Below are 57,671 nucleotides of genomic sequence, written 5' to 3' on the forward strand. Positions count from 1 at the left end.
CATCAATTAAAGTTATTTGTTCTTGATTTTCTTCTTCATGACTTTCATCAATTAAAGTTATTTGTTCTTGATTTTCTTCTTCATGATTTTCATCAATTAAAGTTATTTGTTCTTGATTTTCTTCTTCATGATTTTCCCTTTGTGCTGGGCTATGGATTAATAAATCATTTAAAGAATCAATACCAAATCTATGCACCCACTTAAGAACAATATTTTCTTTAAGCAAAATATTATTTTCTGAGGAGGCTTTTTTAAAAACTTCTATTAGATGATTTTTTAAGAGCATAAATTTATTAATTTAACTTTCTATTTAACAGAGGCCTTATGATAATCAAGGAAAAAACTGTTAAAGAAAATAAAATTGATATACAACTCTTACAAGTTAAATCACCATATGGGGCATGTAAAGCCACTAATTCTAAATTCATAGTTTGTGTATAAGCAGTCCTAATAGGTTCAATCGCAAAAGTTAATGGATTTAATGAAGCTAACCATCCAAGCCAATTTGGCATGAAAGAGATTGGAGCTAAGGCGGTGCTTGCAAAAAGAAGAGGTAAATTTATCACAAATATAAGAGCGATTAATTCAATATGTCCGGGCAAAACAAACGCTAAACATAAACTTATTGATGTCACAAAAAGAACTAATAGAATTAGTGTTGTAAACACAATTCCTAAACCATATAAGTTGGGCCATCCATATCCCAAAGTGTATGAAACAACCATTATGACAATACTCTGAACAAAGCTCAGGATTGTTATGTAAAAAAAAGAAGATAAAACTATAGATAATCTACTGGTTAAAGGAGCCACAAGTAATCTATTAAGGAATCCAAACTCTCTATCAAACATTAAAGGAAGACCAGAATTTAGGGCTCCGCTAAAAGCAGTAAAAACAATAAGCCCTGCTCCTAAAAAATTCCCATAAGAATCAACTCCTGGTAAAAAACCTTCAGGAGCTTTAGAGAATAATGCCCCAAATAAAAAAAGCCAAATTATAGGTTGTAAGATTCCAGCTAAAAGAGTTGATGGTCTTCTTTTTAATTGAATAAATAATCTCTTTGTTAAGGCAAATGTTTCTTGATATAAAAAAAATAAATTATATTTTTGTAATTCCATAATTAGCAGTAATTAATTCTCATTATAGTTAGTTAACCAAAATTTTTTTTATCGCATTGATTGCTTTGATTCTTTTTTAAGGTCTCTTTTCCCTGCCATAGAAATTTCGGCATCCAATAATGTTTTCCCCGTTGCCTGAAGATATACATCATCTAAGCTGGGCTGACTTTGGGTAAGAGAAAAAATTTCAAACTTTGAAAAGGCCAATTCCACTTTGAGCTTCGTAAGTAAATCTTTTTCCTTATCTGCTACAAAATTTATCGAGAAACCTTGAGCTTCATTTATGATAATCTGACTAATTCCATCTATTGAAGATAAAATTTGGCATATATTTTTTGCTTCTTCCTGATTACTAAATTCTCTTACTTTCAAAGTTACTCTATCTCCTCCTAATTTATTTTTCAGTTCCGTAGGAGCCCCTTGTGCTATAACTCTTCCATCATCAATTATCACTAATTTATCTGCCAATTTATCTATTTCATCAAGATAGTGACTGCTCAAAATAATAGTCATTCCATTATTTCTCAAATCTTTCAAAAGTTGCCATATGATATTTCTACTTTCAATATCTAAACCAACTGTAGGTTCATCCAATATTAATACTTGGGGTAAATGTAATAATCCAGCTGCAAGATCTATTCTTCTTTTCATTCCCCCTGAATAATTTCCGCACTTACGATCAATCCAATCATTCATTTCTAATTGATCTATTAATTTATTTATTCTTTCAAATTTTTTGTTTTTGTTGATGTGATATAGATCTGCTTGAAAATCCAAAAGCTCTCTTCCAGTTAATATTTTATCAAGTGCAATGTCCTGGGCAACATAACCAATTAATTCTCTAATTTTCCTTGAATTTTTTATCAGATTAATATTATTTATTAAAACTTCTCCACTATCAGGCTCTATTAAAGTAGCGAGTATTTTTATAAGTGTTGATTTGCCAGCACCATTTGGACCTAGTATTCCGAATAATGTTCCAGCTTCAATTTCCATTGATAAATTTTTTAAAGCCTTGATTTCTGAATAAGATTTTGAGAGCCCTTTAACTTTTATATAATTCATCAAACTTACTATTTCTTATAAAACATTTTACATCTAATTTAATTACTAAGCAGGGATACTATAGATAAAAATATTTGCATAGATTGCTGCTCAAATTCTACGGATAGTTGGGTTCTGGAAATTAATAACAAAAGACAAATACCAAACATATAGAGAATAGACCACCTAAAAAGAGACTTTGCTCTTGAAAGATCATCAGGAGATTTCTTTAATTCATTTATTAATTGCAAAAGTCTTCCATTAAATGGCAATAACATAATTCCGTATAAGAGACCCCCTTCAGGTAAAGCGAAGATTCCCATAATACTCATCAAAACTGTTGCCCATCCGTAACGAGAAATCGCTTTAGCAGTAAAAACAGATCCCTTAACAGAAGGAAGCATAGGAATACCAACAGATGCGTAATCGTCCTTCAATAAAATTGCAAGTGCCCAAAAATGAGCTGGAGTCCATAACATTACTAAACCAAACAACCACCAACCACTTAGGCCTACATGCCCTGTGGCAGCAGATGCACCAACTAAAGGTGGTATCGCGCCAGCAACTCCTCCGAAAACAATATTTTTGGTTGTACGAGGTTTCAAAATAACTGTATATAAAATTACATAGCTAAATAGACCTAGAAGAGTTAATCCAGCAGCCAAATAATTTACACCACTTACTAAAAGCATCGAAGCTGCCAAAGTACATGATACGGCGGCTAAAAATACAGTCTCAGATGACAATTTTCCTGCTGGCAAGGCTCTTTTGCTAGTTCTTGTCATCCTTTTATCTAATTCCATTTCCCACAAGCAATTAAGAGCTCCTGCTGCTGCTGCTGCCAAAGCGCCGCCTCCTAAAGTGCAGATAAGCTTCGGTGAAGACAAAGGCCATTCCTCTGTTAAAGCCATTCCTCCTAAAGTTGTTGCCAGTAAAAGTGGGATTAATCTAGGTTTTGCTACTTCAAGCCAAGGTGGCAAAGTTAATCTTTTTCTTGAAGGTACAACTTCATCCCTAATTGAAGATTTATATTTCAAGTTTTCTAAGTTACTACTGTTCATGAATTGACACCAACCATTTGAGAATTTAGGGAGTGGTTTAGACCTTTTTTGGTAAAAGGATTTCTAAAAATTAATGTTGTTAATATCGCAATAAATAAAGAGGCATTAAGTTGATGACCGATAATAAAAATAGGTTCATTTAAGTTTGTTTTAAGACTTAAAACACCCAAAGCAATTTGGAAAAACAAGAGAAAAATAAGTGCTGAGAGATATTTCCAATTTTCATTAAGTAAATTTCTCTTATAAATTGCAGTAGCAATAATTAATAGAATTGAAAAAGCAATTGGAAAAGCAAATAATTTATGAGTATTTAGAATTAGACATTGTTTATTAAAAGATAAGCAAATATGTGCTGACCAAGTAGATGAAAGCCTTACACCAATAAAAGATTGAATCAGGGTAAGTAAAAGAGGAACAAACAATAATAATCTCCACCAAATTAATGGCTCTTCTATGTCGTCATTTTCTAAATTTTGATTTATTGAAATTGTTGTGATGAGAAGTAGAAAAGCTATTAAAAGATGGCCAGTGACAGTATATGAATCAAGCAGGTTTATTACTGTTAAAGCTCCAAAAGATCCTTGGACAATAACGAGAAAAAGTAATAATGAATAAGTTTTAGGTAACCAATTTGGAATTTCATTTTTCCATATTATTGAAAGGGTAAATTTAAAAAGAATTAATATACCAACCAGAAAAGCATCTAGACGATGAAACCACTCTAGAAATACTCTTAAGTTCATATGATTAAAAGGCAAAAAAGATCCATAACACAATGGCCAGTCTGGGCAGGCAAGTCCCGCCTCCATTACTCTGGTAGCACCTCCAATTACGATTAGTGCGATGAGTGCGAGTACACTATGACTTCCCAACCTTTTAAAAATTGTCAGATATTTTGATTTATATAATTGGTTATTAATCAAATGGATAAAACCTATTATTTTGCATAATAAATTAGATTCAAAAACCAAACATTAATTAAAAATTAATATCTTTAATTTAAAAAATAATTGACTAATTTAATCTTTTTTCCCTGACAATTAACTCTAAAAAGTTATTAATAATACGCCTTTTATTTCATAAATCTTAAGAAGTTGTGAATTTAAATGTTTTTCTTTTAACAAAGGATGCAGGATTAAAAAAATTGAATATCTTGAGGATATAAATACAAATTTTAAGGAATCAATTGTTAAATAAAAACATTTATTTAATACTAATTATTTCTCTCGTTTTTGCTATATCTTTTTGGATTGGTTTTAATGTAAATTTGCTCCCAGCGGAAGCAAGTATTAATGCACCAATTTACGATGAACTTTTTAAAATTCTTTTCATTATTGGATTAATTATTTTTATAGGAATGACAATAGCAGTTATTTATAGCTTATTTAAATTTAGGAAAAGAAATGATCAGATAGGCGATGGTATAGCTTTAGAGGGAAATTTAAGCTTAGAAATTGTGTGGACAATTATCCCTTCAATAATTGTTTTATTAATAGGTCTATATAGCTACAACATCTACGATCGAATGGGAGGGATGAAAGAACTAAATCATAACCATGAAATGATGAGTTCTAATACTGAAAAAATATGGGCTGGAATAAGTCAAACTTCTGATAATGAAATAGCTATAAATAATTTATCAATTGAAGTTTCGGCTATGCAATTTGCATTTCTATTCAATTATCCCAAGGGCAATTTCATATCAGGAGAACTACACGTTCCTGTTGATCAAAAAGTATCAATGAAAATGGAATCCAAAGATGTAATTCATGCTTTTTGGGTACCAGAGTTCAGAATTAAGCAGGATATTATTCCTGGACAACCAACTATCCTAAATTTCACTCCTACAAAAGTAGGAAAATATCCGATAATTTGTGCAGAATTATGTGGCCCATATCATGGAGGAATGAGAGCCTCGATAGTTGTTGAAGAAGAATCTGATTACAACGAATGGTTTAACAAAAATAAAAAACCCGAGGTAAATTTATGACAATATCAATTGATCCACAAAAAACTAATAATGAAAGTCTTCAACCCAAAGGCTGGCTTAGATACTTTAGTTTTAGCCTTGATCATAAAGTAATTGGGATTCAATACTTGGTTTGCGGTTTTCTCTTCTATTTAATAGGAGGAACTTTAGCGAGCGCTATAAGAATTGAACTGGCCAGCCCAATGTCTGATTTTATGCCAAGGGATGTTTATAACCAAGTTTTAACTTTACACGGAACAATAATGATATTCCTTTGGATAGTTCCTGTAGTTAACGGTGCTTTTGGAAATTATTTAATTCCATTTTATGTAGGTGCGAGAGATATGGCATTCCCAAGATTAAATGCAGTAGCTTTTTGGTTAATTCCTCCTTCAGGTTTGATGCTGGTAGCTAGCTATTTTGTTGATGGTGCTGCTCAAGCTGGATGGACTGCTTATCCACCTTTGAGCATAACTACTCCTCAATCGGGACAAATTATTTGGATTCTGAGTGTTCTATTACTTGGAGGCAGTTCTATATTTGGTGGAATCAACTTTATAGCGACCATTATCAAATTAAGAAGGCCAGGATTAAAACTTATGCAATTGCCAATGTATTGTTGGGCAATGCTTGGAACAAGTCTATTAGTTGTTTTGTCAACTCCTGTATTAGCTGGCACTTTAATTCTACTTAGCTTCGACATTATTGCTAATACAGGGTTTTTCAATCCTGTCTTGGGTGGCAATGTCGTAGTTTATCAGCATTTATTTTGGTTTTATTCTCATCCAGCTGTATACATTATGGTCCTTCCTGCCTTTGGTTTAGTTAGTGAAATACTTCCTGTACATGCTAGAAAACCACTTTTTGGATATACAACAATGGTTTTTTCAATAATGGGGATAGTAGTTTTAGGTTTAGTTGTTTGGGCTCATCACATGTTTACGAGTGGAACGCCCCCTTGGATGAGATTGTTCTTTACTATTGCCACGGCATTCATTGCTGTTCCAACTGGTATAAAATTTTTCAATTGGGTTGCAACATTATGGGGAGGTAAAATTTCCATCAATAGTGCAATGTTATTCTCTTGCGGATTTATTATAAATTTTGTTTTTGGAGGTATCACAGGAGTTGCTTTGGCACAGGTACCTTTCGATATTCACGTACATGATACCTATTTCGTTGTAGCCCATTTTCATTACATAGTTTATGGAGGGACTGTTTTTATTATTTTCTCTTCAATTTATCATTGGTTCCCAAAAGTAACTGGGAAAATGCTCAATGAAAAATTAGGGATTTTACATTTTATCATTACCTTTATTGGATTTAACTTGTGCTTTGCTCCTCAACATTGGCTTGGTTTAAATGGAATGCCAAGAAGAGTTGCAGAATATGATCCTCAATTCCAGTTCGTTAATCAAATTAGTAGCCTTGGGGCTCTTTTAATGGCTATAAGCACAATTCCTTTTTTAATTAATGTTTTCCTTAGTTTTAGAAATGGAAAAGATGCTGGAGATAACCCTTGGAATGCTCTTACACCTGAATGGTTAACATCTTCTCCACCTCCAGTTGAAAATTGGGAAGGAGAAGCACCATTAGTTGAAGAACCTTATGGTTATGGTAAAGAAATTTCTGAACAAAAATAAAAACATATGACAACTCTAGATAGCTCAAAAGAAATTCAAAAAAATAATTCTGAAGTCAATGAAACACATGCAGACTTCAGAATGTTTGGTCTTATAACATTCCTAATTGCGGACGGAATGACTTTTGCAGGATTCTTTGCTGCTTATCTAACTTATAAAGCAGTAAATCCATTACCTGATGGTGCTATTTATGAATTAGAACTTCCAATACCTACACTCAATACAATTTTATTACTTGTTAGTAGTGCAACTTTCCATAAAGCAGGTAAAGCACTTTTAAAAGATAAAAACTCTGATTCCCAAAAATGGTTGTTTTTTACTGCTTTTCTTGGAATTATATTTTTAATATGTCAATTATTTGAATATTTTCATTTACCCTTTGGATTAACCGATAATTTATTTGCAAGTACTTTTTATGCTCTTACTGGTTTTCATGGATTACATGTCACTTTGGGCACTTTAATGATTTTAATTATTGCTTGGCAATCGAGAATCAATGGTGGAAGATTAACTAGTCAAAATATGTTCCCATTGGAAGCTGTTGAGTTGTACTGGCATTTTGTAGATGGAATATGGGTTATTTTATTTATTATTTTGTATCTTTTATAAAAACTTAATTTAAAAAAAATAAATATATCTTTTATTAATTTATATTGCCACAGTTCTCCTTTTTAGTAAGAATATATAGTTAGAAATTTATCAGATAATGCTTGAAGGAAAAGAACTTCTTGAAAAAGCAAAATTATTAAGTAAAAAATCAGAAGATGAGATAGCAAAAGGTTGTGGGTACGTAGGTCCTAGCGGAAGAATCTTAAGAAAAAGTTTTTATAAAGCGCTTATCGAAGCTAAGGGTTACAAAATAGGAAATGGTCGTCAGGGGAAAAACGCTAATAGAGCTTCAAGAGGCAGACAGACAGAATTCAAAACTAAAGTTCATGGCAATGGGAACCTATTAATTGGTCATGCCTACACCAAAAAATTAGGTCTAGAACCTGGTCAGGAATTTAAAATTGATCTTAAAAAAGATTCAAAAACAATTTATTTAATTCCATTAAATTAAAAATATATTTTACCAACCGTTTTCTTTAAGCCATTCCGAAGAAATATTATTTGAAGACAAATCTTGATTACTATTTTTATTAAATAAAAGTAATTTCTCTACATATTTAATTAGTGCATCTGCTTCAAGGTTTACGCTGTCGCCGAGATTCAATTTATTCAGATTTGTGTTATGCCAAGTATGAGGAATTATCGCAATAGTAAATATTTCCCCTTCCTGTTCATATTTTGCAATTGTAAGACTTATACCATTTACACAAATACTACCTTTGTTAACTACATATTTCGAAAAAATGCTATTTTCCCACTTTATAGATAAAAGCCAGGATTTCTCTAATTTTTCTATATTCTCAACTGTTCCAAGGCCATCAACATGTCCACTGACTATATGCCCTCCTAGACGGTCAGAGACTCTAAGAGCAGGCTCCAAATTAACAATCTGATTTAGGTTCGACTTTACTCCTAAAGTTGTTTTTTTTAATGTCTCCTCACTAACATCAACAGTAAATTTATTTTGAAAAATCTCTTTAACTGTCAAGCAAATTCCATCAACAGCAATGCTGTCACCAATTGCCATATCAAATAAATTATCTAGAATTTCAATTTCTAAAATATTTTTTTCTTGTCTTAGTTTTCCAACTGATTGAATTATTCCTGTAAACATAGTTTAAAAAAAATATTTTTGCAAAATTTTGTATTTACTTTAATTTACTTTAAATCATTTTCAACTATAAATAAATTAAAGAGTAAATAAAAAGAAATTGATCATATTTAGATGATTATTAATTCACAAAAAAGATCATTTGGTAGAGGGGCGAAAGTGAGCTTATTCACTTTGGGGACAATGCGAGCAACTGAAAGTCTCGAAAAAATGTATAGCATAATAAAAAGTGCATATTATGTAGGAATTAACCACATAGAAACAGCTCCCTCTTATGGTGATGCTGAATCACTTATTGGAAATTCAATAAAAAAATTAGCAATAGAAGAGAATATAAAAGAAAATAATTGGGTGATTACTTCCAAAGTTTTACCAAAGGGTGATTTTGACTTTTTAAAAAATAATTTCAAAAAATCTCTTAAAAATTTAAATCGCGAGAGAATTAATAATCTTGCAATTCACGGACTCAACTTAAAACAACATCTAGATTGGGTTCTTTCTGGAGAGGGTAAGAAATTCATTTCTTGGATACTTGAGAAGGAACTAGTTGATCAAGTCGGTTTTAGTTCTCACGGAAGTTATTCACTAATTAAAGATGCAATTAACTGTGAAGTTTTTACTTTTTGTAGTCTTCATTTACATTATTTAGATCAATCTAAGATTGCTTTAGCAGAGGAAGCTATAAAAAAAGGTATGGGCGTTTTAGCAATATCACCTGCAGATAAAGGCGGTAGATTGTATTCTCCAAGCGATATTTTGATAGAGGCCTCTAAGCCTTTTCATCCATTAGAATTAGCTTATCGATTTCTGCTGGCTAAAGGCATTACAACTTTGTCGTTGGGTGCGACAAACAAAAAAGATTTTGAATTTGCGCATAAACTTAGAAACTCCTTAGAGAAGCTTACAAAACTTGAAAAAAGCGCCCTTAATAAAATTGAGGAAGTTTCTAATAAAAGATTAAACTCAACCAAATGTGAACAATGTAGATCTTGTCTTCCATGTCCAAATGAAGTGCCTATTCCAGAAATACTTCGTTTAAGAAATATATCTCTTGGTTATGGGCAATTAGAATTTGCAAAAGAAAGATACAATTTAATAGGAAAAGCTGGCCACTGGTGGGAAGAAAAAAATTCCTCATATTGTAAAGAATGCAATGAATGTGTTCCTAGATGTCCTAGTAAATTAGATATACCAAATTTATTAAAGGAAACTCATAACTTATTAATTGAAAATCCTACAAAAAGATTATGGGGATAAGGACTCATTCCAGATATTTTTAAGATTAATTTTTTGTTTATTTGTTAAGACAGGGAAAGACCAACTATTTTCCCAACATTTCTCAGAAGGTCCTGAGGTGGGAAGCATTTCAGTTTTATATTTACTTTGCAAATAATCACTATTGAATGGAAGATACCAACCCTGGCTTACTAATTTATCTACTATTGATTTATTTTCTAAAGATTTAATCCATTTCATTAATATTGCATTATTTAGATTTGATCGACTAAGAAGAAAATGCCACATCAAAGGTACGCCTTGGCTCGGGAAAACTAAAGAAAGCCTTGGATCTATTTTTAAATATTTTGAACAGAGACTATAAGGAACTATTGCTACACAAGCATCAGAATTAATCAACCAATTGAGTATATTTTTATCATCAAATAACATTGCTTGGCTTTTGAGTTTTTTTAAAGAATTCGATGAATTAATTTTTTTAGCAATTGACAATAATATTCTAGGACTTTGTGGAAAAATAACTTTTCCCGTTAATTTTTTAGAAAGGAGGAAATCCCAAGAAGTTCTAGCTAAATTTACTAATTCTTTATTATTTTTAATAATAATTGTGTAAGGTACAACTCCAATAGGAAATAATTTACTCCTTTGATTTTCATTAAAACTTTCTAAAAAATCTATCGATCTCTTATCTAAATTTTCGGTCAAAGGGAATTGATTGATTTTTTCGAATTCAGCAAAATTTATATTACTAATCCAGCCATCATTTATTAATGTAAAATCAGAATTTAAAATTGTGTTCCTATTTTTTTGTGGCTGGATACTTTCAAAATTAATTTTTTCCTGCTTCCAATCTTTTGGAATCGATTCTTTAAAAGATTGTGGATAAAAAGAACTTTGTAGTGCTATCTTTACTTTTTTTTGAAGATTACTGCAAGAGCTCAAGAGAAATAGTAGCGAAAGTTTTCCGCAATTTAAAAATTCTCGTCTCGTCGCAAATTTTGAAACCATTCAGTAATCCTTCTATAAAGAAATTTGACCTAGTCCCTTCATCATTTCCAGATTTTGTTGACACAATGAAACTATTGCGTCATTTTTGAATCCATTTAAGAAAGCAAGTAATGATATTCCACCAGCACCTACTCCTTCTTTAACATGACCCACTTCATAATCCTTTAATTCTTTGAAGATTGACGATTTAAAATTTAAAGGGCTTGCTAAACCTAATAAATTGACATCATATTTCGCATTTATTAAATTCAATAAATCATTTAGAGAGTTATCTTTCATAAGCCAGCCAGTTGTTGCAACAAAAACATCCTCAATAAAATCATCTTTATTCTTTGGATCTAAGAATTCTAATACAAGCAAAATGATAGCTATCATTTGACTTCCACCAGACAATATAACAGTTTGGTTCGCCAACCTAGCCCCAGTTAATAAACCCATTGAGAAAGCTTGGAAAGGATCACCAACTGCAGCGACAACATCAAAAGAGTCAAAATCAGCATTAAGATTTGCATTTAAAAGTCCTTTTTGAACTACTTTTCTTCTGAGATCTCTTGGAGCTTTAAATAAACTACTCCCTACTAAATTAGACACCCGCAACCCAAAAGCTTCCATTACAGCCTGAGCAGTTGTGGTTCCTCCAGGAACAGATTCAGAAATTAAGATAGGTTGTTCTGAGGATTTCCCTATCGCAAGACCTCTTTGATAAAGATTTATAACCCTCTCTTTTGACATCGATTTACCAGTAGTAAGACAATTTGATGGCCCCAAATCACTATCTTCTACTTCTAAATGATTAAAGTAAGGTTTTACCCCTATTCCTAAAGGAACAATTATTGGATAAACATTTATAAGCTTTGAACAAACATGACTTATTAGGGCTGGAGTTACTCCTGCATTAAGTAGAGGCAATTTATACTTATGATCTTTTGAAGCACCCTTAAGCAAAAATTCGGCATCAGCTAGTGCAGTTAATCTCCTTGACTTTGGATTAATACCTGCTGCAGAAATTCCTGGAATTTGGGATGTATTAGTGCCCGCAATTACTAGAAATATTTTTAAATTATTTATATTCTTTTTGAGTATATTTATCGCATTAATTCTCTTTTTTTTATTGGATTTACTTCCAAAAAAATTTATCTGTAATTCTGTAATACTCATCCTTATTTTTTTTCAATTATTAAAATCTACTAAGACATTTATTAATCTTGGAGGATCTGGGATAGTTAATTTAAATCTTGGGAAAAGAGAATAGGCAACTACATGTACCGTTAAAACATAAACTATTTCTTGAAAAATTATTAATAAAATTGCACCAAATTGAATACTTAAAATTGATGGAGAAAAAGGTAAATTTAATAATCCAATGAACTTTTCAATTAGACCATAACTTGCTCTAGTAATTAAGACCCAAAGATTATCCCCAACTAGAATTGATAATGCTATTACTCGTAGAAAGAAGCCGAGGGTTCCAATAATGACTCCAATGGTAAAACTTAGTTTCCAACTCTTTTCTTTAAACCAACACCAGCCCAGCCAGAAAGCCAAAATCCCATAAGGAAATAAAAATAAAGTTCCTCTAACAGGACCCATAATTATGAATAAAAGTAGAAATTGTATTAGGATTCCTTCCAATGCAGTTTTAGTTCCTCTTCTCATCTGCAATAGGATAATTGGAAGGGGTAAAATCAACCTCAATAAAGCCCCTCCAACTGGCAGATAATATAGTGCTACCCATAATAAAGACGAAAGAGATGCTAAATATGATGTCTCGACAATATTTAATGCTTCATTTTTAGTTGTTATTTTCATTTTTTTATTTAATATTTTTAATTAATTTTTATTCATACTTTTATTTTCTGAATTTAAAATTCGTTCAATCTTTTCTATTTCAAAATTTACCTCAGAATTGCTTAATATGGTACTTAACTCTTTAGTTGGATCTTTAGGATCTACATCTTTCAAGATAAATATTATTTTGTAAGATTGAAGCTCAATTTTCTTTTTTTTTGAAGAATTCTTAATTTTTTTATTTCTTTGCATTTTTATTTTTTCAGAATTTATATCTTTTTTATTTTCTAAAACATTTTTTTTGTTTTCTACTTTTTTTATTCTTTTATTTTTTATAACATTAATTTCTTTGCTTTCTTTTTCTAAATTTATATCTTTTTTATTTTCTAGAACATTTTTTTTGTTTTCTACTTTTTTTATTCTTTTATTTTTTATAACATTAATTTCTTTGCTTTCTTTTTCTAAATTTATATCTTTTTTATTTTCTAGATTATTTTCTAAATTTTCATCTTGGCTTGTTTTTTCTAAATCATAAAAACTACTTTCGAGAAAATTACCAATCCTACCCCCAGAGCATGATTGCAATAAAATTAAAAAAATTAATAAAAAAAATTCTTTTTTTTTTAAAATCATATTTTTCCTAACTTTTCTTTTTACTTTTAGTTTTTTTAACACTTATTTTTGTTTTTTTTGAAATAGATCCTTTTTTATCTTTTAGTTTTTCTTCTAGAAGAGATACAGCATCATCAATGGTGAATTTCTCTAAGTCAGTATCTTTGGCAATGGAAACATTAGTTTTACCACATTTTAAATAGACCCCATATCTTCCATTTAATACTTGAATTTTCTCTTTAAATTCTTTCGGTTTTCCAAAATCTTTAAGGACCTCTTGACCACCTCTACCCATTTTTGGCATCGCAAGAATTTCTAATGCTCGTTTTATATCAACTTTAAAAACGTCATCCTCTTTCTTCAAAGATCTGTTTTCAGATTCATTTTCATTTTTAATCCATTTAATGTAAGGGCCAAATCTTCCTCTATCCGCCTCAACAAGACCCCCTTCAGGATGAACTCCTAACAATCTAGGCAGACTTAAAAGTGTTAGAGCTTCATCTAGAGTTAGATCATCAGTTTTCAACTCTTTAGGTAATGAAGCTCTTCTTGGTTTGGCTTTATCTTGATCATTATTTCCCAATTGTACATAAGGGCCGTAAGGACCAAATCTTAAAAAGACTTGCTCTCCAGTTTTTGGATCAGTTCCAAGCTCTGATGGTCCACTTAAAATTTGATCAACTTTCTTTATGTCTAAGTCTCCAGGAGTTATATCCATTGGAAGATTACCTTTCGCCTGAATTTCATTGCCAGATTCATCAATTTTTGTGCCCTCTAGCCAAGGTCCGTTAGAGCCTATTCTGACTACGCAAGGAAGGTCTTCGAAATCAACTTGTCTATAAGCTTTACCATCAATATCACCCTCTGTTTTCTGAACCTTAACCTCCAGACCATTTTTACCTTTGTAGAAAGTCTCGAGATATGGAAGCCACTCAAGATTACCTGAAGATATTTCATCCAATGAAGATTCCATTTTTGCAGTAAAAGTAGTATCAACTAGATCAGGAAAATGTTCTTCTAATAGAGAGGTAACAGCAAACGCTGTAAACGTTGGAGCCAAAGTATTGGACGATATATTCGCATAACCTCTATCAACAATTGTCCCAATAATGCTCGCATAGGTAGAAGGTCTTCCAATCCCTTCTTTTTCAAGAACTTTAACTAATGCAGCCTCTGTATATCTTGCAGGTGGCTTGGTCTCATGAAAAGTAGATTCCTTATTAAGGACTTCAAGACATATTCCAGTTGTTAAGTTTGGGAGAATAATTTCTTGTTGTTCAAGAGATGAACTTGGCTCATCACTTCCCTCGACATAGGCCCTAAAAAATCCAGGGAAATCAATACTTTTCCCACTAGATTTAAATAATCCATCTCCCACACTGATTTCAGCATTAATCATCGTTAACCTAGCTTCCGCCATTTGACTTGCTACAGTTCTTTTCCAAATTAAATCGTAAAGAGATAAGTCTCTACCAGTTAGGTTAGTTTCCTTTGGAGTTTTAAATACCTCGCCTGCTGGTCTAATAGCTTCGTGTGCTTCTTGAGCATTCCTTGCAGTTGAATCAAATTGTCTTGGTGAGTTGGATAAATATTCTTTTCCATACATAGAACTGACGCATTCTCTAGCAGCTCTTGTGGCTTGTTCCGAAAGATGAACTGAATCAGTTCTCATATATGTTATGAAGCCCCTCTCATAAAGACCTTGCGCACATCTCATAGTTTCTCTTGCAGACAAACGAAGCTTTCTGTTTGCTTCTTGCTGCAATGTACTAGTTGTAAATGGAGGAACTGGCTTACGAGTAGATGGTTTTTTTTCGATTTTTGAGACTAACCAATCTTCAGAAGAAAAAGTATTCAATAAATCATTTACTTTTTCTTCTCCAATTATTAAAGATTTATTTCCTTGTTTTAGTTTGCCGGTCTGTTCATCAAAATCTGAACCATTAGAAATTCTTTGACCATTCAAGCTAAATAATTTAGTTTCGAAAGTCATATTATCCTTAACTAGGGAAGCTTTAATCCCCCAGTAACTAGCTTTTTTAAACGATCTTCTTTCCCTCTCTCTTCTAACAAGAAGCCTCACAGAAACTGATTGAACACGACCAGCAGATAATCGGGGGGCTACCTTCTTCCAAAGTAATGGAGATAATTCATATCCAAAAAGCCTGTCTAAGATTCTTCTTGTTTCTTGAGCTTGAACAAGTTCCATATCAATTTCTCTTGTTTGATCTAAAGCTTTGTTGATTGCTTTTTTTGTAATTTCATGAAAAACCATTCTCTTAGTTGGTATTTTAGGCTTAAGTAATTGCAGAAGATGCCAGCTAATACTCTCCCCCTCTCTATCTTCATCAGTTGCTAGTAATAGTTGGGTCGCATTTTTTAATGCATCTTTCAGCTCTTTAACAACCTTTTTTTTATCTTTCGGAACTATGTAGAGTGGTTCAAAATCTTCCGTCGTATTAACCCCTATCCTTGACCATTTTTCCTTTTTAACTGCAGCAGGAATTTCGGCAGCTCCTTTTGGAAGATCTCTTACGTGACCCATAGAAGCAAGAACTTCATAATTAGAAGGCAAATACTTTCTTATAGTTTTTGCTTTTGTGGGACTTTCAACAATAACGAGTGTGTGATCCAAGGTTTATTTCAAAAATTGGTGTTTTTATTCAGTGAGGGCATATTATGATTAATTGAAGCTTTTTCAAGTATTTCTTCTGAAAATTTCAAAAATCATACCCACAAATTATAATCAAGTTAAGATTAACTCTTAGACCCTTACAATCAAACATCTAATTTAATCCAATTTAATAAAGTGCCCAACGAAATCTTTACAATTAACTTAAATGCTCAAGCCATTATTCCAGAGGCTTTTATTTTACTAGGTATTGTTGGGACACTTCTTGTAGATTTAGCAGGAGAAAAAACTGCCTCAAAATGGGCACCAATAATTTGCTATTTGTCAATTGGGAGCTCTCTTTTAAGTTTGGCCTTGCAATGGAGTAATCCAGTAGAAAGTGCATTTCTTGGATCCTTTGATTCAGACAATTTAGCAATCGCATTTAGAGCAATAATATCTTTATCAACTTTAATTTCTTTACTTATAAGTTGGCGTTATACGGAAAAAAGTGGTAGCCCTATTGGAGAATTCGCGGCGATAGTTCTCTCGGCCACGCTTGGAGCAATGCTTTTGTGTGGATCTACTGACCTTATTAGTGTATTCATATCTCTTGAAACTTTATCAGTGGCGAGCTATTTACTCTCTGGTTACCTAAAGAGAGATCCGCGAAGTTCAGAAGCAGCCTTAAAATATTTGCTTGTTGGGTCAGCCGCTGCAGCGGTGTATTTGTATGGCTCCTCTTTTCTTTATGGATTAAGTGGTTCAACAAACTTATCAATAATTGGTGCAGAGATTATCAATAAACCCTCATTCATTACTTCGCTTGCTCTAGTATTTGTCTTATCAACTGTTGCTTTTAAAATTGCAGCAGTTCCGTTCCATCAATGGACTCCTGATGTGTATGAGGGATCCCCTACACCTGTAGTGGCATTTTTATCTGTTGGATCAAAAACAGCAGGATTTGCGTTCGCAATAAGAATATTAAGCACTACTTTCTCTTCTTTTGATGAAGAGTGGAAACTCTTATTTACCATATTGGCCATATTGAGCATGGCCCTTGGAAATATTGTAGCCCTTGCTCAAACCTCAATGAAAAGGATGTTAGCTTACAGCTCTATTGGACAAGCTGGATTTGTAATGATTGGAATAGTCTCTGGGACTCAAGATGGATTATCGGCGGCTGTTTTATATTTAGCTGCATATTTGTTTATGAATTTAGGTGCTTTTTCGTGTGTAATACTTTTTTCTCTAAGAACAGGTTCTGACAGAATTCTTGATTATTCTGGACTTTACCAAAAAGATCCTCTCATTACACTAGGATTAAGCCTTTGTCTTCTTTCTCTTGGAGGTTTACCTCCAATGTTGGGATTTTTCGGAAAAATATACTTATTCTTTGCTGGTTGGGCTAATCACCAATATCTTTTAGTAATTGTTGGACTAGTAACTTCAGTTATCTCTATTTATTACTACATTTCAGTTATAAAAATGATGGTAGTTAAAGAACCACGGGAAGCTTCTGAAATAGTCAAATCATATCCTGAAATTAATTGGGGCGTTGTGGGTTTGCCCCCCTTGAGAATTGCACTTTATACTTGCGTGGCAGTTACAGCCCTAGGAGGAATCCTCTCTAACCCTCTTTTTAAATTAGCGAACACAGCAGTTTCAGAAACTCCATTTTTACAAGATATTATTGCAATAACAAACAATATTTCTTAAAAGAATTTTTCATTAGATGTCTAAGAAAGTCGCAAGTCTAGAGAAAATATCCAAAACATACGGGAAAGATGATCTAACTGTTAAAGCCTTAGACAGCATTAACTTAGAAATTTATAAAGGTGACTATTTAGCTGTAATGGGAGCGAGTGGCTCAGGTAAAAGCACAGCAATGAATATTATTGGATGTCTTGATAGACCATCGGAAGGCGTTTACAAATTAAATGGTATCCCTGTTGAGAAGTTGTCTGATGATGAGCTAGCGGAAATACGTAACCAAAAATTAGGCTTCGTTTTTCAACAATTTCATCTTCTTTCAGATGCAACAGCACTTGAGAATGTAATTTTACCAATGATTTATGCTGGTATTGAGAAAGAGCAAAGATTAGAGAGAGGTAAGAATGCCTTAAAAAAAGTTGGCCTTTCTGAAAGAATGAATAATCGACCTAATCAATTATCAGGAGGTCAACAACAACGCGTAGCTATTGCAAGGGCTATCATCAACAATCCTGCAATATTATTGGCAGACGAACCAACTGGAGCACTAGATTCGAAAACAACTGAAGATGTACTAGATCTTTTTGACAAACTGCATGAATCTGGCATAACGATAGTTTTAGTTACTCACGAAGATGAAGTTGCAAATCGCGCAAAAAAAATAGCCAAATTTAAGGATGGAAAAATAGTTGAATTAAAAGTTAATTAAATTCAGAACCTTCTAATAACCTTCAGTTTAGTTTCATTTTCAATTCTTAAACTACCATTTGAATCGATATCTTTAATTTTCCATATATCAGGACAAAAACCACTAGGTAAAAATCTTTTAGTAAGGAACCTATTTGCCGATTTGATTACATATTCTTTATTGTTATTACATTCAACTGAATCATGAAAAGCTTTAAGAACTTTTGCTGTCCAATAATGTTGATTAATATTCTTAGTTTGAAGTACTTTTGATAATGAAATACCTTCTAAGGGAGTATAGTTTAAAAGATTCATGCCAAGTCCTATTCTTACATAAGTAATTTCCTTGCCTCTTGTTATCACCCTTGGTAAAAATCCAATCAATTTTTTTGAACCAAAGAAAATATCATTTGGCCATTTCAAACAAACATTTATATTTTCTTTTCTAAGCATTTCACATATCTTAATTCCTAAAGACAAATTAAATATTTGGCTAGTAAATTCTTTTGAAAATATTGGGTAAGCTGCACTTAACCAAATCCCTCCTTTGGGGGAAATCCAAGTTTTTGAGTTTTGGCCAAAACTTGAGAACTGTTCTCTTGCTATTATTGCTACTGGCTGATTTCTCTTTATTTCAGAATATCTAAGCCAATTGGTTAGCTCATTTTCAGTACTTTTGCATTTTAATTTGTACTCAAGTCTCCAGATTGGATGTCGATTCTGAATTTTTTTCAAATAAAAAACTGTTTTAGCTGCAGATCCATTAACTTTCACAAATTCTTTATTTAAACAACGAGCATCTTTGAGAAGATTAGATTAACTTTAGTCTTAATGAGTAAATTTTACAAATTGGACAAAAAGTATTTGCCAATAATGAAAAGAAGAGATCCACATACATTAAAAACTTGTCTTGATAATTTCAAAAAATCATGTGGGGAGTTAGATAAACTTTCTAAAATCAACGAAAACTGGAAGGACTTAATAGGTTTAGAACTATTTCAAGAATGCAAACCATTAAATATTGAAAAAAAAATACTTACTATTGCAGTAAATCATCCTCAGTGGCGTCAAGCTTTAATCTACAACAAGCATAAATTAAAAGAGAGAATCGAGAAATTTGGAATAACCTTGAATGAAATAAAAATAATACAAAATTATGAACTTAAAAATAAAAATATTAGTATTACTAATGCAAAGATAGTTTGGGCTAAGCATCCAAGCAGAATTGATGCAGATAATATTAGCTTTTGTACTATCTGTAATTCCCCAACTCCTGAGGGGGAAATCAAAAGATGGGGAAAGTGTTCTTTTTGTTGGAGAAAAATAAATCACTAAATTTTTTATTTAGCTAAAATTAATACTCCCATTTGCTCCCAGAAAAAAGTTCTGTATTCGGCTTTTTTAAATCCAACATCCTTAGCAATTTTTATAAGTTCATTTTTCTTTGGGAAATTTCTAATACTTTTTTCAATATATGCATACTCAGGACTTAAATTAAAAATCCGCGAAATGTTTACTACAATAATTCTCAAATATAATTTCTGAAAAATATTAGATAAAGAATTTTTTGTTGAATGATTAAAATCCAGAAAACCTGCCCTTCCTTCATCCTTCAAAAGATAGAAAACTTTTTTAATTCCTTCTTCAACATTATTCAAGTTTCTTAGTCCATAGGACATGCAAATCCCATCAAAAAATTTTGAATAATCATTAATTTCTAAAACATCTTTAATTTCCCACTTAATAAATTTATTTTCTTTTTGCTCTGCTTTTTTCTTTGCAATATTAAGGATATCCTTGGCACTGTCAATCCCAGTAATTGAGCCCCCTGGACTTACTCTTTCAGAAATTAAGAATGCTAAATCTCCAGTTCCACAGCATAAATCAGCCCAATCTTCACCATTTAAAGGTTCCAATAAATCAACTAATTTCCTTTTCCAAAATGCATGCAACCCAAAACTTAATAGATTATTTAAGAAGTCATATTTATAAGAAATTTTATTAAATATATTTTTGACTTCAATAGTTTTTGTTAATTTCATTCTTAGATTTTAGAAAACTATATTTTAGAATAAATTTATTTTCATTCATAAGGTCTAATTAAAAGTTTCTTTTCTTGGAGGAAAGTTTTTATTTCTTGTAGAGTTAGTTTTTTATCATGAAGTAACGATGCTAATAATGCTGCAGATGCCTTTCCTTCTGTAAAAACATCATAGATGTCTCTAAGACAGCCTGCTCCTCCAGATGCAATTACTGGGATATTAACAATATTGGTAACAGATTTAGTCAGATTTAAATCATATCCCATCTGCGTGCCATCGCCATCCATCGAAGTTAGCAATATTTCACCTGCGCCTAATTCCTGAACTTTCTTTGCCCAACTTAAAACATCTATTCCAGTATTTTCTCGCCCCCCTTTTACATATACTTCCCATTCATTAACCTTATCAACTTTTCTTCTAGCATCAATTGCTATCACAATACATTGAGTACCAAATTCTTTAGAACTTACAGAAATTAAATCAGGATTTCTAACCGCAGAAGAATTCAAACTAACTTTATCTGCTCCTGCTCTTAAAAGATCATTAATAGATGAGACTGAATCTATACCTCCACCTACTGTAAAAGGGATTTTTACAGCCTTTGCTGTCCTAGAGACAAGGTCAACTAATGTATTTCTATTCTCTATACTTGCTCTAATATCTAAAAATACTAATTCATCTGCTCCTTCATCAGAATACCTACAAGCCAATTCCACAGGATCGCCTGAGTCTCTCAAGTTAACAAAATTTACACCTTTGACGACTCTGCCATTGGCGACATCTAAACAAGGAATTAAACGAAGCGCTACCATTTTAGTAAAAATTGTCCAAATGCTGTTAATCTTGCATAATAGATTCCATTTTACCTCTTATGGCTGAAACAAAATTATTACCCAAAATCGGCAGTAAAATCAAAATTAACATTAACAAAGTAAAAGATAGATTACCAGTGAAATTATTTGATCAAATATCCTCTAATCCTAAAGCAGTAATAACAGGCTATAAAATGACAGACGGAAGAAGTATTGGCATCACCGCAAAATTTCAGAATGGTGCGCAAAACTGGTTTTTCCCAGAAGAAATTGAGAAAGGTTAAAGAGTAAAGTGAATGATCCAAAACAACTTTTAGGAATAAAGGGTGCCTCTGAAACATCAAGTATATGGAAACTCCGTATACAATTAATGAAACCCATTACATGGATCCCGTTGATATGGGGAGTTATTTGTGGAGCGGCTGCCAGTGGGAATTTTGAATGGACATTTAGTAATTTTTTCGCTTCATTAGCATGCATGTTAATGAGTGGACCACTTCTAGCTGGTTATACCCAAACCATAAATGATTTCTTTGATAAAGAAATTGATGCAATCAATGAGCCAAATAGACCGATTCCTTCTGGAAAGATTTCAATTAAAGATGTAAAAATACAAATCTGGGTATTACTTATTGCAGGCTTAATAGTTGCTTTTCTATTAGATTTATATGCTAAGCATAACTTCCCTTCAGTCTTTCTTTTGGCATTAGGAGGATCTTTTGTTAGTTATATATATTCTGCTCCACCTTTAAAATTAAAACAAAATGGTTGGCTTGGTAATTATGCATTGGGAGCATCTTATATAGCTTTACCTTGGTGGGCAGGACAAGCTTTATTTGGGAAACTAACCATTTTGACTGCATTATTAACACTTGCTTATAGTCTCTCTGGACTTGGTATTGCTGTCATTAACGATTTCAAAAGCGTTGAAGGAGACTCAAAACTAGGCTTGAATTCATTACCAGTAATATTTGGAATTAAAAATGCTAGTAGAATAAGTGCTGGGTTAATTGATATTTTTCAATTAGCAATGGTTGTAGTATTAATAATTATTGGTCAACATTTAGCTTCTGTAATTCTAGTTTTATTGATAATTCCACAAATCACTTTTCAAGATATGTGGTTATTAAGAGATCCTCTGAAGTTTGATGTCAAATATCAAGCAAGTGCCCAACCTTTTCTTATCACTGGTATGTTAGTTACTGCTTTAGCAATAGGACACAGTTTTCTAGTCGTTTAAAGTGCAAAGGATAAAAAGCAAATATTTTTTTTTAATAATTCCAATATTAATTTTCTCTGGAATATCTTTTTATTTTATTAATTTAATAATTACTACGCTAAAATTCGATCCAACAAAAAATGAAGCTTTATCCACCAGGAAATATTCTTATGTAATTTTATCTTCTAAAAATAAAGTAATTAGTAAATTAAGTCGCAAATTTGAAATAGATGATAGTGAACAAAAAGTTCCAATATCTTTTAAACATTCTTTTATATCTTCAGAAGATAAAAGATTTTATAAACATAATGGAATAGATTTTAAAAGTATTTCAAGAGCCTTTTTGCGAAATATCAAAAGTGGTTATGTTAAGGAAGGTGGAAGCACAATAACTCAACAAGTTGCCAGATTACTTTTTTTAAATAATGATTTAAGTTTCCAAAGAAAAATCAAAGAATTATTTATATCTCTCTTAATTGAATTTAAATATGACAAAAATCAAATTCTTAAATTATATTTAAATAATATTTACCTAGGATCAGGAGCATACGGAGTTAACGAGGCTTCTCAAATATATTTTGGAAAATTTGTTGAAGAGTTGACCTTATCTGAAATCGCATTAATTACAGGATTAGCTCCAGCTCCATCAATTTATTCACCTTATCAAAATATAGAATTAGCTGTTAAAAACAGAAATAAAATTCTGGAATCAATGTTTCTTGATGGATATATTTCACTTGAAAATAAGAATAAGGCTATCAAGGAAAAAATAAATTTAAATTACCAAACACCTAATAATTTTTTAAATGATAAATTACTGATAAATTTTATTCTTGATGAAACAGATAAAAGAATTGGAAATAAAAACGATTATAAGTTTTTGAGAATTAAGTCTTCTATAAATAAAGATTGGCAAGAAAAAGGTCAAAAAATTTCAAGTTTTGTGGAGCCTAAAGAAATTGAATTTGCTTTGTTATCAATCGAATCAAACACAGGACTAATAAGGGCAATGATAACTAGTAAAAATCCATCAATAAATGAATATAATAGAGTGACTTCATCAGTAAGACCTTTAGGTTCTACTTTTAAAATAATTCCTTATGCTGCTGCGTTAATTGAAGGGACAAAACTAAGAACAAAATTTGATGACTTACCAACATGTTGGGAAAATTATTGCCCAAAAAATTTTTCAGAAGAATATAGGGGTTCAATATCTTTAATTGAATCATTTAAGAATTCATCAAATATTGTTCCAATATCAATAACAAAAAAAATAGGTTTAAAAAATATTATTAATCTAGCCAATTCATTCGGTCTAGGATACGGTCAAAAACTTGAGGAGTTTCCATCATTAGCTATTGGCTCTTATGGAGATAGTCTTTTAAGCATTACTAATGCGTATTCTGCAATAAATAATAATGGAAAGATTCTTAGCCCTAGTATATTAGAAAAAATAGAATCATTTAATAATGAATCTATTTGGGAAAACAAATTTACTTCCAAAAAAATTCTAGATTTAAATGTCAATAAAAAAATGAAAAAGCTTCTTGAAAAATCAGTAAAAGAAGGCACTTCTAGAGCAGCTTTTATAAAGGGAAAGAAAATTTACGGAAAAACTGGGACAACAGATTCTAATAAAGATCTTTGGTTTATAGGTTCACTTGATAATCTTACGACAGGTATATGGATAGGTTTCGATGACAATAAAGAATCTCAATTATCTAGTGGAAATTCAGCTTATTTATGGAAGAAGTTTATATCTGATATTTATAAAATCTCAATTAAAAAATAAATTTTAGTTTTAAGATTTATAAGTAATTATCGCAGCGTAAAATCCATCTCCAGGATTATCAATGCTTGGTAAAATTAGCTTTTGGCTATCCAATTTTAATCCTTGATTTTTTTCAATAAATCTTTCAATAAGTAAATTATTTTCATCAGGACATATAGTACAAGTTGAATACACTAAAATTCCATTTTTTTTTAAGAGAGGGAAAATACTATCTAATAATTTTTCTTGTAATAAAGTTAAGGATTTTATTTTTTCTTTAGTTAAAGACCATCTAGAATCTGGATTTCTAGACAGAGTTCCGATCCCAGAACAGGGCGCATCTATCAAAATCTTATCAAAATAAGATATAAAATTAGGTTTTAATGAAATCAAACTCGTTGCATCAGCCTTGAGGGTATTTACAGACTTTAAATTCAACCTATCTAAATTTGATTGAAGTATTTTCAATCTTTTTGACGATCTATCTACAGCTAGGATTTCAGCTCTATCATTCGATAATTCTGCTAGATGGGTAGACTTACTTCCTGGAGCCGCACAAGCATCTAAAATCTTTTCACCCTCTTTTGGATTTAAAAGAGGTGCTACCCACTGAGAAGATCTATCTTGAATTGTCCAAAGCCCATCACTATATCCTGGTAAGTTTTTAATAGATCTTGGATTAGATTTTAAAGTTATTCCATTATTTAAATCATTGATAATTTCAGCATCAATTTTATTTTCATGGAGTACTTTCAAAAAGTTATCTAAATCAGTCTTAAGTTGGTTTATTCTCAAATCAATTGAAGGTTTTTTATTAAATGCCTTTATGATATTTTCACCCTCGCTATTACCTACCCACTTATAAAGATCATTCACAAGCCATAGTGGCAATGATTCAAGATATGAAATTCTTTCTTTACTATCAGAAGATAATTTTGGAAAAATTTCTTTTTCTAATTTTCTTGATGCATTCCTCAATATCGCATTTACAGTTCCTGCCAATCCATTTAAATCTGTTTTTTTAGCTACTTCTACAGTAGTAGAAATAGCTGCAGGAAATGGAATTTTGTCCATTTTTAAAAGTTGATATAGTCCTATATGTAAAAGCCATCTTAATTTTGGAGGTTGCTTTTTATGAGTAATTTTTGAAGTATGATCAGTCCAGAGATCAAGAAATTTTCTATACCGTATACATCCGAAAGATAATTCTGTAATAAAAGCTATATCAAGAGGATTAAACTGATAATTCCTTAGCACCTTTTCAAGAGCATGATCAGAAAAATCACCATTACTAACTTTTAATAAAATTTCCCAAGCTGCTTTTCTTTGTAAATACCCAATGCTCAAAATATAATTTATTTTTAAATATAACTTTAATATACAAAAGATTTAAAAATTTAAACTACTTTTTCTATTGAAGAACTAAACCAAATAAAACCTAAAATCGATATCAGGGTCAGATTAAATCCTAAAAAAAGAAAGATATTTAAAGAATGAATTCTTTCCCTAAAAAATAAATTTTTTTCTTTTTGTTGCTTCATTAGTAAAATAAAAACTTATTCAAGAATTCAAACGGCATCCTACATTAATTGAACCTGCATCAAGCATTCTTCCTAACTTTATAGCTATAGATTCCTCCAACCTTGTGAAATTAGATTGATGAGTTGTTATCCAATCTAATTCAGAAAAAGTAATGATCCCTGTCAGATTAGTTTTCAAAAAAAGAATTCCAATATTCATCGTTAAACTTAATTTTTCATAAATTTAACATCGGTCTGTAATATTTCGTAATAATATAATATTCTTTTAATTTTTCAAAAGGAATAGCAGAATAGCCACCTTATATTATTGAATATCTCTTAAAAATGTATCGGCCATTCTTAAATGATTATTTAATTTTTCCTCTGACATTTTGTCAAGATTTCTAGTTAACATAGCCAGTCGATATTGCTTTCTAAAAAAGCTTTCATTATCTTTAATAAATTTCCAAAATAACCCATCCCATATTTTACACCAGGGGCCACTTTTAAAATTCGACATTTTTTTTACATAATTAGAACTTGATATATATGGTTTAGTTGAGAAAATTCCTCCGTCACTAAACTGACTCATTCCATAAACATTAGGAACCATCACCCAATCATAAGAATCAATAAACATTTCCATAAACCATTTATAAACTTGATTGGGGTGAATTCTACATAGAAGCATAAAGTTCCCAATAATCATTAGCCTCTCAATATGGTGACAATAACCAAATTTAATAATATTTTTTATAACAATGTCTACTGGTTCAATTCCTGTATTTCCTTTATAAAAAGATTCTGGAATTGGTTTATTTTCAAAATTCCAGAAATTACTATTACGCATCTTTGTTCCGTACTTCTCATAGACAAGGCAAATAAATTCTCTCCATCCAATAATTTGACGAATAAAACCCTCTAATGAATTAATTGGAACGTTATTATTTTTAGCATAAAGTAATGCTTTATTTACTACTTCTTCTGGGGTTAATAAGCCGCTATTTAAAAGAGGAGAAAGTAGACTATGCCATAAAAAAGAATTTTCTTTAGAAATAGCATCTTCATAATCTCCAAACAAGAAAAATCTATGTTTAAAAAAATCATTTAACCATTCATCTGCCTCTTCAAAATTAGTTGGATATAAAAAATTATTACTTTCTCCAATAAACTCAATATCAATATTTGCTAATGACTTTTCGGCAAGAGCTACAAATTTATTTTTTGGTAATTTAGGTAATTTAGGTATGCTTATTTTTTTTGGTAATTTTTTTCTATTCATTTCATCAAAACTCCACTTACCGCCTTCAGGTGTATCATCCGGATTAACTAATATCTTTTGGCTCTTTCTTTGATTTTCATAAAATCTTCCCATAAGAGGTTTTTTTGTATTTGATTTAAATAAGTTTTTTAGATCTTCACTACTCATAAACATTGGAGAGGGCAAAAGATTTAAGACTAAATTATTACTTTCAACAAAATTATTAATCCGCTTTATGATTAAAAAATCATGAGGATTAATGAGATTTATTTTCTGATATTTATCTTTAATAAATTCAAATAAATATTCAACTGTTGAAATATTATTTTTATTTTCTATATATATAACTTTAAAGCCAGATATTTCTAAATATTTTTTATAAGCGAGCATAGATGCTCTATGAAAAACCAACTTGTTTTTATGGTTCGTTAATTTATGAAATTTATCATTCCCAAAAAATAATGAGTCTTCTAAAATTAAAATTTCACAATTTATTTTTAAGATTGGGCTTTCTCTAAATAGTTGATGAGGGAAAATAATTGATACTTGTTTCATTTTTGCGACTTCCTGTTACTGCACCTTTTTGAACAGTAGATAACATCATCCCAACAATTTTTCCATTTTTTACGCCACTCGAACGGCCTATTGCAAACAGGACAAGTTTTAGTAGAAAGATTTTTCAAAATTTACAATTTTCTTTTATGAGTAGATTTAAATCTAGTTGAATCTTTAAGTGCCATATGTTTTGTATTTCTTCCCGAAACTCTCTTTCTCCAAACTTTGAAGGATTTAGGTTTAAGATTTTGACGCATAATTTTTATCGCTTCTTCCTCTTTTAAACCAAATTGATACTCAATGGCTTCAAAGGGTGTTCTATCTTCCCAACACATCTCTATTATTCTATCTATGTCAATATTTTTCATATTTACTTTTCACATTGAGAGGTACAAAGTTTTTCAATATTGGATCGACCTGTAATAAGAAGTCTATATTTTGCCCAATATCTGTAAGCCAGCCTTAATATGGGAGATAAGAATCGTATTTTCAAAGGATAATAAACCCAACCCAAACCAATTAATTCATAAGAATATGACAGTACGTCTAGTCCCCTAATAATTTCTCCATTTTCCTTAATCCCATGAAGATTTGACATTGCTTCTGAATATGAAATGTCACCAAAAAGACTTTGATCATAATCTTTACTATTAATATCTACAAATATAATTTGATTTGAAATATCTCTTTTTTTTAAAAAATTTGTTTCTCTCAAACAAAGTGGACAACCACCATCAAATAAAAAGGTTAATTTAATTTTCATATTTTTATACAAATATAGAATTTAAATAACTTTTTTGTGAGAAAAAAATATTTTTATACAGTACGAAGAAAGTTTTAAAAGTACAAGCTTCATAAAGCCTTAATAATTACTAGGTCAAAATTTTAAAAAATTACATTATCTTATAGATTAATAAACCATTGATTAAGGGATACATCGATGGTTTAAAACTATTAATTATTAATCATCTAAAAGATGAACTCCTTCGCCTATATCAGGAGTAAACTTACAATATTTTTCAAAAACAAGTCCAACACCTCTCATTTTTTCTCCTAATTCATCACTAAATTTATTCCAATCTTCAGATTCTCTTTCAGGTAAATCCCATCCTTGTTTCTCCACCATGCTTGTGATTACTGTATAGTCCCATTCTATGTATGCCATTGAGTTAATTCAAACTACCAAAACATTATAAACCAAGAGATTTAATAGGTAATAATTATTTTTTGAATATAATTAAGAAGTGTGAAAAAATTATAAATGTCAATTTTGCCAAGAAGATTTGAACGAATCAAAAGTGTTTTAGATTGCAGAATGAAAAACTTGACTGTTTTAGTTGAGGATGTCAATAAACCACATAATTTATCCGCGATACTAAGGACTTGTGATGCAGCAGGAGTTTTCGAAGCAAATTTTATTAGCAAAAGGAATGTCGTCAAGACTTTTAATAGTACTGCGCAAGGAAGTCAAAAATGGGTCAAACTAAATAATCATGAAAACACTATCACTGCAATATCCGATTTAAAGAATAAGGGTTTTAAATTATATGGAACTACTCTTAATAGAGAATCAGTTGATTATAGAAATTTTGATTATTCTCAAAATACGTGTTTTGTTCTTGGAGCAGAAAAATGGGGATTAAGTAAAGAACTCATATCATTGGTTGATCAATCAATTTTCATACCTATGAGAGGTATGGTCCAATCCCTAAATGTTTCAGTTGCTGCTTCCATATTATTATTTGAAGCTATTCGCCAGAGAAAAAATAAAGATATATTGCCCACTAATGGAGAAGGATTAAATATAGATGAATATCGAAAGACACTTTTTGAATGGTGTTACCCAGAATTAGCTACTTTATATAAAAAATCAGCAAAAGAGTATCCAAAGTTAAATGATCAAGGAGATTTTGATCCTATTGTAGATAACTAAAATCAATCAGACTTTTGTCTATCAAAAATTTCCTCAAGATCCTCTCCTATAAAAGAAAGACCTAAAACTAAAAAAAACATTGCCAAACCAGGGAACAAAGCCGTCCACCAAATACCTGTAGGTAAAGCGGCAAGAGCAAGATTTAAATCACTTCCCCATTCTGGGACATCTGCAGGAACACCAAGACCTAAAAATCCTAAACTTCCTAATACCAAAACAGCATCCGCAGCATTTAGGGTAAGCAGAATAGGTAAAGGTGTTATTACATTTGGAAGAATATATTTAAAAATAATTGTTTTAACATCAGCCCCTGAGACTTGAGCTGCCTCAACGTAAGTTTCGGATTTAACTAAAATTGTTTGATTTCTGATTAATCTAAAATATTGTGGCGAATAAACAATGCACAATGCCAAAGCCGCATTAAGAATACCCTTACCCAAGACAAAAGCAACAACAACTGAAAGCAAAATTACAGGTATTGAAAAAATAGTATCCATTATTAGTGATAAGCACTTATCAAACAAACCACCAAAATACCCACTTAATAATCCCAATGGCAAACCTAAACTTAATGAAAAAAGAATAGCTAAGAATACAACTTCTATCGCTAAGGATGATCCTTGCAAAGTTCTTAAGCAAACATCTCTTCCTAATCTATCTGTGCCACAGAAATGATTAAGCGAAGGAGGGGCAAAGATATCATTGCTTAAAATTGAAAATGAATAACCGAAAAAATTATTGGCCTCTAAAAATTTCATTATTAAAACAATAAGAAGATAAAAAAGTACAATTAGAAATCCAGCTTTTCTGATATTTGAGCCGACACGATTAAGTGAGTTAATATCCAAAATCTTTTTTTTACAGATATGAATGAAATATACCCAATACTCTTAAAAAAAAATAGTTATTAATTTTAAATTTTAAAAAATTACTGGTTTAATTTCAGGACTGCCATAAAAGCTTCTTGAGGTACTTCAACTTTACCCATTGCCTTCATCCTCTTTTTACCTTTAGCTTGTTTCTTTAAAAGTTTCTTTTTCCTAGAAATATCACCTCCATAACATTTTGATAAAACATCTTTTCGCAAAGCACTTATACTTTCACTTGCAATAATCCTACTACCGATTGATGCCTGGATAGGAATTTTAAATTGTTGTTTTGGAATAAGTTCTTTTAATTTCTCAACTAGACTTCTTCCAATTCCATAAGCCTTATCTTTATGAACAATAGAAGTTAATGGATCTGCTCTTTCTGAATTTATTAGAACATCCAATCTGACAAGGTCATTCTTTCTATACCCAATTAAATGATATTCCATTGATGCATAACCTTGAGTCCTACTTTTCATTTGATCAAAGAAATCTGTAACTACTTCTGCTAATGGAATTTCATAAATCAAAGTAACCCGATCTGTTGTTATGTATTTCATATCTATAAATACTCCTCTTCTTTCCTGACATAAACCCATTAATGTTCCATTAAATTCATTGGGAGCATAAATTTCCATTTTCACATAAGGCTCTTCTATTGATTCCCTAAGTTGTGGATCAGGAATTGTAGAAGGATTATCAATAAAGATATGTTCATGATGATTTAAATTAACCTTATAGATAACTGATGGTGCCGTTACAATTAAATCCAAATCATATTCTCTTTCTAATCTTTCTTGAACAATCTCCATATGAAGAAGTCCTAAGAATCCGCACCTAAATCCGAAGCCCATTGCGCTACTAGTTTCGGGCTCATATTTTAAGGCCGCATCAGATAATTGTAATTTTTCAAGTGATACTCTTAAATCTGGGAATTGATCAGCATCAGTCGGGAATAAGCCACAAAAAACCATAGGGTTTGCTGTCTTGTAACCTGGCAAGGGATCATTTGCAGGTGAATTTAAAAGAGTAATCGTATCTCCCACTCTCGCATCAGCAACTGATTTTATAGAAGCAGCTAAATAACCAACTTCTCCTGCATGTAATTCATCAACTTGTTGCTGATCAGGTGCCATTATTCCTATTTCATCCAATTCATAATTTTTTTTGCTAGCCATTAATAATATCTTTTCTCTCTTATTAAGAGACCCAGATATCACCCTGAAATAAACAATAACGCCCCTGTAGGGATCATAATAAGAATCAAAAATTAATGCCTTCGTAGGTAATTTTATTTCATCTTGAGGAGGAGGGACTCTTTTTACAATTGCTTCCAAAATATCTTTAATACCAACTCCAGTTTTTGCTGAACAATTTATTGCATTAGATGTATCAAGTCCAATAATTTCCTCTATTTCTTGTTTTATTTTTTCAGCATCAGCTCCAGGCAAATCAACTTTATTTAAAACAGGAATTATTTCAAGATTATTTTCTAAGGCAAGATAAACATTAGCTAAGGTTTGAGCTTCTACTCCTTGACTTGCATCAACAACGAGTAAAGCGCCTTCACAAGCCTGGAGAGATCTACTAACCTCATAAGAAAAATCAACATGCCCTGGGGTATCTATCAGGTTCAAAACATATTCTTGAGAATCATCAGCTTTATATTTCATCCTAGCGGCCTGTAACTTGATAGTAATTCCTCTCTCTCTTTCAAGATCCATACTATCCAAAAATTGTTCCTGCATATCCCTTTGCTGCACAGTTCCAGTATCTTGGAGCAATCTATCAGCGAGTGTAGATTTACCATGATCAATATGAGCGATTATGCAGAAATTTCTTATTTTTGAAACTGATATATTAGTCATTTAGTAAGAAAAAATCTCCTCTTATTACATCTTGACTAATATTAGCTAATTAGAATTATGGATGGAAACCAAAAATCGAATTATTTCTTTTTTTGATGTCTTTTATAAAGCAAGAACTATCATTTTCAGAAGCGGATAGCTTTGGATAAATTAAGTCATTTATTTTTTTCTGAAGATTATGCTTGTCGTTTAAAAATAAAACAGATTTTTCTAGAACCTCAACCATAATTGAAACCGCAGTACTTGCTCCAGGAGAAGCCCCCAGCAAAGCAGATAATGATCCATCAGATGAATTTACAATCTCCGTTCCAAATTTCAAAGAACCACCACCTTCAGTTTTTTTAATTATTTGGACTCTTTGGCCAGCATTCTTTAAATACCAATCAGAAGGATTAGCTGATGGCATCATATTCTTTAAATTCTCAACTCTTGAATTATGGTTCTTTAATGATTGTGATATTAGATAATTAATTAAATCGTTGTTCTTGAGACCAACTTCTAACATAGAAAAAATATTATTTTTTTTAATTGAACTAAATAAGTCAAAGTATGAACTTTGTTTTAGAAATTTCGTTGTAAATCCAGCAAAAGGTCCATATAAAAGAAGTTTTTTATTATCAATCCATCTAGTGTCTAAATGAGGCACAGACATTGGTGGTGATCCAATATCAGCTTTACCATAAACTTTTGAGTTATGTTTTTCTGTAAGATCTTTTTTCTCGCAAATAAGCCATTTCCCACTAACAGGAAATCCACCATAACTTTTTGCTTCTGGAATTTTTGATTTTTGTAAATAATTAATTGTTTTTCCACCAGCACCAAGAAAAACGTATCCCGTTCTAATTGAAGTTTTTCTACCTTCAGAACTGATTTCTAGTTCCCATTGTTTTTTATCAATTTTCTTTAAATCTACTAATTCTGTTTTATACCTAATTTCAACATTTTTGTTTAAGGAAACTAATGACAAATACTCTTTAGTTAAAGCCTCAAAATTAATATCAGTTCCTCTACCTATTCTGGTAGCCGCAATTTGAGTAGATGGATTTCTATCTTTTGTTATTAGAGGAGCCCATGATGAAATTTCTTCAAAAGATGTAGAAAATTCCATATCGATAAATTCAGGGTTTTCGGTCATTTTTTGAAATCTTTTTTTTAAAAAAGAAATATTATCCTGACCAGACACAAAGCTAATATGAGGAATAAATTCTAGAAACTTCTTAATATCAATTTTCCCTGCTTCATACAATGAGGCCCATAAAGACATGGATGTTTCAAAAGAACGATTTATTGAGAGCGCTTTATCTATTTTTATATTTCCTTTTTCATCTAAAGGAGTATAGTTTAATTCGCAATTAGCTGCATGCCCTGTACCTGCATTATTAAAAGCGCCAGTACTTTCACTTCCTGGAGCATTTAATTTTTCTATAATAAGAAATTTTATATCTGGTAAAACTTCAGAAATTAGGAGGGCTAAAGTACTACTCATTATCCCTGCTCCTACTAAGACTGCATCAAAGTAGCTATTGTCATTAGTGGGATTTTTAGATGAAGTCACAACAGAAAATTATCTTTTTTGCAATTAATCAGATTTCTTTCTAGGCTTATTATAAAGTTAATCCAAAATTATGAGTACTGAAACACTCTCGCTGACAAACGAAAATGTTGAAAAAGTCCTTGACGAGCTAAGACCTTTTTTAATTTCTGATGGAGGTAATGTAGAGATTGCAGAAATAGATGGTCCAATTGTCAAAGTCAGACTTCAAGGAGCATGTGGTAGTTGCCCAAGTAGCACTATGACTCTCAAAATGGGTATTGAAAGAAAGTTAAAAGAAATGATTCCTGAAATAAGCGAAGTTGTCCAGGTTTTATAAAAATTTTTAACTGAAGTATATATTATTTAGTTTTTAATTCCTTCAACAAAGATGATTCCATATCAAGGCAATCAATTGGAAGCCCTTGACCAATAGCGATTAAAAGAGGTGCAAGTATTCCTAAAGTAAAAACTAAATTTGATTGGCTTACATCATATTTACTCAAAGTAAAAGTTATCAAATAAATAATTGAAAAATAAGCATGTAGTGAAAAAAATTCTTTTGGCTTTAATACTGGCCACCTTAAAGTATTTCCCAAGAAATATAAAAAACCTGTCATAAATAAATAGTTACATGAAGATTAAACCAAATATAAACATAAACCTTTTTAGAGACTATTTATAAAAAAATTTACCTAAGATAATAATTAAAAAAACATTAAATCTTCGTTTCTATTTGTAAAAGCTAGACATCTCTAGAAAAATAAGTTTATAATGATTTGGTAGCAATTGCTACTTTTTCGTTCACCCTCATTTGAGGGCGCAGTTCGAGTCATACCATGGAACGGGGGATGGCCGTGTTGTCACATCGAATCATGACTACTTTAACTTACAGAGGTAAAAACTACGTTCAAAACAAAGAAGCTGCTAAAAAGCAACTTGTTGAACTTACCTACAGAAGAAACGTATACACCAACAGAATGGATGACGCTTCTTCAAGTAATGAAAAGGCAGAATTAAATTACAGAGGTGTTAATTACACTAAATAATTTAATTAAACAAATTAAAAGCCCCTTTTTCAGGGGCTTTTTTTTTGGCTATATTTATCAAGAGTCCTTTAAAAAATATGTCTGAAAGTTGCTTTAATACAAACACATCGAATAAAGCACCTAATCAATTCGATCATAAAGATGCGATTCAAGAAAGATATGGCTCAGCCGCACAAGAAAAAGAAAGTTGTCTTTGTACACCAGTTGGGTTTAATCCCGTTTTACTTGAAGCAATTCCTCAAGAGGTTATAGAAAGAGACTATGGGTGTGGTGATCCAACAAAATATGTTCAAAAAAATGATATAGTCTTAGACCTTGGAAGTGGTAGCGGCAAAAATGCTTTCATTTGTGCCCAAATTGTTGGAAAAGAAGGGAAAGTTATTGGCGTTGATCAGAATTCGGACATGCTTTCTTTATCAAGATCAGCCTCTAAAGAAGTTACAAAAAATATAGGTTTCAACAATACCGAATTTCTAGAAGGTTCAATTGAAAAACTTGATGAATTAGATAAAGATTTAAATCCATTAATCGCAGATAAATCAGTTGATATTATTTTAAGTAATTGCGTTTTAAACTTGGTAAGTCCAGAATCTAGAAATAACCTTCTCAATAACATAAAAAGAGTTTTAAACGATAATGGAAGAATTGCAATTAGCGATATCGTCTCTAACAAAAAAGTTCCTTTAAGATTGCAAAATGATCATGATTTATGGACAGGATGTATTAGTGGAGCATGGTATGAGCCAGACTTTATAAGTGATTTTAAAGAACTAGGATTTAAAAATTTAAAATTTGCAGAAAGGAGTGCTGAACCTTGGAAAGTAATTGAGGATATAGAGTTTAGAACAGTAACTTTGGTAGGCAATATCTAACAAATTCAAGAGTTGAAAATATAATATAAATTTCCATGAGAAATAATCTAAGAGATCAAATACCCGCATTAAAAAATAAGTATTATTTCAACTATGGTGGTCAAGGACCATTACCAAAATCTTCTCTAGAAGCAATAGTTAAAACTTGGGAAACCATCCAAGATTTAGGACCATTTACCAATGATATGTGGCCTTTTATTTACAAAGAAATATTGACCACAAAAAGAATCATTGCGCAAAAATTAGGTGTCAATTCAAAGAATATAGCTTTAACCGAAAATATCTCTTCCGGTATGATTTTGCCCTTTTGGGGAATAAAAGTAGAAGAGGGAGAAGAGTTGTTAATAAGTGACTGTGAACATCCTGGAGTAGTGGCTGCAAGTCGAGAATTTTGCAGAAGAAATAAATTAATATTCAAAATTTTGCCAATCCAAAAAATTAAAAATCTAAATGACGAAAATATAATTTTAGAGATTTTGAAAAATCTAAATAGTAAGACTAAGATCCTAATTATTTCTCATATCTTATGGAACTTTGGATATAAAATTCCTTTAAAACAAATTTCTATCGAATTAAAAAAAAATCGAGAAAACTCTTATCTACTTGTTGATGGTGCTCAGACCTTTGGGCACATAAATATTGAAGAAGAAGTTCTTTATTCTGATTTATATTCAATAACCTCTCATAAGTGGGCATGTGGACCAGAAGGTCTTGGAGCAATTTATGTCTCAGATAAATTTATTCATGAAACAGATCCAACAATAATTGGTTGGAAATCATTAAAAAAAGAACAAGGAATCTATGAGCCTTCAGATAATCTTTTTCATAATGATGCAAGGAAATTTGAAGTAGCTACCTCTTGTATACCTTTACTTGCAGGGCTGCGTAATTCTTTAGATCTTTTGGATAAAGACTGCCGTGAAAAAGATAAAACCAAAAACATAAAAAAATTAAGTGGAAAACTTTGGGATGAATTAAATCAATTAAAGGAAATTGAATTAGTTTTAGAAAAAAAATACTTAAATGGGATAGTTAGTTTTAATATCAAAAATATTAAAGATAAGGATAAATTTGTGAAGAAACTTGGAGAAAAGAAAATTTGGATTAGAGTTTTAGAAGATCCAAAATGGTTTAGAGCATGCGTACATCAAATTACTACAGAAGATGAGATTGATTTACTTTCTAAGGAAATTAGAAAAATTATAAATTAAATAATTAGAAATTTTTTTGATGAAAAGCACTTGCATTTCAAGAAAATAAAGAGAATATAAAGAAAATGATAATTTAAATGGAATCAATTAAACCTCCCAAAAGAATTATTAAGAAACAGCTTAAAAATGTTAATAAAGCAATTATTGAAATTGCAGAAATGAAATTTAAAAATATTGAAGAAAAAGAAGAAAAATTAGATGCGCTTGTTTTTTTAAAGAATCAAATATTGAGGAAGGCCGAGAAGTTAGAAATTTAATAACTAAATAATTTAAAAAAAAGTTATCTTTAAATAATAAATTTATTTTTTTCTTAATAACTTCTTAACTCAATAATCTTAGATTTTGTATGTCTTCATTATTTTATGCCTTGAATATTGAAGACAATCATATAAAAAAAATTTATTTTACCAAGGAATCTCTGAGCTGTCCCATGCAATAAATTTTCCACTAGATGCTGGATTTTGATTTTTAATAATATTGATCAAAAATTGAGATGATTTTTCTTTACTAAATAATTTATGTTCTGGAACAAATTTATGAAAAGGTCTAGATAGATCAGTATCTACTGTCCCTGGATGAAGCAATGTAATAGTAGCCTTTGGGAAACGTCTAGCCCATTCAATACTTAAAGACTTAAAAAACTGATTTTGCGCAGATTTTGCAGCTCTATATGAATACCAACCTCCAGTTTGATTATCTGCAATGCTGCCCACTCTTGCACTTATACTTGCAAAATTAAAATAAGAATCTTTTGGTATAAATTCTTCAATAGTTTTAGCTAATAAAATAGGAGAAAAAGCATTTATTGAAAAACTTTCCATCATATTTTTTTTATCAAGATGTTGTAATCTTTTTTCTGGCTGAAGAGAATCACTATGAAGTCTACCTGTAGCATTAACAACTAACCTTAATTTTGAAGGGTGATTTGATATTTTATTTTTCAACTGCAAAAGGGATTCAGAATCCTCTATATCTAATTCCCAAAAAGAATTAAATTCACTATTTCTTCCACACAAAACAACATCTAAATCTTTTTCACTTTCATGCAGATCATTAGCTAGTTGTGTTCCAATTCCACCTGCGCCTACAACTAAGGCTAAGCCTTTCATTTTATTAAAAGTAACTTGTTTGATTCTAAGAAACTTTTCTTGTGATTTGCGTAAATATCTTTCTTATTTGAGTAGGAATTTTTATTGAGATTTACTTTTTTCTTTTAATAATTTATAAGCTATCTTTCTATCATCAAAATTAATAACTTTATCATTGAGAATCTGGTAGTCTTCATGTCCTTTCCCTGCAATTAAAACAATATCTTCTTTATTGGCAAATTTAATAGATTCATTTATTGCTTTAAATCTATCAATTTCAATTATTATTTTTTCTCTTTTTTTTATACCCATCAAAATATCATTTACTATTTTTTGAGGTTCTTCTGATCTTGGATTATCTGAAGTTATAAAAAGTTGATCAGAAAACTCTTCAGCTATTGATCCCATTAAAGGCCTTTTAGTACGGTCTCGATCTCCGCCACAGCCAAAAACAGTTATTAGTTTCCCTTTACAAAGTTTTTTAATTGATTGCAAAACTTTTTTTAATCCATCAGGAGTGTGGGCATAATCAACAATTACAGTTGGAAGAGATCTTGAAGCGTCATTGTTATCGATTTGTATTTTCTCCATTCTCCCAGGAGCACCAGGGAAAGATTGAATTAACTTTGATAGATCTTTTAAAGAAAAATTTAGTTTATACAAAATTGTTATTGCTTGAATTGCATTCATTAAATTAAATTCACCGACAAGTGGAACAAAAAGTTGAATTTTTTCTCTAGGTGTATGAAAAATACAGGTGGAACCACTTTCAGTAAATTTTTTATCTGTTACGAAAAAACAATCATCATTTTCAAATTCACTGTCAGTAATCTTTGTGGAGACTAATGAAGATCTTTTTTCAAGATCAGATGATAATTTAGATATCCAAGGGTCATCATGATTTAATACACAAATTCCATCTTTTTCTTTTAAGTAAGGTGGGAAAAATAATTTTCTTTTTGTTTGAAAATATGATTCCATATCTGAGTGATAATCGAGATGATCTTGAGTTAAATTAGTAAAAATAGCCGCCTCAAATTCGCATCCTGATATCCTGTTTTGAGCAATAGAATGAGAACTTACCTCTAATATCGCAAATTCAGATTCTGCCTCAACAGCAGCATTTAATTTCTTTTGAAGTTTATCGGCGAAATCAGTTGTATGAGAAGCCACTTCTGAAAAGCCAGGCCATCTATTGAGCAAGGTCCCAAATAATGCAGTTTTTTTCCCTAATTTTTTTAAAAGATATTCCAATAAAAAAGTAATTGTCGTTTTCCCATTTGTACCCGTAACACCAATAAGTTTAAGTTTTCTTGAAGGCCTATTCCAAAACTCAGCGACTATTTGACCAAAAATATAATTTAAATTATCCTCTATAACCAAAATCCTCTCTCGATCAATAGATCCAATTTGTTCTTTTGCCACAGACCCAATAATGGCAGCCTCTGCGCCATTTTCAATTGCCTCAATACAGTATTTTCCTCCATCAACATTTAAACCAGGCATACCTAAAAATAAAGTTCCTTTTTGAACTTCTTTAGAGTTAAAAGAAATATTATTGATTTCATGATCGATTAAATCTAATGAAGGAATAATTCCTACCAAATTTAAAAGTTTATGTAATTTTATAGATCTCATATAAAAAATTATTTCTCCAGAATGGTACTAATATTTTTTTGAAACCAATTCTTTAATTGATCATCTTTTAATCTTGGAGAAATGCGAGGCAATTCTATAATCTCCTCTGACCTAATTCCTTCAACAGCAATAACAGGAACTTCATAATCATATTTTTTATATTTATCTTTATATAAATCGACCCTATCAATATCAATTTCCTTAAGCTCCTCAAGATTAGGGAATAACTCATTAAGATTTATTTTTGCTAGTTTGTTTTTTAATGAATCACATAGGCAACATCCCTGCCTAACAAAAATAAATATTTTCATTCATTTAGTCAGGCACAGGGTCACATCCACAGGGAGTTAAAGGATGACATCTGCTTAATCTTCTTAAAGTTAACCACCCTCCCTTCCAAGGTCCATGTCTAGTAATTGCCTCATATCCATAAGAGCTGCAACTTGGAATAAATCTGCATCTTGGTCCAAAAAAAGGAGAAAACCACTTTTGATAAAACGAAATCATCAAAAGAAGTACAGAAGTAATTGATTTATTAATAGTTTTGAACACTTTAATGATGTAAAATAATAACTCAGTAGTAATTTAGTTTAATTGAATTTAATCAATTAACCAATTTATTGCAATTTTCTATTTAATTTAAAATTATGTCAAGATACCGCGGCCCCAGATTAAGGGTTACGCGTCGCTTGGGAGAACTACCAGGTCTCACCAGGAAAGCTTCAAAGAAGTCTAATCCTCCAGGTCAGCACGGCCAAGCCCGTCGCAAGCGATCAGAATATGCAATTCGTCTAGAAGAAAAGCAGAAACTTAGGTTTAATTATGGAGTTTCTGAAAAACAACTAGTCCGTTATGTAAAAAAAGCTAGAGCTCAAGAAGGATCTACAGGAACTAACCTACTAAGACTTTTAGAAAACAGACTTGATAATGTTTGTTTTAGATTAGGTTTTGGAGGTACCATTCCAGGCTCAAGACAATTAGTAAATCATGGCCATGTAACCGTTAATGGTAAGGTTCTCGATATTGCTGGTTATCAATGCAAATCAGGAGATGTAATCGGAATTAAAGAAAACAAAGCAAGCAAAAAACTTGTAGAAGGTAATATAGAATTCCCTGGTTTAGCAAATGTCCCACCTCATCTTGATTTAGACAAACCTAAATTAACGGGAAAAATAAATGGTAAATGCGATAGAGAGTGGGTGGCTCTTGAAATAAACGAACTACTAGTTGTTGAATATTATTCAAGAAAAGTTTAATACTACTTTTCTTTGGATTATTAAATCTCTTTTAAAAATGAGAGATTTAATTTAATTCTTATTTTTAAAAATAATGGGAAATAAGGAAAATAATATAAAAAAGCCAGGTTTTAAGACCTTATCTATTCACCATGGGGAAACATTTGCAGAAGACACTGGATGCGTTATGCCTCCTATTTTTTCTACATCTACTTTTAAACATGGAAATAAAGATAATTTCGACTACACAAGATCAGGCAATCCAAACTTTAGAATTCTAGAAAGCGTCCTTAAATCAATTGAAGATTCTAAATACTGTACAGTTTTTGGATCTGGCATTAGCGCGGTAACTGCAATTTCATCAACCCTAAAATCAGGTGACAAGATACTCTGCGAGTCAAATCTCTATGGTTGTACAGTGAGGATGTTCGAAAAAGTTTTCAAGAAATTTGGATTAGAAGTTTTATACACAGATTTTACAAATGAAAATAATATCAAAAAGATTTCATACTTCGAGCCAACCTTGATATGGCTAGAAAGTCCAACTAATCCACTTTTGAAGGTACTTGATATTAAGGCGATTTGTGATGAAGCGAATAAACTACAAATCCCAGTAGTTGTGGACAACACTTTTTCAACGGCACTTATTCAAAAACCATTGGACCTTGGTGCGACACTATCACTCTTAAGCACAACAAAATTCATTAATGGACATAGTGATGCACTTGGTGGAGCAGTACTGACAAATAATGAGGTATGGAATAATAAGATGCTTTTCTCTCAAAAAGCTCTAGGGCTTCAACCATCTCCTTTTGATAGTTGGCTCATTACGAGAGGAGTAAAAACTCTTCCTTTAAGAATCGAACAACAAACGCAAAGTGCAAAATTAATTTCTGAAGAATTAGAGAATCATAAAATAATTAGTAAAGTAATTTATCCTTTTAATCAAAAACATCCGCAATTTAATTTAGCAAAATCGCAAATGAGATCTGGAGGTTCGATGATCACCATAAAATTAAATCTTAAAAAAGAGGATACTTTTAAATTTTGCAAATCTCTCAAATATTTCTCGCTAGCAGAAAGCCTTGGAGGAGTTGAAAGTTTAATTTGTCACCCCGCAACAATGACTCATGCTTCTGTTGATGATGAAACAAAAAATCTTTTAGGGATAGATGATGCTCTTGTCAGATTATCGATTGGATGTGAAGATACAAACGATTTAATCTCAGACATATTATTTGCTTTAAATAAATTCTGAAAATTGAGAGATTTACTTAAAAACCCTATATGGAAAAATTCAGAGTTGGGATATTCTATTCCTGATAGTATTCATGCTGTTTCTGTAGCATTACCAACTTGGAATGATGTAATAAATTACGAGGAAAAAAATCAAGAATGCATGAATTTATTGAAGTCCATTTACCCAAGATTCGGGCTCAACCCCATAGTGAAAAGATTATGCGAAAAAGTAAAAAAGGAAAATTACTACAACAATAAAAGTATCTGGCCATATCCGAATGAAAGCATAGCTTTTAAAGCCAAAAAATACATTGATAGAAATACTTCTGAACAATACTCATTAATTGAAAAAAGAGATAATTTAGCTCTCTTAATAACTGAAAAAGAAGGAAGTATATATGCAAAATCTTTCTGGCAACACACTGGTCTTGGCATATCTTCAAGGGCTGCTGCTATAGAACTAGGTCTTGAAGATTGCCCTCCAAAATTTTACGTAACTGAATGTTCTCAAAGAATAAAAAATAGAATTTCTAAATCTACAAAAATTAACTCTAATGATATTCACTTAACTTCATCTGGAATGTCTGCATTGCATACATCATTAGAAATCATATATAAATTATTTCCAGCTAAACCAACACTCCAAATTGGTTTTCCATATGTAGATGTACTTAAATTACCAATGAATATCTTTCATGGAGCAAAGTTAATTACAGAAGAAAATTGCGAGGATATTGAATTAGAAATCAAAAGCATAAATCCCTCAGCATTAATTATTGAACTACCGAGTAATCCAATGCTCAAATGTGTAAATATTAAAAAAATTTCAAAAATAGCAAAAAAGTTAAATATTCCCTTAATTGTTGACGATACAATTGGTTCAAATTTAAATATAAATTCCCTAGAGTATGCAGATATAGCTTTTACTTCACTTACAAAAATTTTTTCAGGTAGTGGTGATATTCTTGCCGGATCATTAATACTAAATCCAAAAAGCAAATGGATTGATCAATTTAGAAATGCATTAAACGAGATTAATCTTCCAATACTTTCCGATGGAGATACAGTTTATCTAGAGAAAGTTAGTAGAGATGTAAATCAAAGAGTTTTTGAACAAAATAGAGCATGTTTAGAATTAAAAAAAAGATTAGAGACCCATAGCGAGATTAAAAATATTTTCCATCCTGAAAATTGTCCAAATTTTAATTCTTTACTTACTTCTGATGGAGGATACGGTTGCTTATTATCATTTGAATTAAATGGAGGATTGAACAAAGCTAAGAAATTTTATGATTCTCTACAAGTATCTAAAGGACCAAGTTTAGGTACAAAATTTACTCTGGTTTGTCCTTATGTTTTACTAGCTCATTATGACGAGTTGGATTGGGCTGAAAGTTTTGGTATACCCTCGCACCTCATTAGAGTATCAGTTGGATTAGAAGACCAAGATCAATTATGGAAAAGCTTTTCTGAAGCACTAAATAATTTCTAAATTCCTAGTATTTACCGTATAGAAACTTATATACTCTTTTTCTGAATAATAGTTAGTATTAATATATATTTTCTCAATATCTAAATGGCAAAAATTTATGAGGACAACAGTTTTGCTATTGGAAACACTCCATTAGTAAAATTAAAATCAGTTACTAAAAATGCGAAAGCTACAGTACTTGCAAAAATTGAAGGTAGAAACCCCGCTTATAGTGTCAAATGCAGGATTGGCGCAAACATGATCTGGGATGCAGAGAAAAGTGGGAAACTTACAAAAGACAAAACTATTGTTGAGCCAACTTCTGGAAATACAGGAATTGCTCTAGCTTTTACTGCTTCAGCAAGAGGTTATAAACTGATCCTTACAATGCCAGAATCCATGTCAATTGAAAGAAGAAGGGTTATGGCAGTGTTGGGGGCTGAAATTGTTTTAACAGAGGCATCTAAAGGTATGCCTGGAGCAATAGCTAAGGCTAAAGAAATTGCAGAAAGTAATCCTTCTCAATATTTCATGCCAGGTCAGTTTGATAATCCAGCAAACCCTGAAATTCATTTCAAAACTACTGGACCAGAAATCTGGGATGATTGCGATGGTGAAATTGATGTCCTAGTCGCAGGGGTTGGGACTGGCGGCACAATTACTGGGGTTTCAAGATACATCAAGCAAGAGAAAGGCAAAAATATTACTTCTGTAGCTGTAGAACCCTCACATAGTCCTGTTATTACGCAGACATTGAATGGTGAAGAGGTTAAATCCGGACCACATAAAATCCAAGGGATTGGAGCAGGATTTATTCCTAAGAACCTTGACTTATCAATTGTTGACAAGGTTGAACAAGTAACAAATGACGAATCAATAGAGATGGCTCTTAGATTAGCTAAAGAGGAAGGTCTATTAGTAGGAATATCTTGTGGCGCTGCTGCTGCTGCTGCTGTTAGATTAGCTGAACAAGATGAATATGCTGGGAAAACAATTGTAGTTGTTCTACCTGATTTAGCAGAGAGGTATTTATCATCAATTATGTTTACTGAAGTTCCAAGCGGAATTATTCAAGAACCAGTCAAAGCCTAAATCTATTTTTTAACCAGTAGTGAATCTGGTGAAATATACATCGCATCGCCATAAGAGAAGAATCTAAATTTTTCTTTTATGGCTTTCTTATACAAATCTAATAATCTTTCTCTACCAATCATTGCACTTACTAAAAGTAATAATGAACTCTTAGGAAGATGAAAATTAGTTAATAATCCATCAACTACATTAAATTTATAACCCGGCTTAATTACTAAATCTACGTACATCGCTATGGGAATAAAGTCATTAATTTCTTGAGAATAACAACTTTCAAGAGCTCTTACACTTGTCGTCCCAATAGCTATTATTTTTCTATCTGTTTTCTTTATTCTTTTTATTTCCTCCACTACTTCCTTATTAACACTTACCCATTCTTTATGAAGTTTTAAGTTACTTAAATCTTCTTGGTCAATTGGTTTGAATGTTCCATAGCCCACGTGCAAAGTTATCGGTAAAATTTTTACTCCTTTTTTTTTAAGATTGGAAATAAGACTTTTGCTTAAGTGTAAACCAGCTGTTGGTGCAGCAACTGCCCCCGGATTAGTTGCATACTCAGTTTGATAACTTTTCTCATGAAAAGATTCTTCTTCAGAATTTTTTATATAAGGCGGGAGAGGGATTTCCCCGTATTTATCAAGAAGATCATTCATTGAATTGAGATCAGTTATGTTTTCAGGAAATCGAATAAATCTCCCTCCAGTTTCTTCATCAACCCCATCAACCATCAAATTAATATCTTTTGCAGAAGGAGATTTTAATTTTATTTTTCTATTTACTTTTAACTTTTTCGCTGGCTTTGCCAAACATAACCAAACACATTCATGGGATCTTTCTAAGACTAATAATTCGACTAACGTCCTATTTTCTAATTCAACCTTTACCCTTGCCTTCATTACTTTAGTATTATTTACCACCACAAGATCGCCTTTTCTTAATTCATCTAAAAGATTCTTGGTAAATTTATTAGTTAGGCAATTCTCCTTTAAAACACTATTTCTAACTATCATCATTCTTGATTCATGCCTTATTGCAGAAGGTTTACTAGCAATTAATGAAGGATCTAGAAAGTAATCATAAGCTTCAAGCTTATAATCTCTTCCTTCATTGTTAATTTGAGAAATCAACTAAATTTAAGATACAAGTGTCTCTGGCTCATTTTCTATAAGGGAAGCTAAGTCTTTCAAGAATGAAGCTCCATCAGCTCCATAGATCACTCTGTGATCAGCTGTAAGATTTACTTGCATTATTTTTTTAACAGATATTGAACCATCACTATTAGCTACAACAGTTGGTTTCGATGATGCTATCGCTAAGATCGCACCGGTCCCTGGGGGTAGTATTGCGTCAAATCTATCAACACCAAACATACCAAGGTTAGATAAGGTAAATGTCCCCGTTGAGTATTCATCTGGTTCTAATTGTTTTGATCTCGATCTTTTTACGAGATCTTTCCATTCCCTAGATAATTCAAATAAATCAGTATTGCATGGTTCTTTTAATACTGGAGTTATTAGTCCCCCATCTTCCATCGCAACAGCAACAGCAATATTTATATTTTCTGGATAAGAAATTCCATTTTCTGAAAAGCTTGAGTTAACTTGAGGATGTTTCTTTAGTGTCTTTGCAACTGCTTTTACAAGTAAAGCAGTCATAGTAACTCCATTCTGTTTTACCTTTTTGTAAAAATTATCTAATTTATCTGTATTGATAGAGTAACCCACCCTAAAACATGGAACATCTAAACTAGATTCCATATTTTTATTTACCGCTTTTTGAAGAGTATTAAATTGAACTGTTTCTCCAGGACTACCAAAACTATTTCCTGAAGTTTCTGGTTTACTTTCAACTCCCAAATTTGCACCAGGAATACTTGCAGGAGAACTACCTTCTCCTATCCATGGTATAGAAACAGGTTGGCCATTAGCTTTTAAAATATCATCGGCTTGAATCCTTCCGTGAGGGCCAGATCCATGAATCTTTGCTAAATCAACACCCATTTGAGAGGCTAATTTTTTAGCTCTTGGAGATGCAATTATCCTCGAAGAAACATTACTTGTTGCGGCATTAATTTGATTGACATTAAAAGATGGGAGAGGCTTTTCACTCTTTAAGACGACTTCTTCAGCTTCTTTCTTGATATTTTCAGTCTGGATTACTGGTTTTTCTTCGGTTTTATTGCTTACCAATTCAAGTTGGTCTGAAGTTGAGATTTCGGGTTGAGTTCCTTTATTTTGTTCTTGAACTGAGGCTATCTCATTCTCATTTTCTACAATGAGACCAATAGTTTCTCCAACAGGTGCAGTGCTACCAGCAGGCATTAAAACTGCTGCAAGATATCCATCTTGAAAAGATTCAACATCCATATCTGCCTTGTCAGATTCAACAACCAAGACAGATTCGCCTCTTTCAACCTTATCTCCCGGATTTTTCAACCATTCCACAATCTTGCCCTCCGTCATAGTAGAACTCAAGGCAGGCATGAATATTTCGTGAGACATAAGAAAATTGTTATTGCATAAGTTTTAAGGGATTTTTACCAAACTTTCAAAAGTTTTTATGATTAAGAACCCTTTTAACTCTTGATTTAATTATACGAAATCATGTTCACAGTGGGAACTCTTAAAACTTAAGAAAGTAATAATTTAGATCGATTAGAGTTTAAAACTTTTCGAAATTAAGGTTTATTTATATTTATCAAAAATACTAAATCTTTTTTTTAATTATTATCTATAGATTGAATAACTCCATCTTTTACCGTAATCGAGACTTGCATTTTTTCAATAAGATTGTCGCCCACAGTGACATCACAGAAACTATCCACTTGCCCTTGATCAACAATTTCGTCCATTTTTAATTCGCGAACTTGACTCTGTTGTTGAAGTAGATTTCTTTTTTGTTCTTCAATTTCATTTCGTTTTGCTGCGACTTGTTGTTGCACCTGACTAACCTGTTCTTGAACCCTTGGATCTAGAGGATTAACCGATTGGGATCTAATATTATTTACTATTTGCTGCCCCTCCTGCTCCAGTTGCGATAATTGCTGATCAATGTTTGAAATTGCTTTACTTAATTCTTTTTCAGCATCTTCCTTCCAAGTTGGTGTTACTACAGCTTTAATAGCTATTGAGCGCTTTATAGATATTGAGTTTTTTGTTTCCATAAAAAATTAAATCACCTTTTCAATATAGATAGAACAAATCAAATTTTCTTACTAAATTTGTTTTCATACATATTTTCTATTTGTAATGAATACTTTTTTTCTATTTCTTTTCTTTTTTGTTTAAGAGTTTGTGTTAACAACCCATTTTCTAGAGTAAAGGCATCAACAAAATAACAATCTAATATTTGTTCTTCTGATCTTGCTCCTAATCGACTTTTAAGCAAATTATTAATTTGTGATTTGAAAAATGTACCAATATTCTTATTTAGGTTTAATTTTGAAAGATCTTCTTCGAAAAACTTGCTTTTAACCAATTCGACATTAGGAACTACAAGGGCTGTTAAACATTTCTTATCTTGTCCTACTAGTTGAATCTGATTAATAAATTCAGAACTAAGGATTTCAGTCTCAAGCGGATTCGGCTCTATATTTTCACCACTTGATAACACTATTGTATCCTTGGCTCTTCCTGTTATAAATAGAGAACCATTTGGTATAAGAAACCCTAAATCACCAGTATCAAACCAACCATCCTTGGATAAAACATCTTTTGTAGCTATTTCATTGTTAAGATAACCTTTCATTACTTGCGGCCCCTTAACAAGAATTTTTCCGACTTCTCTGAACTTCAGAATCTTTTTTTTATCATCATTCACTATTTTGATTTCAGTAAATGCTAGAGGCTGACCAGATGATCCTCTAACATTTAATTCTCTTCTTCTACAAGTTAATACTGGACTAGTTTCTGTGAGTCCATACCCTACCAAAACATCTACACCTAAAGACTCAAAAAAAAGATCCACATGTTCTGGCAATGCACCTCCGCCGTTAATGGGAAATTTCAGTTTTTCTCCGCATAGTTTTCTAAGAATATTCGGCCATAAAAAAATAGTAGACAATTTATGTAAAGGATACCGGCTAATAACAGAAACTAGTAAGGGGATTTTTGACCTAAAAGTTGTTTGATTGATATCTAAATTTCTTATCTTTCTTAGACTTCTTTTGAAAACTGAACTATTACTTATCAAAAACTTAATAAGTTTTTGCTTTTTGGAAGGCATTTTTTTCAACGCCTGATAAAAACCATCATGTATTGCCTCCCATAGTCTTGGGACAGTAGCCATGACAACAGGTTTTACTTGTGTGATATCATCTTTCAGAAATTTTGGAATTGTATAGTATTGAGAACAACCACAAGAAAAAAAGAAGTATTCAGCGCTCCTCTCATAAGAATGCCAGATAGGCAAAACGCTTAATACAGAGGTCCCTGGTTCTGGATCAGCGATATAAGCTAAATTGATTATTTGATGTAAAAAATTTGCATGCGTCAGTGGGACACCTTTAGGTTTTCCTGTTGTCCCAGAAGTGTAAAGAATAGTAGCGACGTCATCAAGTCCTGGATTAAATTTTTCAAGATTATTATTTTGTGAATTTTCTTTTTCTACTGAACTTATAAATTTACTCCAACTTATTAAACTTTCAAATTGTTCATCTTCTAAATTGATTATAAATTTCAGTCTTTTTTTTAATTCTTCTCTATTGTTTAACTTTAGCCAAATCTCCTTAGACTGAACTATTAGACCTACTGAATTAGAGTGCTCAATAATATATTCTAATTCTACTGGAGGAGAATTAATACCTCTAACTGCATTTATAGCTCCTAAACGCATTAAGCCTTGATCTACAACTAGCCACCTTGGAGAATTTTCAGATATTACAGTAACAACATCACCCTTTACTAAACCATAATTTTTAAAACAAAAAGAGACTTTTGTTATTAAATCAGCCAGCTCAGAATAAGAAAATTTTTCTTTGTATTTCCCTCTTAAATCGGAAACAGCTAAAGTATCACCAAATTTAATTTTTAATTTTTCCCAAATTTGATCTATGTGATGAAGGTTCTTAATAAAATCTCTACTTATAGCAAATTTATCTTTTTTAGAAAGAGGTTTGGCTGAATGCCAATACGCTAGATCACTCATATTAAATTAATTTTAAAATTTTAATTTCTATTTTGATACAAAATCAAAATTAAATTCTTCCTGAATGATTTTTTTAACAATTCTCTTGACTTCTTGAATATTTAAATTTTTGTTGTAATCAATCATATTTGCCATAAGACAATTTTCTATTCCGCAAGGAACAATTTTATTAAAGTTTTCTAATTCGCAGTTAATATTGATTGAAAATCCATTTATTGTAATCCATCTTTTACAGCCAATTCCAATTGAGGCAATTTTCTTATTTCCTATCCAAACACCAGTAAACCCTTTTCTAGAGTGACATTCTATATTAAAAGTTCCAAGGATTTTTATAATAATTTCTTCAATTTTTCTTAAGTACCAATTTAAATCTTTATTAAAATTTTTCAAATCTAAAACCAAATACGTTACTAATTGTCCTGGCATATGACAAGTTACCTCTCCACCTCTATCAATCTTAAAAACATCATATTTAGAATCATTCAGAGAAAATAGTAAATTATCGTAATTAGATCCTCTCCCCAATGTATAACAGAGTTGATGCTCCCCTATCCAAATAAAATCAGGGTTAGAATTATCTAAAATCAATGCCTCCTGATATTCTTTTTGTAATTTGTAAATATCATTAAAAGAAGAAATATTATCAGGTTGTTTAATTATTGCTGTTCTATTTTCCATATTTAAGTAGATTTAGAAAGTAAGTAAATATTTTTAGATTTGTTATGAAAATTTTAATCCATGGAAAGAATCTTGAGCTCACTGGAGCATTAAAAGAATATACTGAGGCAAAGATAGAAAAAGCAACTCATCACTATAAGGATATCGTTAAAGAAGCTGACATACACCTTTCAATAGAAAAGAATCCAAGAGTCTCGTTCCAAACTGCAGAAGTTACTATTTTCGCAAATGGTACAGTGATTAGAGCTGAAGAAAAAACTGAAAATCTATACTCAAGCATTGACTTAGTTTCAAATAAACTTTGTAGAAAATTACGCAAATACAAAGAAAGAAATAATAAAACAACTCATAATAAACAATTTAAAAATAAAGATTCTTTACCAAGTGAAAGTATGGAATCAAATTTTTTAGATAAAGCTTTATTTAAAGAAGGAACTGAAGCAAGTCTGCCTGAGCCATCTATAAAAAATAAATACTTTGAAATGACTCCAATTTCATCAGAAGAAGCAAGAAAACAATTAGATCTAATTGATCATGATTTTTATGTTTTTCGAAATAAGAAAAATAACGAACTTCAAGTTATATACAAAAGGAATCATGGAGGTTATGGCCTGATTCAATCTAAATAACTTTTAAATGGCAAACATTGAATATGAATTAAACGAGAAAATTCATGCGATTATTATTAATCCCTATCTAAGGTGGGAAGATTTCTGTGCGAATTGCGATTTAATAAAAAAATACAACATTAAGAATATTTCTTCTTCAGTAAATTATTTAGCTGATTTTAAAAACCGTTTGACCAATTACAGCGCAAACATAAACGCACTTATTTCCTACCCTTTAGCAGATTTACCAGTTTCATTTATTGAAGAATTGGTCTGTTTTGCAAAAGATAACGGAGCAAATGGAATTGAATATATCCCAAATTTTATAAATTTATCCAAGAAAAACTCAGAAACCTTCGCTTCTGAAATTGAACAAGTTAAGTTATCTGGATTACCAGTTACAATAATCATAAATAAATCAAAACTTCAAGAAGAAGTTTTTTCTAATGTGATAGAAATATGCTTGGAATTAGGAATAAAAAATTTTCAATTCGGGGACGGATTTGGGCCTCCTATTACATCAGATGATATTGCCGAAATCCTGAAAATTATAGGCTCTCCAAATCAAATCAAAGTTGTAGGTGGTATAAAAAAACTTACTCAAATTATTGATTTGTTTGATAATGGAATCACTTGCGTAGGGACTTCAAATTTTTCTGAGATTTTTCAAGAATTAAAAGTTATTTAAATGTCTGGTTCTGGGGAATGTCGATTAGAGGGTCTCTGCATTAAGTCTTCTCCATTAGGAGAGAATGATAGGTTAATAACCATCCTTACAGATGAGCAAGGAATAGTTCGATTAGCTGTACCTGGTGCGCGCCGGCCAAAAAGTAGTCTTGCAGCCACTACACCATTAACATACATGAGTTTGCAAATTTTTGGCAAAAGAAACCTTAAATCTGTACGTCAAATAAAAATCTTAAAAAGCTATTCTGGTCTTGGGAAAAATATTGAATGTCTTGCAGCCGCTCAAGCAATAACAGAATTAACATTTTTATTAGTAGGTAATAATGATAAGCAACAAAACTACTTGTCATGTGTTCTCGCTCATTTAGATAGGATTTGTTTATATGAAGAATCTAAAGAAGAAGATATTAAAATTCTTTCAATGAGTATTCAATCTTTAATACATCTATTGGCGATAGGTGGAATTAATTTACCAATTCATCATTGCTGTAAAACGGGAGATTCTATTATTCCACCTTTAGGAAATTGGGAATGGAGTTGTTATTATTTGCCAAATGAAGGTTTTTCATCTATCGAAGATCCGCAAAGTAACCTAAAAATTAATGCCTCTGAAGTTGCTTTATTACAGAGACTTCTTTTTCCCGAGTTACCAATAAAGTCGAATGGAGAATTATTAGGACCAAAAAAAGTTTGGCTTAAAATATTATTTATTCTTGAAACTTGGATCTATACCCAATTAGAGAAAGATCTATCTTCACTAAAAATGTTGCGAGAATTATATAGTTAACTCCTTTAAATCAAAATAAATTTCTTTAAAATTATGGTCTTTGTTGCTTTGACTGTTAATTTAATAAATAGTTAATTTAATTATTGTGGTTCATATTGCCTGGCTGGGTAAAAAATCTCCTTTTTGTGGGAATGTAACTTATGGCAATTCAACTACTGAAAATTTAAAGGCCAGAGGTCATAAAATTAGTTTTATTCATTTTGATAATCCCTCTACTTCAAATTCATCAAAACCATTATTTCTGGCAAATGATCCTGACGTAAGTCTCCCATATTTAATTAAGTCACAAGTTTATACAATTCCTTCCCCAAGAGCGGAAAAAGAGTTGAGGCAATCATTAAAAAGATTAAAACCAGATATCGTACACGCCAGTCTTACTCTATCTCCTTTAGACTTTAGACTTCCAGAACTTTGTAATGCAATAAAAGTCCCGCTGATAGGAACATTTCATCCAGCATTTGATGCTAATAATAGAAATTTAACAGCAAGTACTCAACAACTAACGTATCAACTTTATGCTCCCACTCTCTCTAAGTTCGATAAAATCATCATTTTTTCAGAACCTCAAAAAAATGTTCTTGAAAAATTAGGAGTACCTAAAGAAAAACAAATAATTATTCCAAACGGAGTTGATGAAAATATTTGGAAACCCTTTTGCCAAAAAAATAAAAAATATGATTATGTAAAAAATAAACTAGGAAATGAAAGAATCTTTTTATATATGGGAAGGATTGCTAATGAAAAAAATATTGAAGCCCTTTTACGTTCTTGGCGACAAATAAAAAACAATAATTGTAAATTAGTTATAGTTGGAGATGGACCTATGAAGCCGACACTTGAAAATGGTTTTTCTAACATTAGTAAAGATAAATTATTTTGGTGGGGTGCCGAATTAGATTTAGAAACTAGGGTAGCAATAATGCAAATAGCAGAAGTATTTTTCTTACCAAGCTTAGTAGAGGGTTTGTCTTTGTCACTTTTAGAAGCAATGTCAACTGGTACTGCATGCATAGCTACAGATGCAGGAGCTGATGGTGAAGTTTTAGATAACGGAGCAGGAATAGTAATTTCAACTGATAATGTGGCTACACAATTAAAAACAATAATCCCAATTCTTATAGAACACCCTTCATTTACAAAAGATCTTGGAGAGAAAGCTAGGGAAAGGGTACTTCAGCGGTATACAATTACCAAAAATATAAATTCACTAGAGAAAGTTTATATGAACTTAAAGGATGATTTTAAAAACTAATTAAAATCCTTACTTCGGTTACTAGCTGAAACTATTGCTTCAATTAAAGCTGACCTTATACTTTTCTTTTCTAAAACCCTCAATGCAGAGATAGTTGTTCCTCCTGGCGAAGTTACTAAATTTTTAAGCTCGGAAGTAGTTAGATTTTTTTCTTTAATTAAACTAATAGTCCCTAATATCATATCCATAACAAGTTCTTCTGAGAGTATTTTTGGCAATCCACCGCTCAACCCACCATCACTAAGCGCTTCTATTATTAAAGCAATTATTGCAGGTCCTGATGACGTTAAAGCTAAAAATATATCAAGATAATCTTCAGTAAATTCATAGATTTTACTAGTATTTTCAAATAATTTCTTTGTAAATTGTTTCTGATCTTTTGTAATTTTTTCACCCCAAGCAATTCCTGTTAAACCCTTTCCAACAGTGATTGGAATATTTGTAACTATTCTCACACAATTATGGTTAGGGAATTTTTGCGCAAGTCTATCTATTGAAACTCCCGCAAGTATTGAGACTAATAAATTGTCCTTGGTTTCTAAATTTTTAGCCTCAATTATATCTTTAAGATGTTGGGGTTTTACTGAAAGAAGTTTAAACTTACAATCCCAAATTATTTCTGAACCTTTAGTACATGATTTATAGACGTTTATATGATGTTTATAATTTGATCTTATATTTTCTAAACTTTTTTGAGAATTTACTAAACAATAAACGTTCTTTGGCTGAATTAATTCTTTATCTAATAGAGGAGTAATTATAGCTTTTGCAATGTTTCCAAAACCAATAATCGCAATTTTATCAGTCACAGATTAATCATGAAAAAGCACTTAATTTAGAATTACCCCATGCTGGTTCAGGAGCAGTATTTTTTTCAAAGCTGTATTGTGATGTATTTTTTGTAGACATATTAGAAGGTGAAGCTTCTTCTGGGAAAGAACTTGTTACATTAACGCAACTTGGAGCAAAAAGAAAAATACTTTCACCTACTCTCTCTTGATGTCCATCAATTGCATAGGTACCTCCAGCAATAAAGTCAACTGCTCTTTGAGCTTGATCAGGATCCATCATAGTCAAATTAAGTATTACAGTTTTTCTCTCTCTTAAGGCCTGAATAGCTTGAGGCATCTCATCGAAACTTCTTGGCTCCATTAAGCTTACTTCTGAAGATGAATTTGAGATCCCAGGCATTCCGACAACTTTTGATGATCTGTTGTTACTCATAAATTCGAATGGATTTGAATGAGCAAGGCTATTAGAGTTTTTTTGATTTTGCTTGAAATCATTAATATCATTGAATTCATCTTGTGATGCATAATCTAAATCATCAAAATCATCATCAAGATATTCGTCCCCTGCAACAACTGCCTTTAATCTAGAAATAAGTGACACCTTTTAAATCCTCTTGAAATTGATTACTAAGGTAAATAAACCTTAAGTAATAGATTCATTTTTTAAATGAATAAACTACCTATACTTAAATAACGTTACTTACACTTCACCGCAAGTTTATAGACAAGATTTTTATAAAAAATAACTAATATGTTCTATCTCCAAAAATTAATGAGCCTAGTCTTAGCCAAGTTGATCCAGCTTCAATAGCTTCTTCCCAATCTCCTGACATTCCCATTGAACAATCAGGAAGTTGAAGAGAATCAGCGAGTGAGCGACATTTTTTAAACAATTGTAAGTTTTCCCTTGAATTAAGTCCTTTAGGATTAATAGTCATCAAACCGGTTAACATGATATTTTTCAATTCTTGAATTTCTTCCCATTTTGATACTAAAAGTTCAGGATCAAAACCTGCTTTAGAAGGGTCATCGCTTAACTTGACCTGCAACATAATGAATGGATTTTTCTTCTCTTCAAATGAAATACTAGAAATCTTTTGCAACTTTTCAAATGAATCAACTGAATGTATATATTTAAAATTTTGAACTATCTTTTTTATTTTATTACTTTGTATTCTTCCAATAAAGTGCCATCTAATTTGTTTAAAGTCTTTTAAGCTCGATTGCTTTTCAAATGCTTCTTGAAACTTACTCTCACCAAAATCATTCTGACCTATTTTTTGAATAGTCTGGATTTCTTGACTTCTAAATCCTTTACTAACAGCAAGTATATTGACATTTGATGGAATTTTATTTTTTATTTTTAAATAATTTGAAGAGTTCACCTTTTATAAAAAAGTTTGTGTGAATAAATTCTCCCATTTAGAAAGCTCCTCAGATCCTTTTCTTCTAGCTTTTTGAAGGTTAAATTCAGCCTGATTACGGGCATCTAAATAAGGTATAACTTCAAAAAAAACTTCTCTCTGTCTGATTTCAACCAAAAAGAACATTTTTTGGGCGTACAAAGTTGCGTATATATCTCTTCCATCATTACCAGGAGAGACTTGGTACAACATACCAAATGTTGGATGGTTTAAATAACGCTCGGAACTCAAACTTAAATTTTTTGTTATTTATAATGCACCATACAGTTTTCTAAGAAAAATTGCTATGCAAATAAAACATATCGATAATGTATTAACAATTACGTTAGCAGATTTCGAAGGATGAAAAGTTCTAAATCTACTTGTTTTTATAGAAATTTCTTTCTTCGAGAGCAAAGATTCTGCTCCTTGATCAATTCTCAGAAATATATTTAGAAACAACCTTTCAACTAAAATCAATAAAACATTAAAGGATTTCTTAAATCCTAAATTTCGGAAATTTATTGACCTAACTGATACTGATTTAATTATATTTTGAAATTCTTCCTGCACTAGAGGTATAAAACGCAATGCAATTAATAACTGAAAAAGCCACTTACTTATTGGAAATCCAATTTTTCTTAATGGATACAGAAACCAACTTAATCCCCATACAATATCTTCTTGTAAGGTAGTTAAAAGCATCAAATTAACACTATGAATAACAGTAAATATTAAAGTTGAGGTTTTTATTCCTAATTCAAAGGCTTTTCTCGATAAATTTAAAGGACCAAAATTTATAAACCAAATCTTCTGCGATGGAATTTGCAAAATGTTCCATTCTTTATAGTTCTCTACAAAAACTTGCAACTCATTTGGATTTCTTAAATTGCTATCAATTGATTGAATATCAGATGAAGCAAGTATTGAAATAAATCCAATTAATAATGATAAACATGAGAGCACAAATAATGATCGCCACCATATTCTAGGTGGCAATAAACTAAAAAAAGTAATTAACAATAAACAACCTGTTAAGCTCAATCTCCAAATAGGACCTGCCCAAATTGGAGTTATTAGAAATAACATTAGTATGATTATTTTTAATCTAGTATCTATAATTCTTAGCCAACTTCTATTGCCATAAACATATTGCCCGACTGAAAACTTAGTAAGTATATTCATCAATCTTTTTGAATTAACTCAATATTTTCCCTTTCTACTTCTTTATTTAAAGCTCGTTGCTGTTTCCCTCTCCAAAGTAAAATGAGAGGTGTGCCTTCAAAGCCTAAATTTAATCTAATTTGTTTTTCAATATATCTTCTATATGTAATTCCAAATAATTTCGGGTCATTTACAAAAAGAGTAAAAGTGGGAGGCTTATTCTTTACTTGAGTACCGTAATAAAGTCTACCTTGCTTGCCGCTTCTTTTCGTGGGGGGGCTTTTCCAACTAATAGACTCTTTAAGCACTTCATTTACCACAGATGTTGATACCCTTCTTCTATGTTGTTTAACTGCATTAAGAGCATGCTCAAAAATATTTTCAACTCTTTGCCCGGTCAAGGCCGAAATAAAAATCATTTTTGACCAGTGTAAAAAATATAGTTTAGATCTAAGTTCTTTTTCTACTTGATAAATTGTTGAACTGTTTTTATCAACAAGATCCCATTTATTTACAACAATTACACAAGCTCTGCCTTGTTCTTCTATTCGTCCTGCCAATTTCTGGTCTTGATCAGTTACTCCATCCATTGCATCTATAACCAAAACACAAACATCACTTCTATCTATAGATTTAAAGGCCCTATTGATGCCAAAAAATTCAGTACCAT

The 57,671-nt window shown here is 31.3% G+C and carries 64 protein-coding genes and 1 pseudogene (1 of these 65 running past the window's edge); 25 read left to right on the top strand and 40 right to left on the bottom strand.

Going from position 1 to position 57,671, the window contains the following annotated elements:
- Nucleotides 1-103 precede the first annotated feature (103 nt).
- The 5 genes and pseudogenes from JJ847_00005 to JJ847_00025 all read right to left on the bottom strand — a co-directional run bounded on the left by JJ847_00005 (nt 104) and on the right by JJ847_00025 (nt 4,146).
- Nucleotides 104-286, bottom strand: a pseudogene (locus JJ847_00005) (hypothetical protein).
- Nucleotides 287-293: 7 nt separating this feature from the next.
- A complete protein-coding gene (locus tag JJ847_00010; protein ID MBO6959274.1) occupies nt 294-1,118 on the bottom strand; it encodes an ABC transporter permease in 825 nt (274 codons plus the stop codon).
- Nucleotides 1,119-1,166: 48 nt separating this feature from the next.
- Nucleotides 1,167-2,183 (bottom strand): ABC transporter ATP-binding protein, encoded by a 1,017-nt coding sequence (locus tag JJ847_00015; GenBank protein ID MBO6959275.1) that lies wholly within the window; start codon nt 2,181-2,183, stop codon nt 1,167-1,169.
- Nucleotides 2,184-2,221: 38 nt separating this feature from the next.
- On the bottom strand, nt 2,222-3,223 hold the full coding sequence (locus JJ847_00020; GenBank protein MBO6959276.1) for a protoheme IX farnesyltransferase: 1,002 nt from the start codon (nt 3,221-3,223) through the stop codon (nt 2,222-2,224).
- Nucleotides 3,220-4,146 (bottom strand): heme A synthase, encoded by a 927-nt coding sequence (locus JJ847_00025; GenBank protein MBO6959277.1) that lies wholly within the window; start codon nt 4,144-4,146, stop codon nt 3,220-3,222. The genes JJ847_00020 and JJ847_00025 overlap by 4 nt, the downstream gene beginning before the upstream one ends.
- A 263-nt stretch (nt 4,147-4,409) precedes the next feature.
- On the opposite strand from JJ847_00025, the gene coxB reads away from it, so the two are divergent.
- From coxB to JJ847_00045, 4 genes are all read left to right on the top strand, one after another.
- On the top strand, nt 4,410-5,213 hold the full coding sequence (gene coxB, locus JJ847_00030) for a cytochrome c oxidase subunit II (GenBank protein ID MBO6959278.1): 804 nt from the start codon (nt 4,410-4,412) through the stop codon (nt 5,211-5,213).
- Nucleotides 5,210-6,835, top strand: coding sequence for a cytochrome c oxidase subunit I (ctaD, locus tag JJ847_00035; protein MBO6959279.1), 1,626 nt, complete (start codon nt 5,210-5,212; stop codon nt 6,833-6,835). The genes coxB and ctaD overlap by 4 nt, the downstream gene beginning before the upstream one ends.
- Before the next feature lie 6 nt (nt 6,836-6,841).
- Nucleotides 6,842-7,444, top strand: a complete 603-nt coding sequence (locus JJ847_00040) for a heme-copper oxidase subunit III (GenBank protein ID MBO6959280.1) — start codon at nt 6,842-6,844, stop codon at nt 7,442-7,444.
- 97 nt (nt 7,445-7,541) lie between these two features.
- Nucleotides 7,542-7,895 carry a transcriptional regulator gene (locus JJ847_00045; protein ID MBO6959281.1) on the top strand — a complete coding sequence of 118 codons (354 nt, stop codon included), beginning with the start codon at nt 7,542-7,544 and terminating at the stop codon, nt 7,893-7,895.
- A 9-nt stretch (nt 7,896-7,904) separates the two neighbouring features.
- On the opposite strand, the gene JJ847_00050 is transcribed toward JJ847_00045, so the two are convergent.
- Nucleotides 7,905-8,558, bottom strand: coding sequence for a riboflavin synthase (locus JJ847_00050; protein ID MBO6959282.1), 654 nt, complete (start codon nt 8,556-8,558; stop codon nt 7,905-7,907).
- Nucleotides 8,559-8,669: 111 nt separating this feature from the next.
- Here JJ847_00050 and JJ847_00055 point away from each other — a divergent pair, with 111 nt between their 5' ends.
- Entirely contained in the window at nt 8,670-9,812 is a 1,143-nt protein-coding gene (locus tag JJ847_00055; GenBank protein MBO6959283.1) for an aldo/keto reductase, read from the top strand.
- On the opposite strand, the gene JJ847_00060 is transcribed toward JJ847_00055, so the two are convergent.
- From JJ847_00060 to topA, 5 genes are read right to left on the bottom strand one after another with little or no spacing between them, the layout of a single operon-like run.
- The gene (locus JJ847_00060) at nt 9,801-10,799 is read right to left on the bottom strand and encodes a hypothetical protein (GenBank protein ID MBO6959284.1); all 999 of its coding nucleotides are present in this window, start codon (nt 10,797-10,799) and stop codon (nt 9,801-9,803) included. The genes JJ847_00055 and JJ847_00060 overlap by 12 nt on opposite strands.
- Before the next feature lie 12 nt (nt 10,800-10,811).
- Nucleotides 10,812-11,957: a TIGR00303 family protein gene (locus JJ847_00065; protein MBO6959285.1), complete on the bottom strand. Its 1,146-nt coding sequence runs from the start codon at nt 11,955-11,957 to the stop codon at nt 10,812-10,814.
- Nucleotides 11,958-11,969: 12 nt separating this feature from the next.
- On the bottom strand, nt 11,970-12,608 hold the full coding sequence (locus JJ847_00070; protein MBO6959286.1) for a DUF2232 domain-containing protein: 639 nt from the start codon (nt 12,606-12,608) through the stop codon (nt 11,970-11,972).
- Between the two features lie 21 nt (nt 12,609-12,629).
- Entirely contained in the window at nt 12,630-13,220 is a 591-nt protein-coding gene (locus JJ847_00075) for a hypothetical protein (protein MBO6959287.1), read from the bottom strand.
- Nucleotides 13,221-13,227: 7 nt separating this feature from the next.
- Complete coding sequence (gene topA, locus JJ847_00080) at nt 13,228-15,834, bottom strand: type I DNA topoisomerase (GenBank protein MBO6959288.1); 2,607 nt, start codon at nt 15,832-15,834, stop codon at nt 13,228-13,230.
- 174 nt (nt 15,835-16,008) lie between these two features.
- On the opposite strand from topA, the gene JJ847_00085 reads away from it, so the two are divergent.
- Both JJ847_00085 and JJ847_00090 read left to right on the top strand, forming a co-directional pair.
- Complete coding sequence (locus tag JJ847_00085) at nt 16,009-17,529, top strand: NAD(P)H-quinone oxidoreductase subunit N (protein MBO6959289.1); 1,521 nt, start codon at nt 16,009-16,011, stop codon at nt 17,527-17,529.
- A 16-nt stretch (nt 17,530-17,545) separates the two neighbouring features.
- Nucleotides 17,546-18,232, top strand: a complete 687-nt coding sequence (locus JJ847_00090) for an ABC transporter ATP-binding protein (GenBank protein ID MBO6959290.1) — start codon at nt 17,546-17,548, stop codon at nt 18,230-18,232.
- 2 nt (nt 18,233-18,234) lie between these two features.
- Here the strand turns inward: JJ847_00090 and JJ847_00095 are convergent, their stop codons facing one another.
- On the bottom strand, nt 18,235-18,984 hold the full coding sequence (locus JJ847_00095) for a biotin--[acetyl-CoA-carboxylase] ligase (GenBank protein MBO6959291.1): 750 nt from the start codon (nt 18,982-18,984) through the stop codon (nt 18,235-18,237).
- Between the two features lie 99 nt (nt 18,985-19,083).
- Here JJ847_00095 and JJ847_00100 point away from each other — a divergent pair, with 99 nt between their 5' ends.
- Nucleotides 19,084-19,545, top strand: coding sequence for a DUF721 domain-containing protein (locus tag JJ847_00100; protein ID MBO6959292.1), 462 nt, complete (start codon nt 19,084-19,086; stop codon nt 19,543-19,545).
- Nucleotides 19,546-19,550: 5 nt separating this feature from the next.
- On the opposite strand, the gene ubiE is transcribed toward JJ847_00100, so the two are convergent.
- Together ubiE and hisF are read right to left on the bottom strand one after the other, a co-directional pair.
- Nucleotides 19,551-20,252 carry a bifunctional demethylmenaquinone methyltransferase/2-methoxy-6-polyprenyl-1,4-benzoquinol methylase UbiE gene (gene ubiE / locus JJ847_00105; protein MBO6959293.1) on the bottom strand — a complete coding sequence of 234 codons (702 nt, stop codon included), beginning with the start codon at nt 20,250-20,252 and terminating at the stop codon, nt 19,551-19,553.
- A gap of 41 nt (nt 20,253-20,293) precedes the next feature.
- Nucleotides 20,294-21,064, bottom strand: coding sequence for an imidazole glycerol phosphate synthase subunit HisF (hisF, locus tag JJ847_00110; GenBank protein ID MBO6959294.1), 771 nt, complete (start codon nt 21,062-21,064; stop codon nt 20,294-20,296).
- A 59-nt stretch (nt 21,065-21,123) separates the two neighbouring features.
- On the opposite strand from hisF, the gene JJ847_00115 reads away from it, so the two are divergent.
- The 3 genes from JJ847_00115 to JJ847_00125 are packed head-to-tail and all read left to right on the top strand — an operon-like array spanning nt 21,124 to nt 24,075.
- Nucleotides 21,124-21,348: a DUF2862 domain-containing protein gene (locus JJ847_00115; protein MBO6959295.1), complete on the top strand. Its 225-nt coding sequence runs from the start codon at nt 21,124-21,126 to the stop codon at nt 21,346-21,348.
- An 8-nt stretch (nt 21,349-21,356) separates the two neighbouring features.
- Nucleotides 21,357-22,304, top strand: coding sequence for a chlorophyll synthase ChlG (gene chlG / locus JJ847_00120; GenBank protein ID MBO6959296.1), 948 nt, complete (start codon nt 21,357-21,359; stop codon nt 22,302-22,304).
- Between the two features lies 1 nt (nt 22,305).
- Nucleotides 22,306-24,075: a transglycosylase domain-containing protein gene (locus tag JJ847_00125; GenBank protein ID MBO6959297.1), complete on the top strand. Its 1,770-nt coding sequence runs from the start codon at nt 22,306-22,308 to the stop codon at nt 24,073-24,075.
- Between the two features lie 9 nt (nt 24,076-24,084).
- Here JJ847_00125 and JJ847_00130 read toward each other — a convergent pair whose 3' ends face one another.
- From JJ847_00130 to JJ847_00160, 7 genes are all read right to left on the bottom strand, one after another.
- The gene (locus JJ847_00130; protein MBO6959298.1) at nt 24,085-25,401 is read right to left on the bottom strand and encodes a 16S rRNA (cytosine(967)-C(5))-methyltransferase; all 1,317 of its coding nucleotides are present in this window, start codon (nt 25,399-25,401) and stop codon (nt 24,085-24,087) included.
- Between the two features lie 213 nt (nt 25,402-25,614).
- The gene (locus JJ847_00135; GenBank protein MBO6959299.1) at nt 25,615-25,794 is read right to left on the bottom strand and encodes a hypothetical protein; all 180 of its coding nucleotides are present in this window, start codon (nt 25,792-25,794) and stop codon (nt 25,615-25,617) included.
- 105 nt (nt 25,795-25,899) lie between these two features.
- Nucleotides 25,900-27,390: a cryptochrome/photolyase family protein gene (locus JJ847_00140; GenBank protein MBO6959300.1), complete on the bottom strand. Its 1,491-nt coding sequence runs from the start codon at nt 27,388-27,390 to the stop codon at nt 25,900-25,902.
- On the bottom strand, nt 27,387-27,518 hold the full coding sequence (locus tag JJ847_00145; GenBank protein ID MBO6959301.1) for a DUF2256 domain-containing protein: 132 nt from the start codon (nt 27,516-27,518) through the stop codon (nt 27,387-27,389). Before JJ847_00145 ends, JJ847_00140 begins: the two co-directional genes overlap by 4 nt.
- A gap of 3 nt (nt 27,519-27,521) precedes the next feature.
- Nucleotides 27,522-27,758, bottom strand: a complete 237-nt coding sequence (locus JJ847_00150; GenBank protein ID MBO6959302.1) for a TIGR03643 family protein — start codon at nt 27,756-27,758, stop codon at nt 27,522-27,524.
- 2 nt (nt 27,759-27,760) lie between these two features.
- Nucleotides 27,761-28,153 carry a DUF393 domain-containing protein gene (locus JJ847_00155; protein ID MBO6959303.1) on the bottom strand — a complete coding sequence of 131 codons (393 nt, stop codon included), beginning with the start codon at nt 28,151-28,153 and terminating at the stop codon, nt 27,761-27,763.
- Nucleotides 28,154-28,351: 198 nt separating this feature from the next.
- On the bottom strand, nt 28,352-28,555 hold the full coding sequence (locus tag JJ847_00160) for a hypothetical protein (GenBank protein ID MBO6959304.1): 204 nt from the start codon (nt 28,553-28,555) through the stop codon (nt 28,352-28,354).
- A 96-nt stretch (nt 28,556-28,651) separates the two neighbouring features.
- Between JJ847_00160 and JJ847_00165 the strand changes: the two genes are divergently transcribed.
- The gene (locus tag JJ847_00165; protein ID MBO6959305.1) at nt 28,652-29,323 is read left to right on the top strand and encodes an RNA methyltransferase; all 672 of its coding nucleotides are present in this window, start codon (nt 28,652-28,654) and stop codon (nt 29,321-29,323) included.
- A 2-nt stretch (nt 29,324-29,325) separates the two neighbouring features.
- Here the strand turns inward: JJ847_00165 and JJ847_00170 are convergent, their stop codons facing one another.
- The 3 genes from JJ847_00170 to JJ847_00180 form a co-directional block, all read right to left on the bottom strand.
- Nucleotides 29,326-30,081, bottom strand: a complete 756-nt coding sequence (locus JJ847_00170; GenBank protein ID MBO6959306.1) for an ABC transporter permease — start codon at nt 30,079-30,081, stop codon at nt 29,326-29,328.
- A 170-nt stretch (nt 30,082-30,251) separates the two neighbouring features.
- Nucleotides 30,252-32,060: an elongation factor 4 gene (lepA, locus tag JJ847_00175; GenBank protein MBO6959307.1), complete on the bottom strand. Its 1,809-nt coding sequence runs from the start codon at nt 32,058-32,060 to the stop codon at nt 30,252-30,254.
- Nucleotides 32,061-32,115: 55 nt separating this feature from the next.
- Nucleotides 32,116-33,615, bottom strand: a complete 1,500-nt coding sequence (locus JJ847_00180) for a malate:quinone oxidoreductase (GenBank protein ID MBO6959308.1) — start codon at nt 33,613-33,615, stop codon at nt 32,116-32,118.
- 70 nt (nt 33,616-33,685) lie between these two features.
- On the opposite strand from JJ847_00180, the gene JJ847_00185 reads away from it, so the two are divergent.
- Nucleotides 33,686-33,931, top strand: coding sequence for a NifU family protein (locus JJ847_00185; GenBank protein MBO6959309.1), 246 nt, complete (start codon nt 33,686-33,688; stop codon nt 33,929-33,931).
- A gap of 22 nt (nt 33,932-33,953) precedes the next feature.
- Here the strand turns inward: JJ847_00185 and JJ847_00190 are convergent, their stop codons facing one another.
- Nucleotides 33,954-34,211 carry a hypothetical protein gene (locus JJ847_00190; protein MBO6959310.1) on the bottom strand — a complete coding sequence of 86 codons (258 nt, stop codon included), beginning with the start codon at nt 34,209-34,211 and terminating at the stop codon, nt 33,954-33,956.
- Nucleotides 34,212-34,466: 255 nt separating this feature from the next.
- Between JJ847_00190 and JJ847_00195 the strand changes: the two genes are divergently transcribed.
- From JJ847_00195 to JJ847_00210, 4 genes are all read left to right on the top strand, one after another.
- A complete protein-coding gene (locus JJ847_00195) occupies nt 34,467-34,640 on the top strand; it encodes a DUF4278 domain-containing protein (GenBank protein MBO6959311.1) in 174 nt (57 codons plus the stop codon).
- A 77-nt stretch (nt 34,641-34,717) separates the two neighbouring features.
- Entirely contained in the window at nt 34,718-35,512 is a 795-nt protein-coding gene (locus JJ847_00200; GenBank protein ID MBO6959312.1) for a methyltransferase domain-containing protein, read from the top strand.
- A gap of 35 nt (nt 35,513-35,547) precedes the next feature.
- Entirely contained in the window at nt 35,548-36,723 is a 1,176-nt protein-coding gene (locus JJ847_00205; GenBank protein ID MBO6959313.1) for an aminotransferase class V-fold PLP-dependent enzyme, read from the top strand.
- A gap of 77 nt (nt 36,724-36,800) precedes the next feature.
- Entirely contained in the window at nt 36,801-36,980 is a 180-nt protein-coding gene (locus tag JJ847_00210; GenBank protein MBO6959314.1) for a hypothetical protein, read from the top strand.
- A 147-nt stretch (nt 36,981-37,127) separates the two neighbouring features.
- Here the strand turns inward: JJ847_00210 and JJ847_00215 are convergent, their stop codons facing one another.
- The 4 genes from JJ847_00215 to yidD all read right to left on the bottom strand — a co-directional run bounded on the left by JJ847_00215 (nt 37,128) and on the right by yidD (nt 40,001).
- Nucleotides 37,128-37,832: an SDR family NAD(P)-dependent oxidoreductase gene (locus tag JJ847_00215; GenBank protein MBO6959315.1), complete on the bottom strand. Its 705-nt coding sequence runs from the start codon at nt 37,830-37,832 to the stop codon at nt 37,128-37,130.
- A gap of 81 nt (nt 37,833-37,913) precedes the next feature.
- Nucleotides 37,914-39,449 carry a UDP-N-acetylmuramoyl-L-alanyl-D-glutamate--2,6-diaminopimelate ligase gene (locus tag JJ847_00220; protein ID MBO6959316.1) on the bottom strand — a complete coding sequence of 512 codons (1,536 nt, stop codon included), beginning with the start codon at nt 39,447-39,449 and terminating at the stop codon, nt 37,914-37,916.
- Nucleotides 39,450-39,457: 8 nt separating this feature from the next.
- Entirely contained in the window at nt 39,458-39,760 is a 303-nt protein-coding gene (locus JJ847_00225; GenBank protein MBO6959317.1) for a glutaredoxin family protein, read from the bottom strand.
- A 4-nt stretch (nt 39,761-39,764) separates the two neighbouring features.
- Nucleotides 39,765-40,001: a membrane protein insertion efficiency factor YidD gene (gene yidD, locus JJ847_00230; GenBank protein MBO6959318.1), complete on the bottom strand. Its 237-nt coding sequence runs from the start codon at nt 39,999-40,001 to the stop codon at nt 39,765-39,767.
- A 95-nt stretch (nt 40,002-40,096) separates the two neighbouring features.
- On the opposite strand from yidD, the gene rpsD reads away from it, so the two are divergent.
- The 4 genes from rpsD to cysK all read left to right on the top strand — a co-directional run bounded on the left by rpsD (nt 40,097) and on the right by cysK (nt 44,486).
- Nucleotides 40,097-40,705 (top strand): 30S ribosomal protein S4, encoded by a 609-nt coding sequence (rpsD, locus tag JJ847_00235; GenBank protein ID MBO6959319.1) that lies wholly within the window; start codon nt 40,097-40,099, stop codon nt 40,703-40,705.
- 73 nt (nt 40,706-40,778) lie between these two features.
- On the top strand, nt 40,779-41,942 hold the full coding sequence (locus JJ847_00240) for a PLP-dependent transferase (protein MBO6959320.1): 1,164 nt from the start codon (nt 40,779-40,781) through the stop codon (nt 41,940-41,942).
- Between the two features lie 3 nt (nt 41,943-41,945).
- The gene (locus JJ847_00245) at nt 41,946-43,415 is read left to right on the top strand and encodes a PLP-dependent transferase (protein MBO6959321.1); all 1,470 of its coding nucleotides are present in this window, start codon (nt 41,946-41,948) and stop codon (nt 43,413-43,415) included.
- A gap of 84 nt (nt 43,416-43,499) precedes the next feature.
- Nucleotides 43,500-44,486: a cysteine synthase A gene (cysK, locus tag JJ847_00250; GenBank protein MBO6959322.1), complete on the top strand. Its 987-nt coding sequence runs from the start codon at nt 43,500-43,502 to the stop codon at nt 44,484-44,486.
- A 2-nt stretch (nt 44,487-44,488) separates the two neighbouring features.
- Here cysK and queA read toward each other — a convergent pair whose 3' ends face one another.
- From queA to lipB, 5 genes are all read right to left on the bottom strand, one after another.
- Entirely contained in the window at nt 44,489-45,613 is a 1,125-nt protein-coding gene (queA, locus tag JJ847_00255) for a tRNA preQ1(34) S-adenosylmethionine ribosyltransferase-isomerase QueA (GenBank protein MBO6959323.1), read from the bottom strand.
- A 6-nt stretch (nt 45,614-45,619) separates the two neighbouring features.
- On the bottom strand, nt 45,620-46,987 hold the full coding sequence (locus JJ847_00260; protein MBO6959324.1) for a 2-oxo acid dehydrogenase subunit E2: 1,368 nt from the start codon (nt 46,985-46,987) through the stop codon (nt 45,620-45,622).
- Nucleotides 46,988-47,205: 218 nt separating this feature from the next.
- The gene (locus tag JJ847_00265) at nt 47,206-47,649 is read right to left on the bottom strand and encodes a YlqD family protein (GenBank protein ID MBO6959325.1); all 444 of its coding nucleotides are present in this window, start codon (nt 47,647-47,649) and stop codon (nt 47,206-47,208) included.
- Nucleotides 47,650-47,687: 38 nt separating this feature from the next.
- Complete coding sequence (locus JJ847_00270) at nt 47,688-49,631, bottom strand: AMP-binding protein (GenBank protein MBO6959326.1); 1,944 nt, start codon at nt 49,629-49,631, stop codon at nt 47,688-47,690.
- 27 nt (nt 49,632-49,658) lie between these two features.
- The gene (lipB, locus tag JJ847_00275; GenBank protein ID MBO6959327.1) at nt 49,659-50,309 is read right to left on the bottom strand and encodes a lipoyl(octanoyl) transferase LipB; all 651 of its coding nucleotides are present in this window, start codon (nt 50,307-50,309) and stop codon (nt 49,659-49,661) included.
- Between the two features lie 44 nt (nt 50,310-50,353).
- Between lipB and raiA the strand changes: the two genes are divergently transcribed.
- From raiA to JJ847_00295, 4 genes are all read left to right on the top strand, one after another.
- A complete protein-coding gene (gene raiA / locus JJ847_00280) occupies nt 50,354-50,938 on the top strand; it encodes a ribosome-associated translation inhibitor RaiA (GenBank protein ID MBO6959328.1) in 585 nt (194 codons plus the stop codon).
- Nucleotides 50,939-50,945: 7 nt separating this feature from the next.
- Complete coding sequence (locus tag JJ847_00285; protein MBO6959329.1) at nt 50,946-51,605, top strand: 2-deoxyribose-5-phosphate aldolase; 660 nt, start codon at nt 50,946-50,948, stop codon at nt 51,603-51,605.
- Nucleotides 51,606-52,391: a DNA repair protein RecO gene (gene recO, locus JJ847_00290; protein MBO6959330.1), complete on the top strand. Its 786-nt coding sequence runs from the start codon at nt 51,606-51,608 to the stop codon at nt 52,389-52,391.
- 85 nt (nt 52,392-52,476) lie between these two features.
- Nucleotides 52,477-53,643: a glycosyltransferase family 4 protein gene (locus JJ847_00295; protein MBO6959331.1), complete on the top strand. Its 1,167-nt coding sequence runs from the start codon at nt 52,477-52,479 to the stop codon at nt 53,641-53,643.
- Here JJ847_00295 and proC read toward each other — a convergent pair.
- From proC to der, 6 genes are all read right to left on the bottom strand, one after another.
- Nucleotides 53,640-54,452, bottom strand: coding sequence for a pyrroline-5-carboxylate reductase (gene proC, locus JJ847_00300; protein ID MBO6959332.1), 813 nt, complete (start codon nt 54,450-54,452; stop codon nt 53,640-53,642). The genes JJ847_00295 and proC overlap by 4 nt on opposite strands.
- Nucleotides 54,453-54,459: 7 nt before the next feature.
- Complete coding sequence (locus JJ847_00305; GenBank protein ID MBO6959333.1) at nt 54,460-55,035, bottom strand: cell division protein SepF; 576 nt, start codon at nt 55,033-55,035, stop codon at nt 54,460-54,462.
- 145 nt (nt 55,036-55,180) lie between these two features.
- On the bottom strand, nt 55,181-55,819 hold the full coding sequence (locus tag JJ847_00310; protein ID MBO6959334.1) for a YggS family pyridoxal phosphate-dependent enzyme: 639 nt from the start codon (nt 55,817-55,819) through the stop codon (nt 55,181-55,183).
- Between the two features lie 3 nt (nt 55,820-55,822).
- Entirely contained in the window at nt 55,823-56,089 is a 267-nt protein-coding gene (locus JJ847_00315) for a PipX family protein (GenBank protein MBO6959335.1), read from the bottom strand.
- 18 nt (nt 56,090-56,107) lie between these two features.
- On the bottom strand, nt 56,108-57,022 hold the full coding sequence (locus JJ847_00320) for an energy-coupling factor transporter transmembrane protein EcfT (GenBank protein MBO6959336.1): 915 nt from the start codon (nt 57,020-57,022) through the stop codon (nt 56,108-56,110).
- On the bottom strand, nt 57,022-57,671 hold the final stretch of the coding sequence (gene der, locus JJ847_00325; GenBank protein ID MBO6959337.1) for a ribosome biogenesis GTPase Der. 724 nt of this gene lie beyond the right edge of the window; only the last 650 of its 1,374 coding nucleotides appear in the window; its start codon lies beyond the right edge, outside the window; its stop codon occupies nt 57,022-57,024. The genes JJ847_00320 and der overlap by 1 nt, the downstream gene beginning before the upstream one ends.

This window comes from Prochlorococcus marinus CUG1438 (assembly GCA_017644325.1).
Lineage (GTDB): Bacteria > Cyanobacteriota > Cyanobacteriia > PCC-6307 > Cyanobiaceae > Prochlorococcus_A > Prochlorococcus_A marinus_AA.

What these genes read in the sequence shown, in the direction of transcription:
- JJ847_00010 (MBO6959274.1), bottom strand. Translation starts at nt 1,118, where the DNA reads ATGGAATTACAAAAATATAATTTATTTTTTTTATATCAAGAAACATTT.
- JJ847_00015 (MBO6959275.1), bottom strand. Translation starts at nt 2,183, where the DNA reads ATGAATTATATAAAAGTTAAAGGGCTCTCAAAATCTTATTCAGAAATC.
- JJ847_00020 (MBO6959276.1), bottom strand. Translation starts at nt 3,223, where the DNA reads ATGAACAGTAGTAACTTAGAAAACTTGAAATATAAATCTTCAATTAGG.
- ctaD (MBO6959279.1), top strand. Translation starts at nt 5,210, where the DNA reads ATGACAATATCAATTGATCCACAAAAAACTAATAATGAAAGTCTTCAA.
- JJ847_00040 (MBO6959280.1), top strand. Translation starts at nt 6,842, where the DNA reads ATGACAACTCTAGATAGCTCAAAAGAAATTCAAAAAAATAATTCTGAA.
- JJ847_00045 (MBO6959281.1), top strand. Translation starts at nt 7,542, where the DNA reads ATGCTTGAAGGAAAAGAACTTCTTGAAAAAGCAAAATTATTAAGTAAA.
- JJ847_00050 (MBO6959282.1), bottom strand. Translation starts at nt 8,558, where the DNA reads ATGTTTACAGGAATAATTCAATCAGTTGGAAAACTAAGACAAGAAAAA.
- JJ847_00055 (MBO6959283.1), top strand. Translation starts at nt 8,670, where the DNA reads ATGATTATTAATTCACAAAAAAGATCATTTGGTAGAGGGGCGAAAGTG.
- JJ847_00060 (MBO6959284.1), bottom strand. Translation starts at nt 10,799, where the DNA reads ATGGTTTCAAAATTTGCGACGAGACGAGAATTTTTAAATTGCGGAAAA.
- JJ847_00065 (MBO6959285.1), bottom strand. Translation starts at nt 11,957, where the DNA reads ATGAGTATTACAGAATTACAGATAAATTTTTTTGGAAGTAAATCCAAT.
- JJ847_00070 (MBO6959286.1), bottom strand. Translation starts at nt 12,608, where the DNA reads ATGAAAATAACAACTAAAAATGAAGCATTAAATATTGTCGAGACATCA.
- JJ847_00075 (MBO6959287.1), bottom strand. Translation starts at nt 13,220, where the DNA reads ATGATTTTAAAAAAAAAAGAATTTTTTTTATTAATTTTTTTAATTTTA.
- JJ847_00090 (MBO6959290.1), top strand. Translation starts at nt 17,546, where the DNA reads ATGTCTAAGAAAGTCGCAAGTCTAGAGAAAATATCCAAAACATACGGG.
- JJ847_00100 (MBO6959292.1), top strand. Translation starts at nt 19,084, where the DNA reads ATGAAAAGAAGAGATCCACATACATTAAAAACTTGTCTTGATAATTTC.
- ubiE (MBO6959293.1), bottom strand. Translation starts at nt 20,252, where the DNA reads ATGAAATTAACAAAAACTATTGAAGTCAAAAATATATTTAATAAAATT.
- hisF (MBO6959294.1), bottom strand. Translation starts at nt 21,064, where the DNA reads ATGGTAGCGCTTCGTTTAATTCCTTGTTTAGATGTCGCCAATGGCAGA.
- JJ847_00115 (MBO6959295.1), top strand. Translation starts at nt 21,124, where the DNA reads ATGGCTGAAACAAAATTATTACCCAAAATCGGCAGTAAAATCAAAATT.
- JJ847_00135 (MBO6959299.1), bottom strand. Translation starts at nt 25,794, where the DNA reads ATGAATATTGGAATTCTTTTTTTGAAAACTAATCTGACAGGGATCATT.
- JJ847_00140 (MBO6959300.1), bottom strand. Translation starts at nt 27,390, where the DNA reads ATGAAACAAGTATCAATTATTTTCCCTCATCAACTATTTAGAGAAAGC.
- JJ847_00150 (MBO6959302.1), bottom strand. Translation starts at nt 27,758, where the DNA reads ATGAAAAATATTGACATAGATAGAATAATAGAGATGTGTTGGGAAGAT.
- JJ847_00155 (MBO6959303.1), bottom strand. Translation starts at nt 28,153, where the DNA reads ATGAAAATTAAATTAACCTTTTTATTTGATGGTGGTTGTCCACTTTGT.
- JJ847_00160 (MBO6959304.1), bottom strand. Translation starts at nt 28,555, where the DNA reads ATGGCATACATAGAATGGGACTATACAGTAATCACAAGCATGGTGGAG.
- JJ847_00165 (MBO6959305.1), top strand. Translation starts at nt 28,652, where the DNA reads ATGTCAATTTTGCCAAGAAGATTTGAACGAATCAAAAGTGTTTTAGAT.
- JJ847_00170 (MBO6959306.1), bottom strand. Translation starts at nt 30,081, where the DNA reads ATGAAATTTTTAGAGGCCAATAATTTTTTCGGTTATTCATTTTCAATT.
- lepA (MBO6959307.1), bottom strand. Translation starts at nt 32,060, where the DNA reads ATGACTAATATATCAGTTTCAAAAATAAGAAATTTCTGCATAATCGCT.
- JJ847_00185 (MBO6959309.1), top strand. Translation starts at nt 33,686, where the DNA reads ATGAGTACTGAAACACTCTCGCTGACAAACGAAAATGTTGAAAAAGTC.
- JJ847_00190 (MBO6959310.1), bottom strand. Translation starts at nt 34,211, where the DNA reads ATGACAGGTTTTTTATATTTCTTGGGAAATACTTTAAGGTGGCCAGTA.
- JJ847_00195 (MBO6959311.1), top strand. Translation starts at nt 34,467, where the DNA reads ATGACTACTTTAACTTACAGAGGTAAAAACTACGTTCAAAACAAAGAA.
- JJ847_00200 (MBO6959312.1), top strand. Translation starts at nt 34,718, where the DNA reads ATGTCTGAAAGTTGCTTTAATACAAACACATCGAATAAAGCACCTAAT.
- JJ847_00205 (MBO6959313.1), top strand. Translation starts at nt 35,548, where the DNA reads ATGAGAAATAATCTAAGAGATCAAATACCCGCATTAAAAAATAAGTAT.
- JJ847_00210 (MBO6959314.1), top strand. Translation starts at nt 36,801, where the DNA reads ATGGAATCAATTAAACCTCCCAAAAGAATTATTAAGAAACAGCTTAAA.
- JJ847_00215 (MBO6959315.1), bottom strand. Translation starts at nt 37,832, where the DNA reads ATGAAAGGCTTAGCCTTAGTTGTAGGCGCAGGTGGAATTGGAACACAA.
- JJ847_00220 (MBO6959316.1), bottom strand. Translation starts at nt 39,449, where the DNA reads ATGAGATCTATAAAATTACATAAACTTTTAAATTTGGTAGGAATTATT.
- JJ847_00225 (MBO6959317.1), bottom strand. Translation starts at nt 39,760, where the DNA reads ATGAAAATATTTATTTTTGTTAGGCAGGGATGTTGCCTATGTGATTCA.
- rpsD (MBO6959319.1), top strand. Translation starts at nt 40,097, where the DNA reads ATGTCAAGATACCGCGGCCCCAGATTAAGGGTTACGCGTCGCTTGGGA.
- JJ847_00240 (MBO6959320.1), top strand. Translation starts at nt 40,779, where the DNA reads ATGGGAAATAAGGAAAATAATATAAAAAAGCCAGGTTTTAAGACCTTA.
- cysK (MBO6959322.1), top strand. Translation starts at nt 43,500, where the DNA reads ATGGCAAAAATTTATGAGGACAACAGTTTTGCTATTGGAAACACTCCA.
- JJ847_00260 (MBO6959324.1), bottom strand. Translation starts at nt 46,987, where the DNA reads ATGTCTCACGAAATATTCATGCCTGCCTTGAGTTCTACTATGACGGAG.
- JJ847_00265 (MBO6959325.1), bottom strand. Translation starts at nt 47,649, where the DNA reads ATGGAAACAAAAAACTCAATATCTATAAAGCGCTCAATAGCTATTAAA.
- JJ847_00270 (MBO6959326.1), bottom strand. Translation starts at nt 49,631, where the DNA reads ATGAGTGATCTAGCGTATTGGCATTCAGCCAAACCTCTTTCTAAAAAA.
- lipB (MBO6959327.1), bottom strand. Translation starts at nt 50,309, where the DNA reads ATGGAAAATAGAACAGCAATAATTAAACAACCTGATAATATTTCTTCT.
- raiA (MBO6959328.1), top strand. Translation starts at nt 50,354, where the DNA reads ATGAAAATTTTAATCCATGGAAAGAATCTTGAGCTCACTGGAGCATTA.
- JJ847_00285 (MBO6959329.1), top strand. Translation starts at nt 50,946, where the DNA reads ATGGCAAACATTGAATATGAATTAAACGAGAAAATTCATGCGATTATT.
- recO (MBO6959330.1), top strand. Translation starts at nt 51,606, where the DNA reads ATGTCTGGTTCTGGGGAATGTCGATTAGAGGGTCTCTGCATTAAGTCT.
- JJ847_00320 (MBO6959336.1), bottom strand. Translation starts at nt 57,022, where the DNA reads ATGAATATACTTACTAAGTTTTCAGTCGGGCAATATGTTTATGGCAAT.